The organism is Gammaproteobacteria bacterium (assembly GCA_034522055.1).
In the GTDB taxonomy this organism is placed as follows: domain Bacteria; phylum Pseudomonadota; class Gammaproteobacteria; order JAABTG01; family JAABTG01; genus JAABTG01.
This window is the reverse complement of sequence record JAXHLS010000002.1, coordinates 2,562,313-2,619,983: the sequence shown is the minus strand read 5'-3', so window position 1 is coordinate 2,619,983 and position 57,671 is coordinate 2,562,313. Positions and strand designations below refer to the sequence as shown.

At 64.7% G+C, this 57,671-nt stretch carries 52 protein-coding genes, 2 tRNA genes and 1 other RNA gene (2 of these 55 only partly in view); 9 read left to right on the top strand and 46 right to left on the bottom strand.

Annotation, left to right across the window (positions count from 1 at the left end; genetic code table 11):
* From U5S82_12745 to U5S82_12565, 37 genes are all read right to left on the bottom strand, one after another.
* A protein-coding gene (locus U5S82_12745) for a polysaccharide deacetylase family protein (GenBank protein ID MDZ7752509.1) crosses the window boundary here: on the bottom strand, nt 1-805 show its 5' portion. It extends 182 nt beyond the left edge of the window; only the first 805 of its 987 coding nucleotides appear in the window; its start codon is at nt 803-805; its stop codon lies off the left edge, out of view.
* 55 nt (nt 806-860) lie between these two features.
* Nucleotides 861-2,141 (bottom strand): putative O-glycosylation ligase, exosortase A system-associated, encoded by a 1,281-nt coding sequence (locus U5S82_12740; GenBank protein ID MDZ7752508.1) that lies wholly within the window; start codon nt 2,139-2,141, stop codon nt 861-863.
* Nucleotides 2,142-2,147: 6 nt separating this feature from the next.
* Nucleotides 2,148-2,402: a hypothetical protein gene (locus U5S82_12735; protein ID MDZ7752507.1), complete on the bottom strand. Its 255-nt coding sequence runs from the start codon at nt 2,400-2,402 to the stop codon at nt 2,148-2,150.
* A 59-nt stretch (nt 2,403-2,461) separates the two neighbouring features.
* On the bottom strand, nt 2,462-3,814 hold the full coding sequence (locus U5S82_12730; GenBank protein MDZ7752506.1) for an AMP-binding protein: 1,353 nt from the start codon (nt 3,812-3,814) through the stop codon (nt 2,462-2,464).
* Nucleotides 3,811-4,845, bottom strand: a complete 1,035-nt coding sequence (locus tag U5S82_12725) for a glycosyltransferase family 4 protein (protein ID MDZ7752505.1) — start codon at nt 4,843-4,845, stop codon at nt 3,811-3,813. Before U5S82_12725 ends, U5S82_12730 begins: the two co-directional genes overlap by 4 nt.
* 67 nt (nt 4,846-4,912) lie before the next feature.
* Nucleotides 4,913-6,049 (bottom strand): glycosyltransferase, encoded by a 1,137-nt coding sequence (locus tag U5S82_12720; GenBank protein MDZ7752504.1) that lies wholly within the window; start codon nt 6,047-6,049, stop codon nt 4,913-4,915.
* The gene (locus tag U5S82_12715) at nt 6,046-7,323 is read right to left on the bottom strand and encodes a TIGR04063 family PEP-CTERM/XrtA system glycosyltransferase (GenBank protein MDZ7752503.1); all 1,278 of its coding nucleotides are present in this window, start codon (nt 7,321-7,323) and stop codon (nt 6,046-6,048) included. The genes U5S82_12720 and U5S82_12715 overlap by 4 nt, the downstream gene beginning before the upstream one ends.
* Nucleotides 7,287-8,108 carry a methyltransferase domain-containing protein gene (locus tag U5S82_12710; protein MDZ7752502.1) on the bottom strand — a complete coding sequence of 274 codons (822 nt, stop codon included), beginning with the start codon at nt 8,106-8,108 and terminating at the stop codon, nt 7,287-7,289. The genes U5S82_12715 and U5S82_12710 overlap by 37 nt, the downstream gene beginning before the upstream one ends.
* Nucleotides 8,109-8,246: 138 nt before the next feature.
* Nucleotides 8,247-10,148, bottom strand: coding sequence for an XrtA/PEP-CTERM system amidotransferase (locus U5S82_12705; GenBank protein ID MDZ7752501.1), 1,902 nt, complete (start codon nt 10,146-10,148; stop codon nt 8,247-8,249).
* Nucleotides 10,149-10,785: 637 nt separating this feature from the next.
* A complete protein-coding gene (locus tag U5S82_12700; GenBank protein ID MDZ7752500.1) occupies nt 10,786-12,099 on the bottom strand; it encodes a TIGR03088 family PEP-CTERM/XrtA system glycosyltransferase in 1,314 nt (437 codons plus the stop codon).
* 21 nt (nt 12,100-12,120) lie between these two features.
* Nucleotides 12,121-13,719, bottom strand: a complete 1,599-nt coding sequence (gene xrtA, locus U5S82_12695) for an exosortase A (protein ID MDZ7752499.1) — start codon at nt 13,717-13,719, stop codon at nt 12,121-12,123.
* A 58-nt stretch (nt 13,720-13,777) separates the two neighbouring features.
* Entirely contained in the window at nt 13,778-14,974 is a 1,197-nt protein-coding gene (locus tag U5S82_12690; GenBank protein ID MDZ7752498.1) for a TIGR03087 family PEP-CTERM/XrtA system glycosyltransferase, read from the bottom strand.
* 38 nt (nt 14,975-15,012) lie between these two features.
* Entirely contained in the window at nt 15,013-15,432 is a 420-nt protein-coding gene (locus tag U5S82_12685) for a type II toxin-antitoxin system VapC family toxin (protein ID MDZ7752497.1), read from the bottom strand.
* On the bottom strand, nt 15,429-15,665 hold the full coding sequence (locus U5S82_12680) for a type II toxin-antitoxin system Phd/YefM family antitoxin (protein ID MDZ7752496.1): 237 nt from the start codon (nt 15,663-15,665) through the stop codon (nt 15,429-15,431). Before U5S82_12680 ends, U5S82_12685 begins: the two co-directional genes overlap by 4 nt.
* 145 nt (nt 15,666-15,810) lie before the next feature.
* Nucleotides 15,811-16,851: a FemAB family XrtA/PEP-CTERM system-associated protein gene (locus tag U5S82_12675; GenBank protein ID MDZ7752495.1), complete on the bottom strand. Its 1,041-nt coding sequence runs from the start codon at nt 16,849-16,851 to the stop codon at nt 15,811-15,813.
* A 147-nt stretch (nt 16,852-16,998) separates the two neighbouring features.
* Nucleotides 16,999-17,886, bottom strand: coding sequence for an XrtA system polysaccharide deacetylase (locus U5S82_12670; GenBank protein MDZ7752494.1), 888 nt, complete (start codon nt 17,884-17,886; stop codon nt 16,999-17,001).
* A 17-nt stretch (nt 17,887-17,903) separates the two neighbouring features.
* Nucleotides 17,904-18,956, bottom strand: a complete 1,053-nt coding sequence (locus U5S82_12665) for an XrtA/PEP-CTERM system-associated ATPase (protein MDZ7752493.1) — start codon at nt 18,954-18,956, stop codon at nt 17,904-17,906.
* Between the two features lie 2 nt (nt 18,957-18,958).
* On the bottom strand, nt 18,959-20,365 hold the full coding sequence (locus U5S82_12660; GenBank protein ID MDZ7752492.1) for a TIGR03016 family PEP-CTERM system-associated outer membrane protein: 1,407 nt from the start codon (nt 20,363-20,365) through the stop codon (nt 18,959-18,961).
* A 46-nt stretch (nt 20,366-20,411) separates the two neighbouring features.
* Nucleotides 20,412-21,398 (bottom strand): XrtA-associated tyrosine autokinase, encoded by a 987-nt coding sequence (locus tag U5S82_12655; GenBank protein MDZ7752491.1) that lies wholly within the window; start codon nt 21,396-21,398, stop codon nt 20,412-20,414.
* Nucleotides 21,399-21,403: 5 nt separating this feature from the next.
* A complete protein-coding gene (locus U5S82_12650) occupies nt 21,404-22,972 on the bottom strand; it encodes an XrtA system polysaccharide chain length determinant (GenBank protein ID MDZ7752490.1) in 1,569 nt (522 codons plus the stop codon).
* A 29-nt stretch (nt 22,973-23,001) separates the two neighbouring features.
* Nucleotides 23,002-23,571, bottom strand: a complete 570-nt coding sequence (locus tag U5S82_12645) for an XrtA/PEP-CTERM system exopolysaccharide export protein (GenBank protein MDZ7752489.1) — start codon at nt 23,569-23,571, stop codon at nt 23,002-23,004.
* Nucleotides 23,572-23,889: 318 nt separating this feature from the next.
* Nucleotides 23,890-25,251, bottom strand: a complete 1,362-nt coding sequence (gene prsR / locus U5S82_12640) for a PEP-CTERM-box response regulator transcription factor (GenBank protein ID MDZ7752488.1) — start codon at nt 25,249-25,251, stop codon at nt 23,890-23,892.
* 11 nt (nt 25,252-25,262) lie between these two features.
* Nucleotides 25,263-27,341 (bottom strand): XrtA/PEP-CTERM system histidine kinase PrsK, encoded by a 2,079-nt coding sequence (prsK, locus tag U5S82_12635; protein MDZ7752487.1) that lies wholly within the window; start codon nt 27,339-27,341, stop codon nt 25,263-25,265.
* Nucleotides 27,342-27,425: 84 nt separating this feature from the next.
* A complete protein-coding gene (locus U5S82_12630) occupies nt 27,426-28,826 on the bottom strand; it encodes a TIGR03013 family XrtA/PEP-CTERM system glycosyltransferase (protein MDZ7752486.1) in 1,401 nt (466 codons plus the stop codon).
* 169 nt (nt 28,827-28,995) lie between these two features.
* Entirely contained in the window at nt 28,996-29,430 is a 435-nt protein-coding gene (locus tag U5S82_12625) for a hypothetical protein (GenBank protein MDZ7752485.1), read from the bottom strand.
* 726 nt (nt 29,431-30,156) lie between these two features.
* Nucleotides 30,157-30,233: transfer RNA gene (locus U5S82_12620), tRNA-Arg, on the bottom strand.
* Nucleotides 30,234-30,282: 49 nt separating this feature from the next.
* Nucleotides 30,283-30,494: non-coding RNA, RtT sRNA (locus U5S82_12615), on the bottom strand.
* A 34-nt stretch (nt 30,495-30,528) separates the two neighbouring features.
* Nucleotides 30,529-30,621 (bottom strand) — tRNA-Ser (locus tag U5S82_12610).
* A gap of 68 nt (nt 30,622-30,689) precedes the next feature.
* Nucleotides 30,690-30,884 carry a carbon storage regulator CsrA gene (gene csrA / locus U5S82_12605; GenBank protein MDZ7752484.1) on the bottom strand — a complete coding sequence of 65 codons (195 nt, stop codon included), beginning with the start codon at nt 30,882-30,884 and terminating at the stop codon, nt 30,690-30,692.
* Nucleotides 30,885-31,142: 258 nt separating this feature from the next.
* Entirely contained in the window at nt 31,143-32,372 is a 1,230-nt protein-coding gene (locus tag U5S82_12600) for an aspartate kinase (protein ID MDZ7752483.1), read from the bottom strand.
* A gap of 582 nt (nt 32,373-32,954) precedes the next feature.
* A complete protein-coding gene (gene alaS / locus U5S82_12595) occupies nt 32,955-35,594 on the bottom strand; it encodes an alanine--tRNA ligase (GenBank protein MDZ7752482.1) in 2,640 nt (879 codons plus the stop codon).
* 139 nt (nt 35,595-35,733) lie between these two features.
* A complete protein-coding gene (locus U5S82_12590; protein MDZ7752481.1) occupies nt 35,734-36,159 on the bottom strand; it encodes a regulatory protein RecX in 426 nt (141 codons plus the stop codon).
* Nucleotides 36,160-36,169: 10 nt separating this feature from the next.
* Complete coding sequence (recA, locus tag U5S82_12585; GenBank protein MDZ7752480.1) at nt 36,170-37,222, bottom strand: recombinase RecA; 1,053 nt, start codon at nt 37,220-37,222, stop codon at nt 36,170-36,172.
* Between the two features lie 68 nt (nt 37,223-37,290).
* A complete protein-coding gene (gene thpR, locus U5S82_12580; protein MDZ7752479.1) occupies nt 37,291-37,824 on the bottom strand; it encodes an RNA 2',3'-cyclic phosphodiesterase in 534 nt (177 codons plus the stop codon).
* The gene (locus U5S82_12575) at nt 37,817-38,308 is read right to left on the bottom strand and encodes a nicotinamide-nucleotide amidohydrolase family protein (GenBank protein MDZ7752478.1); all 492 of its coding nucleotides are present in this window, start codon (nt 38,306-38,308) and stop codon (nt 37,817-37,819) included. Before U5S82_12575 ends, thpR begins: the two co-directional genes overlap by 8 nt.
* Before the next feature lie 250 nt (nt 38,309-38,558).
* Nucleotides 38,559-39,011: a tRNA adenosine(34) deaminase TadA gene (gene tadA, locus U5S82_12570; GenBank protein ID MDZ7752477.1), complete on the bottom strand. Its 453-nt coding sequence runs from the start codon at nt 39,009-39,011 to the stop codon at nt 38,559-38,561.
* A gap of 164 nt (nt 39,012-39,175) precedes the next feature.
* Nucleotides 39,176-39,418 (bottom strand): hypothetical protein, encoded by a 243-nt coding sequence (locus U5S82_12565; protein MDZ7752476.1) that lies wholly within the window; start codon nt 39,416-39,418, stop codon nt 39,176-39,178.
* Nucleotides 39,419-40,038: 620 nt separating this feature from the next.
* Here U5S82_12565 and U5S82_12560 point away from each other — a divergent pair.
* Nucleotides 40,039-40,287 carry an EAL domain-containing protein gene (locus U5S82_12560; protein ID MDZ7752475.1) on the top strand — a complete coding sequence of 83 codons (249 nt, stop codon included), beginning with the start codon at nt 40,039-40,041 and terminating at the stop codon, nt 40,285-40,287.
* 29 nt (nt 40,288-40,316) lie between these two features.
* Nucleotides 40,317-41,534 carry a response regulator gene (locus U5S82_12555; GenBank protein ID MDZ7752474.1) on the top strand — a complete coding sequence of 406 codons (1,218 nt, stop codon included), beginning with the start codon at nt 40,317-40,319 and terminating at the stop codon, nt 41,532-41,534.
* A gap of 14 nt (nt 41,535-41,548) precedes the next feature.
* Here U5S82_12555 and U5S82_12550 read toward each other — a convergent pair whose 3' ends face one another.
* Nucleotides 41,549-42,112: a hypothetical protein gene (locus U5S82_12550; protein ID MDZ7752473.1), complete on the bottom strand. Its 564-nt coding sequence runs from the start codon at nt 42,110-42,112 to the stop codon at nt 41,549-41,551.
* A 148-nt stretch (nt 42,113-42,260) separates the two neighbouring features.
* Nucleotides 42,261-43,439: an NnrS family protein gene (locus tag U5S82_12545; protein MDZ7752472.1), complete on the bottom strand. Its 1,179-nt coding sequence runs from the start codon at nt 43,437-43,439 to the stop codon at nt 42,261-42,263.
* Nucleotides 43,440-43,539: 100 nt separating this feature from the next.
* Between U5S82_12545 and U5S82_12540 the strand changes: the two genes are divergently transcribed.
* Nucleotides 43,540-44,025, top strand: coding sequence for an Rrf2 family transcriptional regulator (locus U5S82_12540; GenBank protein MDZ7752471.1), 486 nt, complete (start codon nt 43,540-43,542; stop codon nt 44,023-44,025).
* Between the two features lie 120 nt (nt 44,026-44,145).
* Here U5S82_12540 and U5S82_12535 read toward each other — a convergent pair whose 3' ends face one another.
* The 3 genes from U5S82_12535 to uvrA all read right to left on the bottom strand — a co-directional run bounded on the left by U5S82_12535 (nt 44,146) and on the right by uvrA (nt 49,549).
* Entirely contained in the window at nt 44,146-45,975 is a 1,830-nt protein-coding gene (locus U5S82_12535; protein ID MDZ7752470.1) for an SLC13 family permease, read from the bottom strand.
* 411 nt (nt 45,976-46,386) lie between these two features.
* Nucleotides 46,387-46,584: a hypothetical protein gene (locus U5S82_12530; protein MDZ7752469.1), complete on the bottom strand. Its 198-nt coding sequence runs from the start codon at nt 46,582-46,584 to the stop codon at nt 46,387-46,389.
* A 139-nt stretch (nt 46,585-46,723) separates the two neighbouring features.
* The gene (uvrA, locus tag U5S82_12525) at nt 46,724-49,549 is read right to left on the bottom strand and encodes an excinuclease ABC subunit UvrA (GenBank protein MDZ7752468.1); all 2,826 of its coding nucleotides are present in this window, start codon (nt 49,547-49,549) and stop codon (nt 46,724-46,726) included.
* Nucleotides 49,550-49,834: 285 nt separating this feature from the next.
* Between uvrA and U5S82_12520 the strand changes: the two genes are divergently transcribed.
* The 3 genes from U5S82_12520 (at nt 49,835) to U5S82_12510 (ending at nt 53,263) form a co-directional block, all read left to right on the top strand.
* Entirely contained in the window at nt 49,835-51,214 is a 1,380-nt protein-coding gene (locus U5S82_12520) for an MFS transporter (GenBank protein ID MDZ7752467.1), read from the top strand.
* Nucleotides 51,215-51,338: 124 nt separating this feature from the next.
* Nucleotides 51,339-51,932 carry a single-stranded DNA-binding protein gene (gene ssb, locus U5S82_12515; protein MDZ7752466.1) on the top strand — a complete coding sequence of 198 codons (594 nt, stop codon included), beginning with the start codon at nt 51,339-51,341 and terminating at the stop codon, nt 51,930-51,932.
* Nucleotides 51,872-53,263, top strand: coding sequence for an SEC-C metal-binding domain-containing protein (locus U5S82_12510; protein MDZ7752465.1), 1,392 nt, complete (start codon nt 51,872-51,874; stop codon nt 53,261-53,263). Before ssb ends, U5S82_12510 begins: the two co-directional genes overlap by 61 nt.
* Before the next feature lie 91 nt (nt 53,264-53,354).
* Here the strand turns inward: U5S82_12510 and U5S82_12505 are convergent, their stop codons facing one another.
* Complete coding sequence (locus tag U5S82_12505) at nt 53,355-53,756, bottom strand: type II toxin-antitoxin system VapC family toxin (GenBank protein ID MDZ7752464.1); 402 nt, start codon at nt 53,754-53,756, stop codon at nt 53,355-53,357.
* Nucleotides 53,749-53,997: a type II toxin-antitoxin system prevent-host-death family antitoxin gene (locus U5S82_12500; GenBank protein MDZ7752463.1), complete on the bottom strand. Its 249-nt coding sequence runs from the start codon at nt 53,995-53,997 to the stop codon at nt 53,749-53,751. The genes U5S82_12505 and U5S82_12500 overlap by 8 nt, the downstream gene beginning before the upstream one ends.
* Before the next feature lie 37 nt (nt 53,998-54,034).
* Here U5S82_12500 and U5S82_12495 point away from each other — a divergent pair, with 37 nt between their 5' ends.
* Nucleotides 54,035-54,379 (top strand): helix-turn-helix domain-containing protein, encoded by a 345-nt coding sequence (locus U5S82_12495; protein ID MDZ7752462.1) that lies wholly within the window; start codon nt 54,035-54,037, stop codon nt 54,377-54,379.
* 157 nt (nt 54,380-54,536) lie between these two features.
* On the opposite strand, the gene U5S82_12490 is transcribed toward U5S82_12495, so the two are convergent.
* Both U5S82_12490 and U5S82_12485 read right to left on the bottom strand, forming a co-directional pair.
* The gene (locus U5S82_12490; GenBank protein MDZ7752461.1) at nt 54,537-54,836 is read right to left on the bottom strand and encodes a BrnA antitoxin family protein; all 300 of its coding nucleotides are present in this window, start codon (nt 54,834-54,836) and stop codon (nt 54,537-54,539) included.
* A complete protein-coding gene (locus U5S82_12485) occupies nt 54,778-55,056 on the bottom strand; it encodes a BrnT family toxin (GenBank protein ID MDZ7752460.1) in 279 nt (92 codons plus the stop codon). The genes U5S82_12490 and U5S82_12485 overlap by 59 nt, the downstream gene beginning before the upstream one ends.
* 235 nt (nt 55,057-55,291) lie before the next feature.
* Between U5S82_12485 and cas7u the strand changes: the two genes are divergently transcribed.
* Nucleotides 55,292-56,575 (top strand): type I-U CRISPR-associated RAMP protein Csb1/Cas7u, encoded by a 1,284-nt coding sequence (cas7u, locus tag U5S82_12480; protein MDZ7752459.1) that lies wholly within the window; start codon nt 55,292-55,294, stop codon nt 56,573-56,575.
* On the top strand, nt 56,572-57,671 hold the 5' portion of the coding sequence (gene csb2, locus U5S82_12475; GenBank protein MDZ7752458.1) for a type I-U CRISPR-associated protein Csb2. It continues 598 nt past the right edge of the window; the window shows 1,100 of its 1,698 coding nt (coding positions 1-1,100); the start codon lies at nt 56,572-56,574; its stop codon lies beyond the right edge, outside the window. Before cas7u ends, csb2 begins: the two co-directional genes overlap by 4 nt.

The window sequence follows — 57,671 nt, the reverse complement described above, 5'->3', positions numbered from 1 at the left end:
AATCGTAACCGGGAATCCCGTTGGGATACGCGAACAGGCGCACCTTTTCACCGATGACCCCCTCCAGCACCTCCCGAGCGCCGGCGATCTCGGCCTCAGCCTCGGACAGTTGCAGTTTTTTCAGGATGGGGTGGCTCTTGGTATGGCAGGCCACCTCCATGCCCGCGGCGGCCAGGGCACGCACTTGGGCATCGGTCATCATAAGAGACGGGGGACGGGCCCGGGAGCGGGTGACGATGGCCTCCACCTGCCGGTCCCGCTCGGCCCGGTCCAGGTGCTTCAACTGCTTGATGATGATGCAAGCGGTCTCCTGGCGGGCCTTCTCGGTGTCGAGGGGATACTCGCCCAACCCGAGGGCTCGCAGGTCCAGGCGCTCCCCCGCCATGGCCCACACACTTTCGGCGATGGCGTCGTTGAACATGATGCCGCCATTGAGGAAGTCCGTGGCGATGAAGAATGTGGCGTGCAGCCCAAGGTCCTGCAGGATCGGCAGGGCAAGGGCGTGGTTGTCGGCGTAGCCGTCATCGAAGGTGATGCTCACCGCCCGTGGGGGAAGGGTGCCCTGGGCCAACCGCTCCACGGCCTCGGGCAGGGGCAAGGGGTTCAGATATTCCTTTACCAGGCCCATCTGCCACCGGAAGGTGGCGGCATCCACATCCCCGGCGTAAATGGAATCAGGGGCATTCAACACCCGGTGGTAGACCAGGACAGACAGACGCCGGCGTCCCGGGTCCCGCAGGGCCAGGTCCAGAGCCTTGCGGAAGCCGCGCAGGGCAAGGGTATTGGTAAAAGAGAGCCTTTCCATAGGGTTTATAGGGGTTTCACTACGCCCACCGGCCACGGTGGCAGGCCTGCGGCGTTCAATAGACCAATTCCTCACGTCGCGTCGGCTCGACATCGTGCTCTGCCAGGCAAGTATCCACGTGCAGGCGCAACAGCACCAGTATCGCCACAATATGGTAAAACAGATCGAAATAGGCCAGGCCCAGGAAAGCGCCGCCGGTGGCGTACGCGACCAGACTGACCTGAAGCATCCGCGCCAGGGTATTCACCCAGCTCAGTTCCTCGACCCCGCGGGTCACCCGGATCAGCCGCCCCGCCGTTCGGAAGGCGATGTATCCCAGGAGCAGGAACAGGGCCAGGCCAATCCAGCCGTGGTCCCCCAGCACTTCGAAGTAAATGGAATGAGCGTCCACATGGTAAGTGGGGTCGTTAGCGTAGCGGTAAAACATATCGCTACGTAAGAGGGCATCATAGCCGCCGCCGAACAAACGGTCATTGGCCAGGTTAACGGCCGCCTCCCAGTGGCTGATGCGGCCCATGGCCGACCGGTCCTCCTGGTAGGTCTGGATGGTGCCCATGCGGTCGTGCCAACTCTGGGGCATGAACAGAAACACCAGCACCGTCAGCGTTACGCCGGCGATGCCGGTGAGAAACTTGCTCTGGCTCTTCAGCCAGAAAAAGAACAACACCGAAAACCCTGCCAGGAGGGCACCCCGGGACTGGGAGCCGATGGCGGAGACCGCCATCAACAGCATGCACAGCAACAGACCCTGGCGCAGCCACTTGTTCTCCACCATGTCCCGCATGAAATAGAAAAGCGGGAGCACCATCAACAGGGCCAAGGCTATCTCGTTGTTGCCCCAGATGAACGACCCCTCCGGCCCCCATACCCGGTGAGCGCCGGCGGTGGCGATAGTGAAGACGCCGCCCTTGATGCCGTAGAAGCCGATGGAGAGTGCAATGGTCCACACCAGCATCTGTATGCGCTCGGGTTTGTACATGACCAGCACCGTGATCAACGTGATCAACTGAATCTTCGCCACCTTGATTAGCTGGTCGAAGGCCTGGTCGGGATACGCGGCCATCACCGTGGTGATACCCATCCACACCAGGAACAGCAGCCACACCACCGTGAGGCCGGTGATGGGAAACTTCTTCTCCTCCCGGTTTATCAGCAGGCTGACCAGGGTGGCCAACGCCACCACCTGGGCCCAGGGGAAGCTGTAGGCGAAGCCGTAGGCCAGGCGATGGGGGTTCATGTAGCCGATCCACGACCAAACCAGCACGCCGATGTAGGTACGTTTCAGGATGAAGGGCAAAGCGCCAAACACTACCGCGGCGATAAACAGGTCGCGCATGAGCGGCTACCGGCCCCAGCGGGGGGTCAAATGGTGGTCAACGGCCCGCCGGAGCACCCCTCCCAAGGACGCCGTCAGCAGGGTCGGCGCCGGACGTCGCGGGCGAGCCCAGGCGTCGGCCCGGCCACCGAAGGCGACCCTGCGGTACCCGTCCCGGGGATCGGACACCACCAAGCCCGGATGCTGGGCCAGCAACTCCGTAAAGGTGGTGGTGCCGCACTTTTCGGCGCCGATCAGGAAGGCATCCGGGGGAAAGGCCATGGCCTCAGCGCCCCCTGGTCCGAACCGGCTCCGGCCCGGCGGGCCGGCATTCGTGCAATTTACTGCGCATGACTCACCACGTAGCGGAACTTTCCGGATTTCTCCCGCGGGATGTCTTCGACCACCGTGACCTGGACTTCAACACCCTGCCCCAGGCGCGCCCGGAACCCCTCTTGTATCGGCCGGGCGGTGTCGTGACTGTAGCCCGGGCCCGGCACGATGAAGACCTCCACCCGCTCGCGGCTCTCCTGGACGATCTTGAAGGACTCGACGTGGGGCAGGTCGCGCACCACGTAGATGAGGGCGAGGCCGTGCATCGGGGTACCATCCTGGGCGACGATGAAGTCCGTGGTCCGCCCCTCGATGCGCTCCAGCAGGGGCAGGCCCCGCCCGCACGGGCAGGGGGCGGTGCCCAGGACCCCCACGTCCCCGGTACGGTAGCGGACGAAGGGGTAGTCGCCGGTAGCGAGGTGGGTGACCACCAGTTCTCCCGAGTGCCCCGGGGGTAGCGGCCGGCCGTCCGGGTCGATGACCTCCAGGACGATATCCTCGGCCATCACGTGCATGCCTCCCGCCGGGCACTGGTGGGCGATGAAACCGGCGTCCCGGCCGCCGTAGCCATTGGCCACGGGGCATCCGAAGACCCGCTCGATGACCTGGCGCTGGTCGTCATAGAGGCGCTCGGAGGTAACGAAGGCGACACGGATGCCGAGCCCGGACAGGTCGCGGCCGCTGGCCTCGGCCTGGCGGGCCATGAGGGCGAAGGCCGACGGGTAACCGAACAGCATGGGGGGGCGCACCGACGCGATGGTGTCCAGAAAGCCGTCGATGCTGTCCGGGGACAGGTCGAAAGCGGGCAGCAGGCGGGTGCGCAGGACGGCATCGCGCAGGGCGCGCACCCGGTCCTGGGCGTTGACCTCGATGGGGGAGCCCCAAAGCACGATTTCGGGGTCGCCGATGTCCACCCCCCACCAGCGGGTGGCACGCCACTTGGCTGCCACGTCGTGGCTGATCCGTTCCGGCCCCACGAAAAACACCAGAGGCTCGCCGCTGGACCCGCCGGTGTTGAGACGCCTGAGGGGGGCGGCACCGGCGGCGCGCAGGTCCTCGCCGTGGGCGCGGATGTCGGCCTTGGTCAGGAACGGCAGGCGGGCCAGGTCTGCCGGGGTCCGGATGGCGTCGGGCGCGAGGCCCGCGTCGCGGAATACTTTGGCGTAATAAGGCACGTCTCTGGCGATGCGCGCCATGAAGGCAGCGAGCTTTTGCTGCTGGGCCGCGAGGATCCGCTCCGTCGGCCACCACTGGCTTTGCTCCAGAGCACGCCGTTTGGCCACGCTGGTGTGGCCCTTGAGGCGCTCGTGCAGTGGGAACAGGGCGCCGGAGACCAGGTGGGTGTAGAGGCTGGCGGTCATGGGGCCACCTCGTCGTAGATGGCGGCAAGCTTCTCGGCGTTGCTGTCCAGTGAATAATCCGCGACCACGGTCGCGCGGGCAGCCTGGCCCATGGCCCGCAAGGCAGCGCCATCGGTGCAGAAGCGGCGCAACCGGGCGGCGAGCCGATCCTCCTGTCCTGGCGCGAAGAGCATACCGTTGACCCCGTCGTGAATGACCTCCGGTATCGACCCGACCTCGGTGACCAGCACCGGGAGGCCATAGGACATGGCCTCGAGCATGGCCATGGGCAGGCCCTCGTTGTAGGACGGGAGACAGAAACCGCTGGCGGCCGCGAACACCTGATCCTTTTCCTGCCCGGTGACCGGGCCGTTGACCTCCACCTTGCCCGCCAGACCCTGCTCCGCCACCAGGGCCTCCAGGCGCTCCCGCTCGCCGGGCTCGCCGTCCGCCCCGTACAGGCGCACCACCAGAGGACAGTCCTGGTCCAACCGGGCGCGGGCACGGATCAAGTCCGCCTGCCCTTTGCGGCGTTCGTAATTGGCCAGGGTGATCACCACGGGCGGGGCGTCCCCCTGCCCCGGCTCATGGCCCATGGGCCCCTCGGGCAACGGCACCGCGTTGGGCAGAACCACCAGCCTGGCGCCGGCCCAGGGCTCCAGGACGCGGCGCCAGTTCTCACCCAGGACGATGACCTTGTCGGCAAGGGCAAAGACCGTCCGGGCAAGGCGCTGGCGCCCGGGCGAGAGGGCCGCCAGGAATTCGTGGAACTGGGCCCCGTGGATGTGCAGGATGACCTTTCCGAACAAGGCCTTGACCACCAGCACATCGAGGCCGTTGCGCCAGAAGCTATTGAAGCTGCAGGTGTGGATATGCACGACCCGGGGGCGGCGGACCAGGACCAGCGCGCCCAGCCGCCACAGCAACGAAGCCTGGGCGCGGACCCCCTGCCACAGGCTGCGGTCGGGGGGCGTGGTCTTGACGGTGTTGAGGACGTCTACCTGCATGTGCCTGGCCAGGGCCCGCACCAGGTTGTCCGCGACCGTGGCCATGCCCCCAACCGGCGGCGGCAACGGCCCGACCATGAGGACCCCCCCGTGGCTGCCCCTGGCTTCCCGGTTACCCGCCATCGACCGCCATCTCTCCGGGGACTGCGGCGATCCGCCGATAATAGGCCTCATAACCCGCGGTCATCTGCGCGATGGAAAAGACCTTGGAGGCCCGTTCCCGGGCCTGGCTACCCAGGGCGGAACGCAACTCGGCCTGCTCCACCAGCTGGCTGATGGCCGCGGCCAGGGCCTGGTTATCACCGGGCTCGCACAGCAAGCCCGTATGCCCATGGTCTACCAGTTCCGGGTTTCCTCCGGTGCGGAAGGCCACCACCGGCAGCCCCGAGGCCATGGCTTCCAGAATGGCGTTGCTCATTCCCTCCAGGTGGCTCGGCAGCACGAATACGTCCGAGGCGGCGAGGACCTCCGGTATGCGATCGCTCGGTCCGTGCAGCAGCACCCGGTCGGATAGACCGAGAGCTTCGATCCGGGCACGCAGGGTCTCCCGCAGCGCCCCGTCACCGACGATCAGAAAGGTGGCCGTGACGCCGGACTGGGCGCAATGACGGGCGGCTGCCTCGATCAATCCGAGATGGTTTTTCACCGGAGTCAGGCTTCCCACGGTGGTCACCAACACGGTGTTTGCGGGCAGACCGAGTTCGCCGCGCAGTGCGCTGACAGCCTCGCGGGGGTGAAAGCGCGAGGTGTCAACGCCGTTGTAAACCACCTGGAAGCGGGCCGGATCGATACCCGTAAGGTGTGCGTAGCGTTCTGCGCTATCCCGGCATACCGCCAGCAAGTGGTCCGTTACGGCCGCCAGGGCCCGGGAGGCCAGACGCCGGCGCCGCGGGAAGTGATGGCCATCGGCAAAACCGTGAAAGCTCCACACCAGTTGGCCGTCGAAGCCGGCGATCCGACAGCCGAGCAGGGTATCGAGCCAGGCATTCCAGTTGCGGCAGTGGACGACGTCCGGCCTTACCTGCCGGATAAGACGCCCCAGCTTGAAGGGGACCCTCAGATCGTGGCGCCCCCGATGGAGCACGTGTACGGGGACATCCGGGCGCAGGCGCTCGGCCATCACCCCGCGCTGATCGAGGCAGCAGACCTCCTGGCGGAACCCCTCCCCGGGCAGCCCGTTGACCACATTGACCACGCCGGTCTCCAACCCGCCCCGGGGCAGGCCATGCACCACGTGCAACACCTTCATGGGTCCACCTCTTCCGCCGAGCCGAACCTGGCGGCCGCGTAGACCTGCGGGTAGCGGGCGACGCTGACGGGCCAGCTGCGCTCCGCCTCCACGAAGTGGCGGGCGCGGGCCGCCATCTCCGGCCACGTCTCCCGCCGGCCGGTCAGGTCCGCCACCGCGGCGGCCAGGGACTCCGGGTCCCCGGCCCGAAACAGGCCGCCATTGTCCCCGTCCCGGATCAGTTCCCGGTGCCCGCCCACGTCCGAGGCCACCACCAGGCGGCCCTGGGCCATGGCCTCCAGGGGCTTCAGGGGGGTGACCAGGTCGGTGAGGCGCATGGACAGGCGCGGGTAGACGAAGATGTCCACCAAATCGTAGTAGCGTCCCACCTGGTCGTGGGGCACCCGGCCGGTGAAGGTGACCTTGCCGGCGAGTTCGGGCGCCGCGGCCATGGCCCGCAGGGTCTCGTTCTGGGGGCCGCCCCCCACCAGCAAGACGTGCACGTCCGGGATGGCCCGGGTGATCCGCGGCAGGGCCTCCAGGAGCAGCGGCAGGCCCTCATAGGCGTAGAAGGAGCCAATGAAACCGATCACCGTGGCACCGTCGAGGCCGAGGCCGGCGGCCAGTTCCCCGTCCCGTTCCCGGTCCATGGAGAAGCGCTCGATGTCCACGGCGTTGGGGATGACGGTGACCTTGGCGTCGGGGAGGCCGCGGGCGACGATGTCCCCCTTGAGACCCTCGCAGATGGTAGTGACGGCGTCGGCCTGGCGGAACACCCGCGTCTCCAGGGCCCGGGTGAGGCGGTAGCGCAGCCCGTCCTCGCGGCTGGTGCCATGGTCCACCGCGGCGTCCTCCCAGAAGGCGCGGCACTCGTAGACCACCGGCAGGCCATGGCGCCGTCCGGCACGCAGGGCTGCGAGACCGTTCAAGGCCGGGGAGTGGGCATGGAGCAGGTCGGGCTTCTCCCGGGGGATCACCTGGTCCAGGCGCCGGGCCAATCGGTCCACCACCGCCCACTGGTTGGCCACCGGCAGGCGGGCCAGGGGGCCTTGGGCCGCCGGGGTGCGGTAGAAGTGCAGCCCCTCGGCCTCCTCCTCCAGCAGTTCCCCGGCATTCTGTTTGGGACTGGTGATGTGACAGGTCTCCCAGCCCAGCGCCCGCTGGCCCCGCAGGATGGCGAGGGTGCGGAAGGTGTACCCGCTGTGCAGGGGGACCGAGTGGTCAAGGACGTGGAGAACCTTGTAATGATGCGCCTGGTTCACCGGTGGCGACCCACGATCCAGAAACCGAGCCAACTCAGGTCCTCGTCGGAGACCCCCTTGAGGATATCCGCCAGATGCGGCCGGACCTCGGCCACGTCTTCCTGGCTGGCCAACTGGGTGGGGGAAAGGGTGGTCAGGGCCAGGCCGGCCGCTTCCGCAGCGTTACGGTAGGCATCGACGCGCCATCGGTTGGGCGCCCCCTTGTGGCTGTACATGGCATTCCAGAGAAAGGGGGGCCAGGTAAGGAAGTCCAGCGGGTTGCGGCGATGGAGCCCGTGACTCTTCAGATCCACCTGATGGATCATAACACCGCCGGGGCGCAGCGCCCGCGCCATGTCGAGAAAGGTAGCCTCCAGATCATTGACGTGCTCCAACACCGCCCGGGAATAGATCAGATCCACGGCATCCTGTTGTTGGAGCAGGCCGCTGGCCTGCAACACGTAGGTCACCCGCTCGGGGGCAAAACCCGAGGCGGGATTGCCCGGCGCCACGAATACGGCTTCGGCCCGCTGTCTGGCCTGCCCTTCGAGTCCGTCCAGCAGGGATTGCAATACCGCCACGTTCTTCTCGTGCAGGGCGACCATGGGGAAACGATCGACACAGTAGACCCGGGATGCGCCGTGGGCGAGCATCAGCAGGGCAACCCCCTGGACATCTCCCGGGCCATACTCCAAGAGGGTCTTACCAGACAGGTAATCGGGCACGGCGTCCGCTTTGACGCCGAGCACCTCGAAGTACTCAACGAAACAGCGCCGGAAATAGTCCGCGATTTCTTCCGGCGTCTCTTCTGCGGCACCCCGCCCCGTTTGGCCAGTCATCCTGACATAAAGCCCGGGCGCCAGACGCGCAAGCTGGTTGGTCAGGGTAGCCCGGGCCACTCGAAACATGCTGCTCAAAGGTTGTTCGTCGTACAAGGGGACTCCACACAGAAACCCAAGGTTAGCTTGGAATAACGGTCAGATTGCATTCGCGCCGTGACGACGCAGGAAGGCCTCGAACATGAGCAGCGACCAGATGGCGGCACTGAAGTCCCGCAGGCCGCGCTGATGCCGGTCCATCATCCAGTGAATGAACTCCATGTTGAAATAGCCGGACTCCTGCAGCGCCGGGCCCAGCAGGGCCTCCTGCACCCGTTGGCGCAGGGGCCCGCGGAACCACTCGGCCAGGGGCACGGCGAAGCCCATCTTGGGGCGGTACAGCACGTCCCGGGGCAGATGGGGTTCGAGGGCCTTCTTGAAGATGTATTTGCCCTCGTTGCCCCGCAGCTTGATGCCCGACGGCAGGCCCGCCAGCCATTCCACGAACAGGTGGTCGAGGATGGGGACGCGCACCTCGAGGGCGTGGGCCATGCTGGCGCGGTCCACCTTGGTCAGGATATCCCCCGGCAGATAGGTCTTGAGATCCAGGTACTGCACCATGGAGAGGGTATCATCGGGCGCCGTGCGGGCGTGGCGGCGAAACACTTCGATGGCCCCGTAGCCGCCCAGTTCCCGCCGCAACGCCGGGCTGAACATCTGCGCCCGCAAGGCGTCCGGCAGCAGGGTGAAATTGTGGTAGTAGCCCTCCAGTGCGTCCCGGGCCAGGGCCTGGAAGGTGGACTTGCCCCGCAGCACGCGGGGCGCCCAGTCCAGCTTGGGGTAGGCCGCCCCGAGCAGGCCGAACACGGGTCGCCTGACGGCAGCGGGGAACAGGTTCCGCAGGCGCTCCTCGTGCATGTGCCAGCGATAGCGCCGGTAACCCGCCAGGTTCTCGTCGCCGCCATCGCCGGACAGGGCCACCGTGACCTTGCGCCTGGCCAGTTCGCAAACCCGGTAGGTGGGAATGGCGGAGCTGTCGGCGAAGGGCTCGTCGTAGAGCTCGGCGAGGCGGTCGATGAGGTCGTAGTCGTCCGTACCCACCTGCTCCACGTAGTGGTCGGTGTGATAGCGCGCGGCCACCTGGGCGGCGAATTCGGTCTCGTTGAAGGCGGCGGTGTCGAAGCCGATGGAGCAGGTCTTGACGGGCTCACCCGTGGATACCTGGGCCATCAGGGCCACCACGGCGCTGGAATCCACCCCGCCGGAGAGGAAAGCACCCAGGGGCACCTCGGAGACGAGGCGGATGCGCACGGCCTCCCGCAGCCGCTCCACCAGTTCCTCGCCCACCTCCTGTTCGCCGCCCACCGCGCCCTCGTTGAAGGCGACGTCCCAGTATTCCCGCGGCTCCCCCACGGGCCCGCCGCGGGCGACGGCCAGGGTGTGGCCCGGCGGCAGCTTCAGGGCCTGGCGGAATATGGTGAGGGGCTCGGGGATGTAGCCCAGGGCGAAATAGTCCTCCACCGCCCGGGGCTCCATATCGCGGGGCAACCCGGGATGGCACGTCAGGGCCTTGAGCTCGGAGCCGAATATCAACTGGCCGTCGGGCAGCAGGGCGTAATACAACGGTTTGATGCCCAGCCGGTCCCGGGCGAGGAAGAGCCGTTCGCGGTTACGGTCCCACAGGGCGAAGGCGAACATGCCTCGGAAGCGCTTGACGCAATCCTCGCCCCATTCCTCCCAGGCATGGACGATGACCTCGGTGTCGCAGTGGGTGCGGAAGGTATGGCCGGCGGCGAGGAGTTCTGCGGTGAGGTCGGGGAAGTTGTAGATCTCGCCGTTGTAGACCACCACGACGGTCTCGTCCTCGTTGTACAGGGGCTGCTGGCCGCTGGACAGATCGATGATGGACAGGCGCCGGTGGCCGAGGCCCACCCCGGGCTCCGTATGCAGGCCACCCTCGTCGGGCCCCCGGTGGTGCTGGCTCTCGTTCATACGGTGCAGCAGCTCGCGATCGATATCGCGCCTGCCCCGAGTGTCGAAGATGCCGACGATGCCACACATGGATGGATTGACCTTTTTCTGTTAGGGGGAGGCGGTTGCTCCCCTCTAGCCCCGTCGAGGGCCCTATTGGTTACTCTCTCCCCCCGGGAGAAGGCCTTCCGTCTACTCTCCCTCTCCCTCCGGGAGAGGACCTTCCGTCTACTCTCCCTCTCCCCCCGGGAGAGGGCCGGGGTGAGGGGATGGGGAGCCGGGCCGGTAGCTCTACCCCTGGGCCGTATCCCCTCATCCTGTCCTTCTCCCCGGGGGAGAAGGGACCTTATCTGCTTGGCATCCGGGTGACTGCCGCGCCATGTCGTGCTTTTCCCTCTTCCGGGAGAGGACCTTCAGTCTGCTCCCGCCCCTCCCCGGAGTGAGGGCCTTCCGTCTGCTCTCCCTCTCCCCCCGGGAGAGGGCCGGGGTGAGGGGATGGGGAGCCGGGCCGGTAGCTCTGCCCCTGGGCCGTATCCCCTCATCCTGTCCTTCTCCCCGGGGGAGAAGGGACCTTATCTGCTTGGCATCCGGGTGACTGCCGCGCTATGTCGCCTTTACTCTCTCGCCGGGAGAAGACCTTCAATCTGCGCTCCCTCTCCCTGTCCCTCCCCCCGGGGGAGGGGACCTTATCTGCCTGGCACTTGGGCAAGCTCAAATTTCCAGGTGCCTATTGCGCGCCTCGGCCCGCGAGGAGGCGGCTATATACCTCCCCGTACCGTGACACCATGCCATCGAGGCTGAAGAGGTGCTCCGCGCGCTCGCGGCTGGCGTGGCCGTGGGCCTTCCTCATGTCTTCATTTGCGGCGTAGCGGGCGATTGCTTGAGCCAGGGCATCCGGGTTGCCTCGCTCCACCAGCAACGCGTTGCCCTCCTCCTCCACCAGCTCCGGGTTGCCGCCCACGCGGGTGGCGACGATGGGGAGCCCTGTGGCCATGGCCTCCAGCAGGGTGTTGGAGATGCCCTCGGCGAGTGACGGTAACACGAAGATGTCGAAGGCCCGCATCAGCTCGGAAACATCGTCACGAGGGCCCGGCAGCCAGGCCGCATCCAGGTGGCCCGCCGCGGCCAGCTTGTCCCGGAGCTTATCCAGCATGGGCCCGCCGCCCAGCCACACCAAGCGCAGCGCCTCGCTCCAGGGCTTACCCCGCTCGCGCAGGCGGATGAAGGCATCGGCGAAGCCGAGGGGGTCCTTGACCGCGTCCACTCGGGCCACGGTGCCGACGACGATTGTACCGGGTTTGTGGAAAGGGGAAGGCAGTTCTCCCGTTGCCATGGCGTCCGGTGCGAAGCGTGTCACATCCACGCCGTTGCAGATGCGGGTCATGCGCTCCGCGGGCACCCCTACGGGCCCCCGCAGATAGTGTTCCAGTTCTTCGGAGAGGGGGATGAAATGGTGGATGAACGGTTTGAGCCCACGTCTCAGGAGTTGATACTTGCGCACCGCGCCGTCGGGATCCGAGGCGTCCCGGCCGTGCTCACCGTGGATGCGCACGGGCACGCCGGCGAGCCAGGCCGGTAACTGCATCTCGATGGTAGCGAGGTTGCGGGTGTGGACGATGGCGGGCTTGAGGCGGCGGAACAGGCGCCAGGCCCGCTGGTAGAGGCCCGGGTCCTGGCCCGCCTTCTTGTGGAGGTCGAAGATCTGGACGTCGGGCGCCTGGATGCGCTGGAAGAAGTCGTCATGGTCGGTGAGACAAATGATGGCGTGGCGATAGTTTGTCCTCACCCTGTCCCTCTCCCGGGGGGAGAGGGGACTCTGCTGGCTGGCGTGGGTGGGTAAGGGCTGTCCTGCCCTCACCCTGTCGCTCTCCCGGGGGGAGAGGGGACGTTCTAGCGAGGCGGTGGGGAGAGGATCGGGGTTAGGGGATTGTGAAGGAGGCAGATCCGACAACCCGTTGATGAGGTTGACGATACCGTTCTCCAGGCCGCCGATGCGGAACGAGTGGACCACATGGGCGATGAGGGGCCGCTGATCATTCACCCCTTGCTTCCTGTGCTCCAATCACTTCGCCGAGCCTGCGCCAGACACGAAGTCTTCCGTGATCAGGGCCGTGTTGGCAGCAAGGAAGGCCTGTAAGGTCTCCCTGGCCGGCGCGGCCCCCTCTTCGCCGTCCGCGGCCACGGCGATGAAGGTCCCACCCGGATGCCCCACGGTCACCTTGGCCAGCAGGCCGTAGAGCTTGGCCACCATCGGATTGGCGGTATCCCTGCCGGAGATGTCGTACCAGTACCAGATGACGCGCTGGGTACCGCCCCGGCCAATCACCGCTTCGAGCACGGCAAAGTCCCCCACGCCGTCGATGGAGACGGTATGGCGGGACTCGCCGAGCCGGCGCCAGCTCTCCCGATCCCATACCTGGTTCAGGGCGTTGATGAGCTCTGCCCCCTGTCCCTCTTGCCGGTAATGGGCAAGCCGCACCTCCACCTGCCCCGGGGGCCCGGCATACTGGGCCCGGCGCCCATCCGTCGCCCCGACGAAATCGGGTTGCCAGGGGTCGTCGCTATCCAGAGGGCCTTGCCAGCCCGCCTGCGCCTGAGGGAGAGTCAAGGCGTAGTCGCCGTGGCCGCTGTCCATCGCCGCGAAGGCGTTCACCAGGCCCTGACCCGCGCCCGCGGCGATGACGGTGGCAAGGCCGATGCCCAGCAACAGGCCGGGTTTCGTGGCATGCGTCGACACGCGCTGGTGCTCGATACGGTCCCGCTCGGCCGCCCGGGCCTCTTCCTCCGCGGGCTCGCGCCACAGGGAGCCCAACATGAACAGCAGGAGCATGACCACGCCGAAGAACACCCAGCCATAAACGATGTGGTCGACACCCGTGGCCAGCTTCATGTCGCTCAGGTGGCCGATCATCACGATGCCGTATGCCCGCATACCGTTTGCCAGCACTGGCACCACCAGGGCCAGGGCGATAAAGAGCAGGCGCCGCCACAGCGCACGATAGGTCAGATAGGCATAGAGGCAGCCCAACGCCAGGGAGGCAATCAGGTAACGGATGCCGCTGCAGGCCTCGGCCACCTCCCAGTTGCCCGTCGGCAACGTCAGGTAGCGGGCCTCCCGGAAAACGGGGACGCCCGTCAGGTTCAACGCCGCGACCGTGAAGTCGGCGGTGAAATCGATCATAGGCTCCTGTAGTTCTTCCCCCACGGGCACCGCGAACCAGAGATAGGCCAGCGGGAAGGCCATGGCCCAGGCGGTGCGCCAGCCGAGGATGGAAACGACCGCCAGCTGCAGTAGGACGATCAGACCCAGCTGGGTCAGTACCACGACATCCGCGGTAAACGCCAGGAACCAGCCGGCCGAAGCGGCCAGGAGGATGGGAACGACCCAGTAGTTGGGTGCCGGAGGAACATGGCGGATGGTGTCCCAACGCGTCCAGATCATATAGAGGCTGATGGGGATGATAAGGAAGCCATGGGCGAAGGTATCCGAGCGCCACCATATCTCCACCATGGAGAGGAAGGTCGGCCAATAAATGGCAACGATTGCCGCGACGGCGACGACCGTGACGGCGCCCGCGACCCGCCACCCATTGTTCGCCGCGGGGACGGCCGCTGGTGGCGCCGTCATCGCCTCGCCGGTACTGTCTGAATCGGCCGTCACTTGGGCATGCCTGTGGTTGAGGATATTGCGTTTGGTGTGGTCGTTCCGGCCGTTGGTGTCATCCGGCCTCCAGCAGTTCGGAGAACCTGCTGAGGTTGGTTTGCCAGTCGAAGTGCTCGCATACGAAGTTACGTCCGCTCTTTCCCGTGGTCACGCCGTCACCGGCCTCGAGTTGATTGATCACCTCTTCCGCGAAGGAGTCGGCCGAATTGTCGACGACCACCCTGAGGGCCGGACAGCGGCCGATGCCCTCCGCCGCCTCGCCCGTGGCCACCACCATCTTCTCCATGGCCAGCGCCTCCAGGACCTTGTTCTGGATGCCCCTGGCGATCCGTAACGGCGCCACGGCCAGGGCGGCCCGGGCCAGGTAGGGTCGCATGTCGTCGACGGTACCGGTGACGGTCACCCCGGGGATCTGAATCAGGGCCATAACCTCGTCCGTCGGCCGCGCGCCTACGATGTAGAATTCCGCGGTCCCCCGTGACGCCCTCACCCGGGGCAGGATCTCCGTGGCGAACCACTTGGCGGCATCCACATTCGGCCAGTAATCCATGGCGCCGGTGAACACCATCACCGGCCCGTCCCCTGAATAGGGGTTGGGGTAATCGAGCCCCGGGTCGAAGAACTCGAAATCCACGCCATTGTGTACGGCATGGATCCTGGATGCTGTGAGCCCGGTCAGGTTCCTGAAAAGTGCAGCCTCTTCCTCCGATACGAAGGCGCTGGCATCCACCGTTTCGGCAGTACGGCGCTCGAACTTGAGCAGTTCCCGGGACTCCCGGCGGTAGACCCAGTTCATGGGCCAGCGCTTCTTGTCGGCATACTGGCGCCATTTGTCGGAGTCCACGTCGACGAAGTCCACCACCCGGCGCAGGTCCGGCTTGTCGGGAAGGTACTGGGCCATGGCCGATGAGAACACCACTGCGCGCCGGATGCCGGCGTTGTCAATGGCCCGCTGCACCCAGGACGACATGCCCCGGTTCCAGTAATAAGGCAGAGTCAGGGCCTGCCCCGTGACCAGGCCCGCGAGGCTTCGCACCCGCGCCCGGGCGGGGTGCAGGGGCTCGGCATGGACATCGGCACAGAGCCCTTCGAGGATGGGGATGTGCGTCCAGTCCCGGGGCTCGTCGACGAAGGTGCCCAGGTGGACCTCGTAGTGCGCCGCCAGATGTTTGAGCAGGTGGTAGGAGCGCACCTTGTCGCCCTTGTTGGGGGGATAGGGGATGCGATGCACGAGGTAGAGAAGGGGTTCCATGGGTTAGGCCGTGCGGCGGCGCGACTTGGAGCCAGCTTTCACGAACCCTCTCCAAGAACGGGCACACCCACGTTGGCTGCCGCAGCTTTGAGGCCCTTGTCCCGCGTCGCCAAGGGTAACGCTTCACTCATGGCCAGCTCGAGATAGGCGGCATCGTAAACACTGAGCGCCTGCTCCCGTGCCAATGGCAGCGCTGCCGACCAGACAGAGTTTCGGTTCGCCTCCGCAACCCGTATGGGGAGATCTGCCAGGAGAGCCATGAAGCGGTGGGACTGGGCTTCCATGATTCGCTTACGGCGTTCCCCCACCACTAACACGTTGGCCACTTCGTAGAGCCAGAGTTTGGGGACCAAGGCTTCCTCCAGCTCAAACCTCTCCAATACCGAGTCGGTTTCAGGAGTGACTTCGTCCTCGAACAACCACGCCAGTGTTACCGAAGCATCGAGTACGAAGGTCACCTGCGCCCCTCATCGATGAGATCCTTCAGGCTTGCATCACCTAGCGTGATTCCGTGGCGTAATGCCTTGATATCAGCAATGACCTTGACAGGCGACACATCTGTGCTCTCGGCCGGAATCAGCATTGCAACAGGGTGGCCGTTTCGAGTAATGGAGAAGCGCTGACCGCCAGCCACCTCTCTCAGCAAGGCCGGCAGATGCGTCTTGGCTTCATAGGAACCAATCTTTTTCATCGTTTTTAATTTAGACCAGTCTAAAGACTAGACCAGTATCACCAGAGGCGCCGCTTTAGTCAACGGGTCTTCATCAAGCATCCCAATAGAGCCACTGGTACTCGTTGTTCGAAGGGATGAGACGAGATCAATAGTAGCTTCCTGCTCAGCCCAGGCTTCTCGCCAGAAGCGGCCCCAGCTGCTGGGACACGGGCAGGGGCAGGCGCTTCCAGGCCTGGATGAACAGGCGGTACTTGGGGTTCAGCGGGTTGACGTCCGGGATGTCCTTGGCCTTGACCAGGTAATACTCATAAGAGAGGGGCTCGGGCTCGAAGCCCCAGTTCTTCTTGAAGCTGTAGGCACCCGTCCCCTCCTTGCTGCGGCCGTAGTCGAAGACCCTTATGCCGCGCTCGGCGGCGCGGCGCATGAGTTCCCAGTACATGAAATCATTGCCGGCGACGGCGCGTGCCTCATTCGTCCCCCCGCCGTAATAGGGCAACACCTGGTCGCGAAAATAGAAGCTCAGGACGCTCGCTATCAGTTGCCCGTCCTTGATGATGGTCAGGACCTCGCAATCCTCCCCGAACACCTCATTCAGGATCCGGAAATATTTCTTCGGGAACACCGGGGTGCCGAGGTTGCGCACGCTCTCGGAATAAGCCCGATAGAGGCGCTCGATATCATCGTCGATGGTCGATTCGAGACCCGCCTTGATGCCCTTCCGGACCATGGCCCGCTGCTTGCGGGGGATGGCCTTCATGTTCGCTTCCGGATCGGCGTCTATCTCCTTGCGAAAGGTAAAGTAGAGGCTCTTGTGCTTCCATTCCGGGTTCACGGGCGCGGTATTGCGCATCTCCAGGTGGTCCACTCCCGACTCTTCGGCCAGACGGCAGGCCGTGGCCTCGAGCGCTTGATGCACGGCTTCCGAGTCGGCGACCACACCGCCGTAGACGCAGAAGGGAGTGGACACCAGGGCGTTGCCGAACAACAGGCTCTTGACGTGGACCAGGGGCAGTACGCCCACCATCTTTCCCCCTTGCTGGGCGTAGAGATAGTGGGTGCGGTGGCCGAAGGCACGGCGGATCACCTCCTCCCAGCCGGCGCGGTGGAAGAAGGTGGCATCGGGCCTGGCCAGGACGTAGTCGTCCCAGGGGCTGCGATCGCCGGGCTCGAGGCGTTTGATCGCGATGGTGCTGGTATCGGTCATTTCAAGATCGGTGGCCGGTGGCCGGTGACCGACCGTTCGCGCGCAAGCACGCTCCTACCGGTGGACTATCGTAGCGCGCCCGAGAACCTGCGCCCCTAGGAGCCCGCTTGCGGGCGAATCCCCGCGTCGAGGCATAAAGCGTGAATGTCATGCGGCCCTCTTGGCAAGGTCGACGACCGACGCGGACTCGATGTCCTGCTCGAAGACCCTGTCCATGCGCCCCCACGAGAAGTCCGTCAACAATCTTTCCAGGCGGCTCTCCATGACATCCAGGTTGAGGTAGTGCCGAAAACGGGTCTTGGCCGTGGCACCCTGCGGGCGCGGCTGGTGCGGATCGATCTCCCAGGGGTGGAAGTAGAAGATCACGGGCCGGCCGTCATGGCGGTTGATATGACGTATGGTGTTGCGCGAAAAGGCATAGGGGAAGAGGCGGAAAAATCCGCCCCCGCTCGCGGGCAGGTTGCGTCCGAGCAGTTGGCGGGTCGACAGGGGTATCTCCACCACGGCCTCTGCGCTATATCTGAAGGGCGACAGGGGCGCCTCCGGCATGCCGTACAGATCATGGCGTACCGGATAGATGCTGGAACTGTAGTGGTATCCACACTCCTTCAAGGCCTCCAGTGCCCACAGGTTATCCCGCCCGATGGAGAAGCTCGCGGCCCTGAATCCCGCCACCGTCCCGCCCGTGATGTCCTCCAGCAGGCGACGGGTACGATCCACGTCCTCTTTGAAGGCCGTCCGGGTTTGTGTGGTGGCGCGAGTATGGTCGTAACCATGACTCGCCACCTCATGACCCTGCTCCAGGATGCGCCTGACCATGGCGGGGTAACGCTCGGCGATCCAACCGAGAACGAAGAAGGTGGCGGCGACCCTGTGGCGCCCGAACAGCGCCAGCAACCGATCGGTATTCTGCTCCACCCGGCACGCGTGGGCGTCCCAATCCGATCGGGAAATGACCCGCTCGAATGCCGAGACCTGGAAATAGTCCTCCACGTCCACGGTGAGGGCGTTGGTGATGTCATTGGCTCGATTCACGGCGGCAGACTACAGAGTTATGGTTTCCGTTTGGTTGAATCGTGCCGCTCGAGTAGCGCGCGCCGGAGCATGGACATTTCCTCACGCAGGCTGTTCGCCAGACCGGATACGGAATCCTCGACCGCCGTCAGCCGTTCGTCGCTTTGCCCCTGGTCCCGCGAGGATGATTCCCTCGACGATGAGCCGGGCCGCAGATTCGCGGCCGGATTCAATCTCACTACCCCAGGGTCGTCCAGACCCAGGGCCTCATCCAGATCCCCTTCCTCTTCGGCGAGATCGCTCTCCACACCTTCGGCCGTGGCCACGTCGATATGATGCCTGTCCTCCAGATGGGCCAGCAGAAGAAGTCGATCGCAGAACGAATTGATGATGCGGGGAATGCCCCGGCTGTTGCGGTAGATCACCGTAAAGGCGTCCGCATCGAAACTGGGGTCGTTCTTCCAACCAACGGTGTGCAGGCGATGCTCGATATAGTGGCGGGTCTCTATCTCATCGAGAGGTTTCAGATGGTAAGCGGCGATGACGCGCTGGCGGAGTTGCTCGAAGCCTCGCGAACGCATGGTCACCCTGAATTCCTTCTGGCCCAGCAGGAAGCTCTGCAGCAGCATGTGGCCGTCGATCTGGAAATTCGACAGCATGCGCAGCTCTTCCACCGAACGGCCGGGCAGGTTCTGGGCCTCGTCCACCACCAGCAGGGCCCGGCGCCCTTCCTGATAGCAGGCGCGGAGATACTCCTCCAGGTTACGGAGCATGACGCCCTTGCTGACGTTCTCAAAGGGCAAGCCGTAGGCCGCCGCCACTACCTGCAGCAGATCCTCCGCTTCCAGTTGTGAGGTGACCACCTGGGCGATGGTCACGTCTTCCTTGACGAGTACCCGCAGGAGGTTGTTCAGGAGTGTTGTCTTGCCGGTGCCCACGTCGCCGGTAATGACGATGAACCCCTCGCCCTGCTTGACGCCGTAGAGCAGGTAGGCCATGGCCCGTTTGTGACTGCGGCTGGCATAGAAGAACCGGGGATCGGGGGCCAACCGGAAGGGCTTACCGCTCAGACCGAAGTATTTTTCATACATAATTAAAAGTTAAAATTGAGACCTGCGGTTAGACGGTTCTCTTTATAGTCGTTCGTCCCCCCGTCCGAAGCGCTCTCGATGTGGCGCAGGTTCACCTGCCCGGTGGCATTCCGGGCCAGTGAGTAGCTGAGGCCGAGTCCCAGGCTCCAGATCTCGCTGGTCCGATCCGAGAGATCAAACTCCGTTTCCTGCCATCGACCATCGAGGTTGGCGCTCATGGCTCGGGACAGGGTGTGGTTCAACCCGAATGACAAGCCTTGGACTGTCTCATCATCGTCCCCTTGATTGTCACGCTCACTCCAGTTGATCCCCAACCTAACGGTACTGCGCCGCCCCTGCATGGCCATGGAGGCGTTGAAGGTTTGATCGACGAAGACCTCGTCGGTCTGCCGTACGGTATCGATGGGGATGAGTATTATATCGCCGTCCGGAGTCTCGATGGGTTCGCCGAAGGGGTCCTCCAGCGGGATGAGTATGCGCTCCAGCTGCAGGTCCCGGGCGGTGGTCGCCGACTGGGACAGGCTCGCGCTCCATACCGAGCGTCGCCGGCGGTGCTGGAAATCGAAGAATACGTTATCGCCCACGGGGTTCTTTTCGAGACCTCCCGAGAAGGAGGTGCGCGGACTGGGCGTCCAGTTGAGCCCTGCACTCCACACTATGCCGGAACTTTCGATGTCCTGATTGTTGGTATCGTTCCTGGAATGGCCCACGCTCGTAAAGACACTGTAGCGGCGGCTGAAGACATAGGTCAGCGTCCCGGACAGGCTTTCGAACTCGTTGTCCTCCCCACCATCGGCGCCGTCGAGGGTACGGGTGGAGTAACTGATGCTCCACGGCACCCTGGCGAAATAGCGGCCGCTGTTCATGCGGGCCTGAAAACCGCCCGAGGTGCTGGCGTCGCCATCACCACCATTCTCCACCCAATCATAGGTGGTGCTGGCCTCGGTATCGGCATACTTGCCGAAGTGATGTCTGAAGACGGGAGTTATGGCGAATGTGTAGACATCCTCGCGATTGCCCGTGTTGGAGATGTTGCTGGTGGCGATACGGCCCCGGTTATCGCGATTCTGCTGGCTGGCGGTGGCCCGGGCGTTGACGGACAGCATCTGCTCGATGAGCTCCACATCACCACCGGCCTGCAACTGATGGTTGGTGCTGTCTCCGATATCGTCGCGCTTATGCCTGAGATTCTGCATGGTGTACTGGAGATTGACATTCACCCGGCCCCCGCGGCCGCTCAGACCGAGGCCGGGATTGATGGAGGTCACGAAATCACTGCGCTCCTCACCTTGCGGCGCCAGGTCGATATTGTCCGTATAGGTCTCCTGAATCGACAGGCGGGGCGTCAGCCTCCACTCGCCGGCTTGGACAGGAGACATGTTCACCGCCACCACCAGCGCCATGGGCATAACGAAGTAATGCGGGCGAAGGCACTCCTTGAGGGTCGCGATGTGCCTAATCACGACCATAATAATAGTAGTACCCGTACTTGCCCTTGGCCCCACCCCATTCGCGGCTGCGATTGAGCACCAGTCCGATGTTTTGCCGGCGATTGAGTTGCTTAAGCGCATCCTTCACTTCGCTGGCGAGGGTCTTCTCGGCATGGACCACAAACACGACCTGCCCCACCAGGGAGGCCAACACGCCCGCCCCGCTGGTGACCAGGACGGGGGGCGAATCGAAGATGACCACCCGATCGCTGTAGCGCTTGGACACGTCATCGATGAATTTCTTCATGCCGCCACTGGCAAGGAGTTCCGTCATCTTCGCGTGGTGGGAGCCGGAGGGCAGAATGGAGAGCTTGGGGATATTGGTCTTGAGCATCACCTCGGACAGGTCAAGATTCTCGTCCTCCAGACAATCCGTCAGTCCCCGCGTCGCCTCGACGCCAAAGGACTTGGTGATATCCGACTTCGCCACGTCCGAGTCCACCAGCAGCACCGTCCGGTCCATCTCCATGGCGATACTGATGGCCAGATTGATGGACGTATAGGTCTTACCCTCTCCGGGCAGGGCGCTGGTCACCATGATCAGATTGGTGTACTCAGAGGCGCCCTCCTCGAGCTTACTCAATAACGGGCGCTTGATGCGTCGCATCTGTTCCGAGAGCGTGGACTGGGGGTTGTCTGGCGTGAGCATGCCCAGTTCCGTCAGGCGCTCCAGATCGATGGTGACCTCCCTCGACGATCGGGGAGGCGTGGTCTCGCCTCCCGCAGCCGCCTCTGGTTCAGCAGGTGCGGCCGGCGCGACGTGCACCTGCTCCAGGGCCCGAAGCTCCAGCGCCGATGGAGTAAAAGCGGGCCGCGTGGAGGAGGAGTCTTTCTCCAGGTCCGGCCGGGGGTCCAGCACCTTGATATCCCCGACGGTGGTCTCCCCCTCGGCCGGCGGGGAGACGTCCCGCTGTTTTTCCAGCTTGTCCAGGGCTCTCTCGATGATGCTCATGATATCTATGCCACCAGTTGCTGGACTTTGTCGAGGGGATTGATATGCAGCGTATAGAGGGTCACCAGACCAAAATAGACCCCGACCAGGCCGATGACCCCGCCCAGGTAGGCGGCATAACCCAATCTGCGTTGGACGTTTTCCTTGGGCGTGAGGATCCGTGATACGGCCCCCAGCACCGGCAGGTCGGATACCGTGGCCAGGTCGATACGGGTATAAAACGCCGGCCGAATCATGGCCACTACGATGGCCAGGGCGAGACCCGCCCCCAAGCCCACCAGGAGCACCGCCGAGCTCAACGTGATGCGGTCGGGACTATTCGGATGGATGGGGGCGCGTGGCGGCTCGATAATATTGAACTGGATCTGGTCCGTGCTCTGGCTGACCTCCTCCGAGATGCTCAGTTGTTCCCGTCGTTTGGCGAGTTCCTGATAATTTCTCTGAATGATGTTGTAGTCGCGGTCCAGAGCCTTATATTCACGCTCCACGTTCAGGGCTTCATCGATGCGCCTTTCCAGATCAGACAGCTTCTGCTTGTAGTTCTCGACCCGGGTGGAGAGACCCGCCACCTCCGCCTCCGCTTGACCAAGGGTCAGTTGGACCTGACGCGCATACTCCGACAAGGGCTTCCCTTCCGCATCCTCAGCATTCAACTGCTCCATCATCTCGGCGATCGCCTCCTTATTCTGCTTGCGAAGCTGGGCCAGCAATTCTTTGGAAGCAACCACATCAGGGTGTCTGTCCGTATACTTCAAAAGCAAATTGTCCAGTTGCTCCTCGAGTTGTCGAATACGCCGACTGAAAGGACCCTCGATACCCAACGACTCCGGGTCGGCGAACTGCCTCCCCTCTTCCACCTGCCGCCTGATCTCATTACGCCGGTTGATTGCCTCGTTCAGTGATAGCTGCGCGTCCTCGAGTTGCCTAACTACACTCTGACGCTGGGAGTAATAGTTCCCACCTTCACCGGGCATCATGCCGAGATTTCTGCGCTTGAATTCCTTGAGGCGTTCTTCGGCCACGTTCAAACGGGCCTCGTGGTCCTTGATCTGCTGTTCGATGAATTGACGGGTACTCGAGCTGTCTTTGCGGCTCTCGCCCAGGGACTTCTCGACAAAAATATTCAGAACGGCCTCCACGACGCGTAACGCCCGCTGGGGATCGGCATGGGTATAACTGATGGAAAAGATATTGCCGCGACTGCCGCCGGATACCCGGACCGCACGCCGCAAATGGTTGATAAGCCGCTCGAAATCTTCAGGCGTCTTGGCGGTAAGGTCCATATCCGTGGTTCTGATGACCGCTTCGAGATTGTCACGGGACAACAGGGTTCGCCGTACCATGTTGATTGCCTGCTCGCGGGCATTCGTGTTCACGGCCAGCCCTCTCAGGAGCGGTGTCAATGAAGATCTGGTGTCCAGCAGAACCTTGGTATTAACCACATATCTGTCTGGTAATGTCATAATCATCGTCCAGCCGACGACGCAGATAGCGAAGGCGGCCCCCAGCGCTATCCAGCGATAGTGCCAGGCCATACGGACGAACCGAATACCTTGGGCGAGTAGCTCATCCATTCATCTAGACCGGTCGAAGTCGGACATTGTCAGAACCAAGCCTCCGGGATGATGAGGATATCCCCCGGCCGCATATCCACATTCGCGGTGATATCCCCGTCCCGTATCAGGTCCTCCAGACGGACGATGGTGTTGACCTGCTTGCCATCGACCCGCCGCGTCAGCACGGTCTTGTTGCCGGCCGCGAAATCCGTCAGGCCACCGACGGCGATCATGACGTCGAGCAGGGTCATGTCGATACTGTAGGGAAGCGCCCGGGGCTGGGTGGCCTCGCCGACGACCCGAATCTGCTCGTCGGTGCGCCCGTTGAAGCCGCCGACGATGACCGTGACCAGGGGATCCTTGATGTAGGTTCCGAGGACCTTCTCCAACTCCCGGGCCAGCTGGGTGGGGGTCTTGCCGCTGGCGCCGACATCCTCCACCAGGGGCGTCGAGATGAGGCCATCGGGCCGCACGGTGACCGTGCTGGAGACCTCCGGATTGCGCCACACGAAGATATTCACCGAATCCCCGGGGCCGATGATGTACTCATAGGGCGGGCCATCGGCGTAGAAGGACGGGTCCGGCTTCGGCGTGGTACACCCGGCGAGAGTGAACATGAGAAGGGTCAGAGACCCTAAAAATGCGACCCATCCCGTGGGACGTTGGGGGTGTAAGTGGACCATCTCGACTCCTCCGCTCCTGTAGCCAATCAATATATCGGCCTAATCACCCAAACTGAATCGATAATTTAGCATTTTGTGACGTTGCCGAACTCCGCGCGCATCCCGGATCCCGCAGTCACCCTGGCGCCAACCCTGCTACGCTATTGTAACTTCTTTAGATTTCACTAGAAAGTACCTGTTATTTTTACACTTTTTTAAGGCACCCCGATGCCCCAGGCGCTTGAGGCCGAACCGGGCGGGCCTTGTGGCCTGTTACTTGATGCGATACTTCTTGACCAGGTCATACAACGTCGGACGACTGACCCCGAGGATCTCGGCCGCCTGGGAAACATTGCCCTCGTAGAAGGCCATGGCGCGCTCCACCGCCTCCCGCTCCGCCCGCTCCCGCACGTGCCTCAGATTGAGGGGCAGGTCTTCCTCATTCAGATGGTCGAGCTCGAGATCCGCGCTGGTGATGAGGGCACCCTCCGCCATGATCACGGCCCGGTTCACGCGATTCTCCAACTCGCGCGCGTTGCCCGGCCAGAAATAGCTCTCGATGGCGCCGAGAGCCTCGTCTGAGAACCCCTTGGGGGCCTTGGGGTGTACGGACGAGGCGCGTTCCAGGAAGGCGCGGGCGAGCACGATTGAGTCGCCGGTTCGCTCACGAAGCGGTGGGATGCGGAGGCTGATCTCACTGATACGGTAGAAGAGATCCTCGCGGAACCCCCCCTTCTTCATCAGTTCCTCGAGGTTCTGGTGGGTGGCACAGATGACCCTGACATCCACCTTGATTTCCTCCCGGCCGCCCACCCGTTCGATGACCCGCTCCTGGAGAAACCGCAGCAGTTTGGCCTGCAGAGACTGGGGCAGATCCCCCACCTCGTCCAGGAACAGCGTGCCCTCGTGGGCATATTCGATCTTGCCGCGGGTCTGTTTGGCGGCTCCCGTGAAGGCGCCCTTCTCGTGACCGAACAGCTCGCTTTCCAGCAGTGCTTCCGGGATTGCCGCACAGTTGATGGCGATGAAGGCCTCATCCGCGCGGGGACTGAGGCCGTGGAGCGCCTTGGCCAGCAGCTCTTTGCCCGTGCCGCTCTCACCCAGCAACAGCACGGTGGCATTGGTGGGCGCGACTTTCTCTACCATGCGACAGACGCGGCTCATCTCCGAACTGGTGGCCACGACACCCTCCAGGGGTGACTGGGCGCCGGCCTGGTGGAGCTGCCGGTTCTCCTGTTCGAGTTCGTAGAGCCGGTAGGCCCGCTCGATGATGAGGCCGAGCAGGTCGGGATCCACGGGTTTCTGGTAGAAGTCATAGGCGCCCATGCCCACGGCCTTGACGGCGTTCTCGCGCTCCTCGTTGCCGGTGACCACGATGACCTTGGTATCCGGGGCCAGACTGAGGATCTGTGACAGGGCTTCCAGCCCTTCCGAGGCATTGGCCGGATCGGGGGGCAGGCCCAGGTCCAGGGTCACCACCGCGGGCTCGAAGCGGCGCAGCTGGTTGATGGCCTCCTCGCGATCCGCCGCCAACGACACCTCGTAATTCTCGAAGGACCATTTGAGCTGACTCTGCAGCCCGGGGTCGTCCTCGACGATGAGGAGGCGTCTCTGTCCTGGTTTTTGCTTGTTCAAACTCGATAATCCTAGTGCTGGCTCGGGGGCGCGATGTCCAGCCGGATCCGAAACACCGTACCCTGCCCCGGTACGCTCTCCACATGGAGTTCACCTCCCTGAGAGCGGATATATTCCCGCGCCTCGTAGGCCCCGATACCCATACCTGCATTGCCCTTGGTGGTATAGAAGGGCCGGAACAATTTGTTCCGGATGAACTCGGCGTCCATGCCTTTACCACGATCCCTGACCTCTATAACGGCACGTCCGTCCACACACTTCAGTCCCAGCAGGACCTCGTCGTCGGCCCCCGACGCTTCCTGGGCATTCTGGACCAGGTGGCCGAGCACGGTGGAGAGCCGCTCGCGCTCGGCCACCACCTGCAACCCCTCCACGCTCTCCTCCAGGCGCGGTCGGGCCTTGCCCTCCACGATTCGCTGGGTCGTGACGGCCTCCAGCACCGAGCCCAGATCAACACGCTCCCTGGGCCCCACCTCCCGCCGATCCTTGCGCAACTGGTCCAACAGACGATTCATCTTGGTCACGGCGTTGTCCACCGTCTGCACGGCGTCTTTCACGAACTCCGGATTGTGCATGTGCTTCCTGGCATTGGTCACCACCAATGAAAGCTGGGCACTGAGATTCTTGAGATCATGGACCACATAGGCAGACAGCCGATTGAAGGTCTCGAACTGGCGGGCATCGGCCAGGGCCTCGCTCACGGCCAACAGGGCGAGGTAGCTGCCGGCCTGACGGCCCACGGTCTTCAGCAGGTCCATGTCCTCCCAGTTAAGGGTCAGGTAACCGCGGGAACGCGCGAGCACCAGGAATCCCAGCATGCCCTGGGGATGAAACAGCGGGATCACCAGCCAGGCTCGGCGCTCCTCCAGGAGCCACCCGGGCAGTTCCAGGCCGGGATAGGCCGCCGGCGAGCCGCGGTACTCATCGATATCGATGATCAACTCGTTATCCGCCAGGAAGCGGGCCATGGAACCATCCGCCGGCTCCTCATCGACACCGTCCGGACTGAGGTTGCTCGCGGCCGTCAATGCGTACGCGTCGTCACCCTTGAGCCAGAGTTGGCCGCCGGTGCTCTCCACGATATCCGCCACCCCCCTGATGACCGCATGATGCAACTCCGAGGCCTGGCGTGCCTCCGATAGGATACCAATGAGCTTATGCCACTCTTCACGGTAATCGTACTTGTAACCGAAAAAGTGCTTGTTGAGAAAGAACTTGATATTGGCCCGAACCTGCCCCGAAAAGATGAGAACGAGCAGCAGCAGGCCGGCGCCGAAGAAGAAGGCCGTCTGCAGGGCGACGCCCCATGTGCCACCGAAATTGCGGATGTAATAACCGGCCCCCGCCATCATCAACAGGTAGACTCCGGCCCCCATGAGGGTCGCCGTGTGGAATACCACCCGTTTGGATACGAAGACCCGGGTCTCCGAATCCTGGGTACGCGCCAGGGAGATACCGATGAGTGGAACCACCATTGCCCCGACGATGCCGCGGGCGGACCACAAGGCCGGATCGATACGCTTGAACAGCAGGGCATCGGCGTAGATGTAGAAGTCGTAGACGAACAGGCCACCGATGCCAAGGCACATGAACTTGATGGCCCAGCGCTGTTCGGTGTTGGCGTTTCTGAACAGTTGCTCCACCAGCACCAAGCCCGCCACCGGCAGCAACACGAATCCCAGCAGGTTGAGTTCCGTCGCGGCCGTCAATCCGAGCTTGCCGGAGATCTCCAGGGGGCTGGCGATGGAGGCCCCCAGCATGAGGGCCGCAAAGATGTAGAGAAGAACCCCGAGGACCGGCAGGCGTCTGTCATTATCCGGCCCCACATCGAAGCGATAACCCAGCAACCAGAACAGGTAGGTGAACAGGGCGGCATTTCTGGTCACTTCCAGGCCCTGGATGAGGCTGGCCGGCACGTAGCGACCGGAGGCAGCGTAGGCGTGGCCATAGAACAGGGCCGCGGCCAGCAGCGCCACGGCAAACAACAACGCGGCGTCGCTGGTACGCAGCCTCCTGATGACCAGGAGCAACGCCAGGATGGTGAACATGATGGCGCCGCTGAGATAGGAAACGAACTCGAATATTTGCAAGCCGATCGCCTCAGTCCCGCATATCGCCCGCGCCGGGTGTTGCCGGTCCGGGTCGATTCGGCACGTCTCCTCCCGCGCCGACGGTCATCGCGCCCCCTGGCCCCATAGCACCACCTGGATGGTCTGCATGATGATGGCCAGATCGAGAAATATGCTGTAGTTCTTGATGTAGTAGAGGTCGTACTGGAGCTTCTGCTTGGCGTCCTCCACCGAAGCGCCGTAGGAATAGGACACCTGGGCCCACCCGGTTATCCCCGGGTTGACGCGGTGGCGCATGCCGAAGTACGGGATCTGGACCGACAGCTCCTCCACGAATTGGGGCCGCTCGGGCCGCGGACCCACGAAGCTCATGTCACCGCGCAAGACGTTGAAGAGTTGAGGCAATTCATCGATGCGGGTCTTACGCATGAACGCCCCCACGCGGGTGACCCGCGGGTCGTTGGCGCCCGCCCAGATGGCCTGGCCTGCCTTTTCTGCATCTACCCCCATGCTCCGGAACTTGATGACCTCGAACACCCGGCCGTTACGCCCTACCCGCTCCTGGCGGTAGAGCACCGGTTCGCCGATACGGGACTCGATGAGAATCGCCACCGCGGCCAGGAGCATGATAGGCGCTGCCAGCATCAGCATGACCAGGCTGAACAGGATATCGAATGCGCGTTTGCTGTAGCTCTTCAGCACCGCGTGGCTGAAGCCATCCAGGAAGATGATGTCGATGGGCCGCAACAGGTCCACGTTGATCTTGCCGATCTGGCGTTCATAGAACTTGACGCGGTCGATCACCTCGATGCCGCTCATCTTGCACTCCACCACCTCTTCCACGGGGAAGCCCGGGTGACGGTCATCGGTGGCGACGACGATCTCGTCCACCAAGAGTTCCCTGGCGAGTTCGGGCAGAGGCTTGTTCGTGCGAATGACCTTGGACTCATCCAGCACCATCGGCTCCGCCGGCAGCGCCACATAGCCCAGAAGTTTCAATCCCCGATGGTCCGACCTGCGCCGCAGCATGGCGAGCTCCCGGGCGTCCTCACCGGCGCCGAGAATGAGGGTGCGTTTCCTCAAGGCATCGTGGTCCGAGACCTTGAAGAACAGATAGCGCCCCACGCCTATCCCGAACATGGCCACCGCGAAGCTGACAAGGAACGGGCTCAGTCCGATGTACATGGCCGGAAGAAAATAGAAGGCCACGATCATGCCCAGGAAACCCAGTCCGAAGCTCACCAGCAGGCGCACCACGATACCCCATAGGCCCTCCCTCAGACCGCTCTGGTAGAGCCCCGAGGACGCCATCGCACCCAACATGATCACGGTGAACAGGGTGGCCCGGGGGGCAATGGGGTCCACCAGTACCTTGGTGGCCGCCGACGGGTCCCCGAAGCTGATGGACATGCCGGCATATATGGAGAAGAACAGGATCATGCCCTCCGCGATCAGCAGGGCAATGATGTCCTTGGCCACATAATGTCGAAAGATTCTAAATGCCATGTCGGCTTTCTAACCCCTGCTCACCGCGCTAACCCGAAGGGCCTCCCTCAAGCATGAGTATCCTCTACCCCAGGACTATAATTCCTTGAATCACGGCACAATCCCCGAGCACAACCGCACGCCTTCTCAAAGGCTGCCGTCGATGCAAACTTTTTTTTGGGGCAGACTGTCAGTTGATCTTGAAGGAGGTCTGGCCGTTGCGATCGAGCAGCCGCAGGGTGGGTTCATCCTCCGCCGTCATCTCGAATACGGCCCGGGTCTCGCCGTTCTTGTCCGACAGGTCGATGAACGGGGTATCGTCGAAACGCAGGCCGAGGGACATGCGTGGTTTGCCGTTCGAATCGATGAGCTGGAGGATGGGCACCTTGGAGTAGAGACGCAGGAAGAAGCGCGTGTTCCCCTCCTGGTCCACCAGTTTCACCTCCTGGGACTCGAGGAGAATCTTCTTCACGGTGACCGGCGTGTCCACGAAATTCCGTACCGTCCAGTATCCGAGCAACACCACCACCAGCAGCACCCCCGCCAGCTTCATGACGCGATAGCGTTTCTCGAGATGCTCGATGCGCTTCATCAGCGCATCGCTGTTCACTGTCTGTTCGCTCATTCCCGCCCTCGCCATTGAGCCCGATGACACGGCAACCACTCATCGGGTCGTCGTACTTCGGAGCGTCTCCATGAGACGTCGGTCGCCTGACCAATCATTATTTTAATCGCTCTATTATATCAGGCCTTGGAACCCGCGACGGCAGAGGATCATCCCTTTTGGAACAACCCGAGGCACGGGCTCCGCCATTGGCCTCGGAACCCGCACTAAGTTAACTCTCATGGCGATACGCGCCGCCCGAAATGATGAAAGCGAAGCACGTATCGCCATGTTCGTTCCCTCACCCCATCCCTGTACTCCGGGCCGCGCCGAGGCGCGTTCAAATCCGTTCCCGACGCATTTGTCCCAGAGGGAGAGGGGGAGTTCGTGCTTCGCGACTTTCACGTTAATGATGTCTTGCGACCGGGCCGCGCCCCTATTGTTCGGCGCGAGAATGGGATTCTTTAAGTATTGGCCAACGTCAGCCCTCCCACCGGGCTTCCGAAGCGATACCGGGTCAGATCCGGCATGACGGTGACGTTCTGGATGCCGGGGCAGGCCCGGGATGACGGTGGGATTCTGGATGCCGGGGCAGGCCCGGGATGAGGATCTGGAAAATTCGTGGCTGACGCGGCTTGTCGAACCATGTCGCTTATTTCAGAGGTGCTATTCCTCTCACCATCGGAATATAACCCCCGAAGGGCCACTTGGGGGTGGTCCTTTGGGGTTATATGGCGCGGGTTTATATGGCGCGCCCGGAAGGATTCGAACCTCCGACCACCTGGTTCGTAGCCAGGTACTCTATCCAACTGAGCTACGGGCGCGTGATGCTTGACTGACCACCGGACAAGACTTCCTTGCCCCTGCACTGATTGGCGGAGAGAGAGGGATTACTCCGGGCATCCCTGCCCTCCGCCCTGCGGGCCGTCGCTGCGCGACGTTCAAATGCGTTCCCGACGCATTTGGTCTCCGGGCATCCCTGCCCTCCGCCCTGCGGGCCGTCGCTCCGCGACGTTCAAATGCGTTCCCGACGCATTTGTCGAACCCTCCTTTCGGGTTCTCATCCCTCTCCTTGCACTGAAATGCCTACAGACAAGGCTTCCTTGCCTGCGCACTGTTTGGCGGAGAGAGAGGGATTCGAACCCTCGATGGAGCTATTAACCCCATACTCCCTTAGCAGGGGAGCGCCTTCAGCCGCTCGGCCATCTCTCCTTCCTCGAAGGGGCGCTAGAATATCCGATTACAGGGCCCCTGGCAAAAGGGTTTTGAGCCCGCGGCTCTCAGCCCTGGGCCGCCCCCCCGGCCTGAATTTTCTCCTGCTGTATGCGCTCGTAGATCTCTTCGCGGTGCACAGATACATCCTTCGGGGCATTCACCCCTATGCGGACCTGGTTACCCTTCACTCCGAGCACCGTGACGGTCACTTCGTCACCGATCATCAACGTTTCACCCACCCGCCTGGTCAAAATAAGCATCGTCTACTCTCCGAATGTCCTTCTGGCTTGTCTGTCGCCAGTCTTATTGGATCGAGGTTCCTCAGAACTACCGCCGCCCCGAGACTACGGGGCGGAATGTGCTGCGGTTCAGACTCTCACCGCGAACCATGAAAAAAATCAAATCCGATAGGGTCGACGGATATTCCTTGCCCATCAACGTGTTACTCACACCATCAGAGTATAAAAGATACGTAATGAAAGCTTAACCTAGTATAATTCCTATTCTAGGCAGGAAATCTACCCCTCTGCAGGGGGTTTATCCAGTTCAAAGATATCATGCAGCGCACGCACCCCCAACTCCAGGTATTTTTCCTCCACCACCACGGAGATCTTGATCTCGGAGGTGGAGATCATCTGGATGTTGATACCCTCGTCAGCCAGGGCGCCGAACATGAGGCTGGCGATGCCGGAATGGGAGCGCATGCCCACGCCCACGAGGGAGATCTTGACGATGTTGTCGTCGCCTATAACCTCACGGGCACTCAGTTCGGCCGCCACCTTGCGCACCGCTTCGAGGGCTCGCTGGAGGTCGTTGCGATGGACCGTGAAGGTGAAATCGGTGGTGTGGTCCTGGGCAACGTTCTGGATGATCATGTCCACTTCGATGTTACGGTCCGCCACCGCCCCGAGGATCCGTCGGGCGATGCCGGGATTATCGGGCACCCCCAGGATGGTTATCTTCGCTTCATCACGGTTGAACGCGATGCCTGAAATGACCGCCTGCTCCATGATTTCGTCCTCGGATGTGATGAGCGTGCCGGGTCCCTCCTCGAAAGAGGACAGCACCCGCAATCGCGTCTTGTACTTGCTGGCGAATTCCACGGCGCGGATCTGCAGCACCTTGGCCCCCAGGCTGGCCATCTCCAGCATCTCCTCGTAAGTGAGCCGGTCCAGGCGGCGGGCCGTCTGCACCATGCGGGGATCCGTGGTGTAGACCCCGTCCACATCCGTATAGATCTGGCATTCGTCGGCATCCAGGGCGGCCGCCAGGGCCACGGCCGTGGTGTCGGAGCCGCCGCGACCCAGGGTGGTGATGTTGCCTTGGGGGTCGACGCCCTGGAACCCGGCCACGACCGCCACGTAGCCCTGCTTGAGGTCGTGACACAGGGTCTGATGGTCGATGCTGAGAATGCGCGCCTTGTTGTGGGCACTGTCGGTCTGGATGCGCACCTGGGCCCCGGTGTAGGAACGGGCCGGGCACCCCTGAGTCTCCAGGGTCATGGCCAGCAGGGCGATGGTGGTCTGCTCACCGGTGGACAGCAGCACGTCCAGTTCCCGTGGCGGGGGCACGTCGCCGATGGCCTTGGCCAGGGCGAGCAGGCGATCCGTTTCGCCACTCATGGCCGACACCACCACGACCACGTGGTTGCCGGCGTCCCGTGCGGCCTTCACGCGCCCCGCGACGTGGGCGATGCGCTCAAGGTCGCCCACGGAGGTGCCGCCGTACTTCTGAACGATCAGGGCCATCTATGACTTGCTTCCAAAACAGGGGTTCCGATGCGCACGGCCGCCAAGGCGGCCGGTGCGGACACAAAGCGCGCAATTAGACGTCATTCCACGGATAAAAAAAAGGGCCACCGGATATTGATTAGGGCACGAATTCAAAAAACAAATTGTAGATCGGGCTGTAGGTCGGGCTGTAGGTCGGGCTTCAGCCCGACACCGCCCCCCCTGGCGGGTGGTACCGACCCGACGCGAGGTATGCGCGGCGGGTTTGAATGTCGGGATGAATCCCGACCTACATCCGTGCCAAAGGAACAGGCGGTGGGAGGTGTTTGTAGGTCGGGCTTCAGCCCGACACCGCCCCCCCTGGCGGGTGGTACCGACCCGGCGCGAGGTATGCGCGGCGGGTTGAATGTCGGGATGAATCCCGACCTACATCCGTGCCAAAGGAACAGGCGGTGGGAGGTGTTTGTAGGTCGGGCTTCAGCCCGACACCGCCCCCCCCTGGCGGGTGGTACCGACCCGGCGCGAGGTATGCGCGGCGGGTTGAATGTCGGGATGAATCCCGACCTACATCCGTGCCAAAGAAGGCCATCCGGGACGCGTTCAGGATAGCGCCCGGTCCTCCACCTGTTCCCGTACCCAGTCGGCCACGGACCCCAGGGCCCCGGGCAGGGCGGCGGCGTCGCTGCCCCCGGCCTGGGCCATATCGGGACGCCCGCCGCCCTTGCCCCCCACCTGCTGGGCGACGAAGTTCACCAGGGCTCCGGCCTTGACGCGATCCGTGGCGTCCCGGGATACCCCGGCCACCAGGCGCACCTTGCCGTCTTCCACGGCCGCCAGCACCACGGCGGCGGTGCCCAGCTTGTTCTTGAGCTGGTCCACGGTGTCCCGCAGGGTCTTGCTGTCGGCTCCCTCCAGCTCGGCCGCCAGCACCTTGATGCCCCCCACGTCCAAGGCCTGGTTGGACAGTTCCCCGCCCTGGCTGCTGGCCAGCCTGGCAGTGAGCTGCTCCACCGTCTTCTCCAGCTCGCGCTGGCGCTCCAGCAACTGCCTGAGCTTGGGCTCCACGGTGTCCTGGTCGGCGCGCAACAGGCCGGCCAGGTCCCTGATGCGGTGGTCCGTATCCATGGCCCAGGCCACCGCGGTGTGGCCGCTGATGGCCTCGATGCGGCGCACGCCCGCCGCCACCCCCGTCTCCGCCACGATCTTGAACAGACCGATGTCGCCGGAACGGGAGACATGGGTGCCGCCGCACAGCTCGGTGGAGAAATCGCCGATGGACAGCACCCGCACCCGGTCGCCGTATTTTTCTCCGAACAGCGCCAGGGCCCCCGCGGCCATGGCGTCGTCCATGGACATGACCCGGGTCTGGACCTCGGCGTTGGCCAGCACTTCGGCATTGACGCGGCGTTCGATCTCCGCCACCTGCTCGGCGCTCAAGGGCTCGAAGTGCGAGAAATCGAAGCGCAGTCGCCCGGGCTGCACCAGGGAGCCCTTCTGCTGCACGTGGTCCCCCAGGACATCCCGCAACGCGGCGTGCAGCAGGTGGGTGGCGGAGTGGTTGCGCGCCACGCCGTAGCGGGCATCGGCATCCACCTCGGCGTTGAGGCGGTCGCCCTTGCCGATGCGTCCTTCGACCACCCGCCCCAGGTGGACGAAGGCCGCCCCCTGCTTCTGGGTGTCGCGCACCTCGAACACGCCGCCGGCACCGCGCAACCGGCCGCGGTCGCCCACCTGCCCGCCGGATTCGGCGTAGAAGGGGGTGGTCTCCAGCACGATGCCGCCCTCGGTGCCGGCGCTCAGTTCGTCGACGGTGGCGCCGTCGAACAGCAACTCGGTGGCCACGCTCTCGCCCTCGAGGCTGTCGTAGCCGATGAAATCGGTGCAGGTGATGAGTTCCGGGCCCTCGCCGGCGGCCATGGTGAAACGGCTGGAGGCCCGCGCCCGCTGGCGCTGGGCGGCCATGTCCGCCTCGAAGCCCGCCATGTCCAGGGTCAGGCCGCGCTCGCGGGCCACGTCGGCGGTGAGGTCCACGGGGAAGCCGTAGGTATCGTAGAGTTGGAACACCACATCGCCGGGGATCACCTCGCCCTCCAGGTTCGCCACCGCCTGCTCGAGGATGGCCATGCCCTGGTCGAGGGTCTCGGCGAAACGGGTCTCCTCCTGTTTCAATACCCGCTCGATGATCTCCCGGCGCTCATGGAGTTCCGGGTAGGCATCCCCCATCTCCCGGGCCAGGGGTGCCACCAGGCGGTGGAAGAAGGGGTCCCTGAGGCCGAGGCGGTGGCCGTGGCGAATGGCGCGCCGCACGATACGCCGCAGCACGTAACCCCGGCCCTCGTTGGCGGGCACCACGCCGTCGGCGATGAGGAATGCACCGGAGCGGATGTGGTCGGCGATGACGCGCAGGGACTTGTCCTCCGGGTCGGCGGCGGGGGCCAGCTCTCGCACCGCGGTGATGAGATGGACGAAGGTGTCGATCTCATAGTTGCTGTGCACCCCCTGGAGCAGGGCGGCGAGGCGCTCCAGGCCCATGCCGGTGTCCACGGAGGGGGCCGGCAGGGGATTGAGATGGCCATTGGCGTCACGGTCGTACTGCATGAAGACCAGGTTCCAGATCTCGATATAACGATCGCCGTCCTCGTCGAGGCTGCCCGGCGGGCCGCCGGGGATGTCGGGGCCGTGGTCGTAGAAGATCTCGGAGCAGGGCCCGCAGGGGCCGGTGTCACCCATGGACCAGAAATTATCGCTCTCGTAGGGGCGCCCGCCCGGTTTGTCGCCGATGCGCCCGAAGCGCTCCGGGGCCACGCCGATCTCCTCGAGCCAGATATCCGCGGCCTCGTCGTCGTCCTGGTACACTGTCACCCACAGGCGCTCGGCCGGGATCCCCAGTTCCTCGGTGAGGAAACCCCAGGCGTAGCGGATGGCTTCGTCCTTGAAGTAATCGCCGAAGCTGAAGTTGCCGAGCATCTCGAAGAAGGTGTGGTGGCGCGCGGTGTAGCCGACGTTCTCGAGGTCGTTGTGCTTGCCCCCGGCGCGCACGCAACGCTGGCTGCTGGCGGCCCGGCTATAGGGGCGCTTGTCCTGGCCGAGGAATACGTCCTTGAACTGCACCATGCCGGCGTTGGTGAACAGCAGGGTGGGATCGTTGGCCGGCACCAGGGGGCTGCTGGGCACCACCTCGTGGCCCCGGGCCTTGAAGTAGTCGAGAAAGGTACGGCGGATGTCGTTGGCGGTCTTCATGGGATTCGTCACTGTCTGGTGCGGCATTGGGCCAGGAATGAGCCAGAAACGGGCCCCGTTAATCGGCCAGGGGCGGAAGAGCCCGAGGGGACGATTCTAGCAAGAGTTGCGCCCGCTGACGTACCGCGAAGGGCCGGGGTCACGGGGCCGGCGGCCGGCGCACCAGACGGGTCACCTGCTCGGCGACGAAACCGCGACGCAGCAGGAAGTTGCGAAAGCGACGGTGGTCGTCGAGGGTGGCGGGGACGGGAGTGCCGAAGCGGTGGCGCAGGGCCTGCTCGGCGATGGCGGGCCATTCGTCCTGCAATGCCCGCAGGGCCCGCTCCGCCCGGGAGCGGTCGATGCCCCGCTGGGCGAGTTCCGCCTTGATCCGCAAGGGGCCGTAGGCCTTCTGGACCCGGCTGCGCACGAAGCTCTCGATGAAACGGCCCTCGTCAAGCCAGCCCTGCTCTTCGAGCCGGTCCAGGGCCTCGCGGATGGGCTCAATCTCGAAGGCCCGGGCCTGCAGCTTTTCCGTCAGCTCGCGGCGGGAATGCTCCCGGCGGGCCAGCAGGCCGAGGGCCACATCCCGGATGTCACGCCTGGGGCTCAGCCTCGGCCTCCGCCTTGGCCCCCTCCGCGGCCGCCTTGGCGGACGCGCCGGTGGGCAGCAGGACGGCCCGCAGCTTGGCCTCGATGTCCGCCGCCATCTCCGGTTTGTCCTTCAGGAACTGGCGGGCGTTGTCCTTGCCCTGGCCGATGCGCTCGCCACCATAGCTGTACCAGGCCCCGGCCTTGTCCACGATGCCCTCCTTGACTCCGAGATCGATGAGTTCGCCCTCGCGGGAGATCCCCTCGCCATAGTAGATATCGAACTCGGCGGTGCGAAACGGCGGCGCCACCTTGTTCTTCACCACCTTGACCCGGGTCTCGCTGCCCACCACCTCGTCGCCCTTCTTGATGGCACCGATGCGGCGGATGTCGAGGCGCACGGAGGAATAGAATTTCAGGGCGTTGCCACCGGTGGTGGTCTCGGGGCTACCGAACATGACGCCGATCTTCATGCGGATCTGGTTGATGAACACCACCAGGGTGTTGGAACGCTTGATATTGGCCGTGAGCTTGCGCAGGGCCTGCGACATCAGGCGGGCATGGAGGCCGACGTGGGAGTCGCCCATCTCGCCCTCGATCTCGGCCTTCGGCGTCAGGGCCGCCACCGAGTCGATGACCACGATGTCCACCGAGCCGGAACGCACCAGCATGTCGGCGATCTCCAGGGCCTGTTCGCCGGTGTCGGGCTGGGAGATGAGCAGGGACTCCACGTTGACGCCGATCTTCTCGGCATAGATGGGGTCGAGGGCATGCTCGGCGTCGATGAAGGCCGCCTCGCCGCCGCGGCGCTGGACGTCGGCCACCGCCTGCAGGGTCAGGGTGGTCTTGCCGGAGGACTCCGGGCCATAGATCTCCACCACCCGGCCGCGGGGCAGGCCGCCGATCCCCAGGGCGATGTCGAGGCCCAGGGAACCGGTGGAGACCACCTCCACGTCCACCGCCTGGGTGTCACCCATGCGCATCACCGCACCCTTGCCGAACTGGCGCTCGATCTGCGACAGGGCCGCACTCAGGGCCTTTTTCTTGTTCTCATCCATACTCACCAAGTCTCCTCGAGCCGCCAGTGGGGATGCGGGGGATTATCACACAGCGCCCCCGCCGGGGCCTACCCTTCCGCGAGGGGCCAGGTGGCCACGGTGGTGTAGGAAAGCCCGTCCCGCCCCGTCACGGAACGCACCAGGGCGAATTCTCCGACCGACCATACCAGGCCCGGGGGCGGTTCCCCGGTTTCTGCGCGCCGCACCTTGCGCGCCAGGGTCACGTGGGTGGCGAAGGCGCGGGCCTCGAGGGCCACGTCGCACCGGCCGCACACCCTGTGCACCTCCGCCACCAGCTGGGCCAGACCGGCCGGCCCATGGTCCGTGCCCACCCACAGCACCTGGGAACGGCGCCACCAGCCGAGGCGGTCGAGGACCAGGGTGAAGGCTGGTGCGGCGATACGGCCGGCCTCTTCCAGCAGGCATTGTCTGACCGGCTTATCGACATCGCCCACGAAGGCAAGGGTGAGATGAATACGCTCCGGCGGCACCAGGCGCCCGCTGCCTGCCAGGGCCGCGGCGCCTGCGGTGGCGAGGCGGGACCGCAGGTCGGGATCGGGCCAGAGGGCGAAGAACAGCCGTTCCCGCCGCGCCTCAGCCACGCCCCTCGACCATGTCCAGGACGCCCTGGAGGGCCGCCAGGACCGCCTGCTTGCGGATCATCTCCCGGTCTCCTTCGAAGTTGCTGAGCTCCGCGCGGGTGTCCCCGCCGGCCCGGGCCCAGGCCAGCCATACCGTGCCCACGGGCTTGTCGGGGGTGCCGCCATCGGGGCCGGCGATGCCGCTTACCGCCACGCTTACCTGGGCGGCGGCCCGCGCCAGGGCGCCCTCGGCCATCTCCCGCACCACCGCCTCGCTCACCGCGCCCTGAGCGGTCAGGGTAGCGGCGGAGACCCCCAGGTCTTGCTGCTTCGCGGCGTCGGAATAGGTGATATAACCGCGGTCGAACCACGCCGAGCTGCCGGGCACCGAGGTGATGATCTCACCTACCCAGCCACCGGTGCAGGATTCGGCTACCACCAGCCTGGCACTGCGTTCCTTCAGGGCCTCCCCGACCTGGGCGGCCAGATGGTGGGTCACGTCCATGCAAGGCCTCCGATGCCCGGGCGGAAGCTCGCAACGCTTGGTCTTGGGGATGCCATATCGCCTTCCTGGGTCGAGACGCCGAGCCGCCATGGGCAGCCTATACCGAACCTGCACCCCGCGCAGCTACGGCCCTCGTTGAAAATCATGATTCGCGTGCAGCGGCAAAGCGCAGCTATTTTTGGAAATCTGGCCCACCGATGGGGTACTGTCAACCGGGAACGACGACACTTTACCCACGTCGGGGCTCATATCAGGGCCCCCGCCGTGCCCGAAAGAAGCGCCGCAACAACCGCGCCGACTCCTCCGCCCGCACGCCGCCCGTGACCTCGATGCGGTGGTTCATGTGATTGTTGGACAAAAGCTGGAACACCGTCCCCGCCGCACCAATGCGTGGATCGGCCGCGCCGAACACCACCCGCCGCACCCGCGCGTGCACCAGCGCCGCGGCACACATGGGGCAAGGCTCCAGGGTGACGTAGAGCACCGTGCCCGGCATTCGATAGTTGGCGAGGCGCCGCCCGGCGGCCCGTATCGTCACGATTTCCGCATGGGCGGTGGGATCATGCCAGCCGATGGCGGAATTACGTCCCTCCGCGAGGATCTCCCCCCCACGCACCAGCACAGCGCCCACCGGCACCTCCCCCGCCACCCGGGCATCAGCCGCCAGCCCCAGGGCATGCCCCATCCAATACGCGTCCAGCAAGGTAAAGTGGCCCCCCTAGTCAAGCCAGAAACCGGCGCTGCTGAACTCATGGAAACAGGCCTCGCGCCAAGCCGCAGCGGACGACTCGCGTCTATCATTACTGATGGTTCTATTCTGCCGGATCGATGGGCACTCCCGCCCGTCAAGGACGGATTATGCGAGCATCAGAGATTCTCACAACCGCCGCCGACCGGACACCAAGATTTGCCGCCCAAGGCCTTGCACTCTTTCTTGGTGGAAGAGTTTTTGAGCAAATTGCCGACGCCTCCCGGTTCAGACCAGCACTGACCAGTGCCAGCCACCGTCTCCGGGGTGCCATCACCGCCATTACTGCAAGCACCCAGCAATACCACGACGAAGGTCGCTACAAACAGTCGGCGCGCCCGATTAGTCGCTTTGATTTGCATGTTATTCACTCCTTGGCCCTCCTCAATCAAACGTCGCAATCCATGACAGTCCATACTGTGCTGCTGACGAAACAACTATAGAAGGCTTTGCGGGAGTTGCCACCCAGCGAGTAAAGGGGTGAGAAAAGGTCTGCTACTGGTACATTAACGTGAAAGTCGCGAAGCACGGACTCCCCCTCTCCCTCTGGGAGAGGGATGGGGTGAGGGAACGAACATGGCGATACGCGCTCCTCTTTCATCATCTTGGGCGGCGCGTATCGCCAGGAGAGTTAACGTGAAAGTCGTGAAGCCCGATGTCACCCCCTCTCCCTCTGGGCCAAATCCGTCGGGAACGGATTTGAACGCGCCTCGGCGCGGCCCGCACAGCAAGGGGTCAGCACAGCAAGGGGGCAGGTCTTGTCTTTTGCCTTTTTTGTATTAAGTCGACGACTGATCCTTGAGTAATAAAGCCCAAAGCCCCCCCCTATCTCCTTCACCGTATATCCGCTACTAGCATACGCCATTGCTATAGCCTCATTTCGCGTAGTTGCTTGCCGTTCATAATCATAATGTCTTGGGCATCCCTCGTCTGTGCGACAGAGGCACTTGTCTCAAGTCCTTGGTTTTTACTCTGACCCCAAATGCCCAAATGCCTGACCACCAGCACGGAGGCCAACATCATCGTGCGTTCCACCATCGACCTGGCCCACAACCTCGGCCTGTCAGTATGCGCCGAGGGCGTGGAGGACACGGAGGCCCTGGCGCAGCTCATGGCCTTCGGTGCCGAGACGGCCCAGGGTTACCTGTTCGCGCGCCCCATGCCGGCGGATGATTTCATCCGGATGGTGCAGCAACCCCCCGATTTTACTAACCTGGAAGGTAACACCTGACTCAGGGATAGACTCACTACCGTGCGGCCATGAAGACATCCGTTCCGCTGCTCATCGCCGGCGACGATGCCGACGACCTCGACGAGATCGCGCGCCACCTCAACCCCAACTTTCCCCGCAAGGGCGCGGCCACCGAGGCGACAAAGGCGGGCCGCTTCATCATGGGGCGCGATTTCTGCGTCATCGCCCTGTCCTTCCGTACCCTGGAGGGTGCCCAGGACGCCTACACCGACATGCTGCGCCAGGCCATGCGGGATCGACCGGGCAGCCATCGGACCCTGCTCCTGTGCGCCTCCAGCGACGCCCGCGGGGCCTGCAGCGCGGTGACGCGCGGGCGCTTCGACGACTTCGTGGTGTTCAAGCCCCTGTCCGACCCCTGCCTGCTGAGGTTCAGGGCCTACCGCCTGGCGCGCTCCCTGGAGACCGAGGACCGAATCAAGCGCACCGTGGGGGAGCAGAGCCTGGCCCGTTCCCGCCAGGCCACGGACAAGACCATGGCCTCCATCGCGCAGGACCAGCAGACCATGGCTGATCAGGCCCAGGAGGACCAGATCCGACTCCGCAACCGGGTCCGCCAGCATCTTGCCGATTTCGAGGCCCGCCTCGGCGGGCCCGATTTCGCGGGCGCGGTCAAGGTACTGGACCAGGACGCCCTGGCGGCGGGTTTCCGGGACGGGATCCGCATGGACCTCGACAAGGAACTCGAGGACTTCAAGAATCGCCTCGGCGCATCCATCGATGACATGGTGGCACGCTACAAGGCCGTCAAAGAGCAGGCCCAGGCCGCCCTCGCCGCCAGGGCCGCCAGGGCCGCCACCGCTGAGAAACCGCCCCTGAGCATCATGGTGGTAGACGACGACACGGAGCTGAATGACACCATCCGGGAGATGCTGGAGATGGACGACCACCAGGTCATCCAGGCCTTCGACGGTGACGGCGGCTACTTCACGGCCGTATCCGACACCCCCGACCTGCTGCTCATCGATATCAACCTGCCCAAGCTGAACGGCATGGATTTGTGTCGTATGCTGAAGGCCCATCCCAGGACCAGGGACATCCCCATCGTCATCGTCACCGGTAACGCCACCCGTCCGGTGGTGGAATCAGGGCGCCAGGTCGGGGTACGTGAGTTTCTCGTCAAGCCCTTCTCCTACGACGCCCTGCGGGAGAAGGTTAAGAAGGTCACGGGCACCGGAGGGGCCGGGGCAGCCGGGCCCAGCGCCGCCGCGCCCCCCGGCCGCCGCTGAGCCCCGGCGCAGCCTCAGGCGCTCTTCTGCACCTGGTCCATGAGCCCTTCGCGACACTGCGGGCAGATGCCGTGGCTGACCTCGGGCAAGCGACGGGAGTCGAAGAGGCGCAGGCGGGCGATCGCCTCCTCCACCTCCATCCAGGTGCCCTCCACCATTAGTCGCTTGCACCAACTGCACATCTTGAGCAGGTCGCTGCCATGTGCCAGCGTGGCATCGAGCAGCATCACGGTGGGCCGGGGTTCTTCCTGCAACAGGCGGCTCTCGAAACACACCCCGCCGTCCGCGCGTGGGGACATGTGAAGCTCCATGAAGCGCCGGCAATGGGGACCATCACAGCGAAACGGCACTGTGATGGATTCCTCATTATCACGCACCCGCTGGATGGCGATCCGGTAAATCTGCGCGGTGGTGGGCTCGGTGATGAAATCGAACAGGGACCTGCCGATGACGCTCCGCTCGGTCAGATGAGGGGAATCGTTGCGCGCCGCGAAAGCCAGCCACTCGGCGGATACGGAATCGATCCTGTCCGTGGCATCGATCGCATAGGTGAACCGGTCGCGTACTTCGTCATTCATGACATCATTCATGGCCCTTCTCGGCCCGGCCTCGCCGTTCCCGGGTTCGGCCCCGCCCCATCCAGGGATTGGACGATACTCTAACACCATCCCACCGTCCGAAAGCAGCCCGGGGCAACCGGTTCCGGCCCCCGGGGCCCGGGGCAGCTCAACCCGGGCGCCCGTCCACCCGGGGACGGGACAGCACCGGGGTGAAGGCCACGGCGAACAACAGGAAGGCCGCGGCCCATACCACGCCGGACCACGCCACCACCGTCGCCCCATAGGGTGGGGCCACCAGGGCGGGCGCGAACACCCGCATCAGCCCCCCCGCCAGCACCAGCACGAAGGCCGCCACCAGCAGGGGCGAGGCCGCTATGGGACGACCGGTATGGCCCAGGGACACCCGCGGCATCATGCCGAGGATGAGGGTGCCGATGGCGCCGGCGGTGAAGCTGTGCAGCGTGAGCAGGGGCGCCCCACCCGTGAGGCCGGTGACGCCGTAGTAGGCGAGCCCCAGGGGGATCCATCCGTAGCCCAGGTAGAGCACCCACAACATGGGCTGGCGCCACAGCCCCGGCACGTGCCAGCCCGCCATGCGCAGGGCCTGGAACAGGGCAGCGGCCAGGGCCAGCCAGGCAGTGCCGGCGGCGAGGGGGGCCAGGAGCATGCCGAGAACCCACCCCACCAGGGTGATGGTGCCCGCCAGCTCCAGCGAGCGCCGGGGCCCGAGGCCCTCGCGGCGGCCCGTGGCGGCGCCGATGAAGAACGGCACCACCCGCCCCCCCATCAGCACCAGCAGCAGGATCACCGTCAGCCAGGCCAGGCGCAGGCCGGTGGCCGCGGTGGTGGCCGTCCAGCCCAGGGCCTCCAGGTGCACCAGCAGGTTGGCCGCCGCCAGCAGCAGCAGGATCCCCACCACCGGCAGGTTGTGGTACTGGCGCACGGCGAGGATGGGCCACAGGATGACCACGGCCACCACCGGCAGGAAGGCCAGGTCCACCAGGGCCGTCAGCGCGGCGGGCAGGGGCGTGAAGGGCAACACGCGGCCGGCTGCCCACAGCACCACCAGGGCCGCCAGGCCGGCCCCGGTGGGGGTCTCCCGCCCCGTCCAGTTGCGCACCGCGGTGAGCAGGAAGCCTGCGATGACGGCCCCGGCGAAACCGAACAGCATCTCGTGGGCGTGCCAGCGCAGGGGCTGCGCGATAGGCAGGGTACCGCCTTGGATCATATAGACCCAGAGCAGCATGAACAGGGCGGCGGTGAAGCCCGCCAGCAGGAAGAAGGGCCTGAATCCGAGCCGCAGCAGCGGCGGCACCTCGCGGGAGGCGGCGGGTTTATGGCGCATGAGTTTGAGCGGCCTTTGATTAAAGATGTATTATAACTACATTATATTAATCGGGTGCCGCTTTCAAAAGGGATCACCCCCGGCCCGACGAGTATCGCCCATGCAGATCTCACGCTTCGCCGACTACGGCCTCAGGATCCTCATCTACCTCACCCAGACGCCCGGTCGTGCCGTACCCATGCGGGAGATCGCCGCCTTCTTCGACATCTCCCATGAGCACCTGCGCAAGGTGGTGCACCATCTCTCCCAGGCCGGCCTCATCCACGGCGACCGGGGCCGACTGGGCGGCCTGCGGCTGGCCCACGACCCGGCCACCATCCGCGTGGGCGCCGTGCTCGACGACATGGACAAACCCGCCGCCATCGTGGAATGCTACGGCCGCAATCCCTGCCGGCTGGCTCCCGGTTGCCGACTGGAGGGCGCCCTCGAGGAGGCCCGGGGGACGTTCATGGAACGGTTGAACCGCTACACCCTCGCCGACATGGTGGCCACGCCGGCCATGCGGCGGAAGTTCGATACCCTGGGCGATGCCCTGGTCGATGCCCTGGGCGAGGCCGCCGTTCCACCCGTCGGAGAGGCCCCCTGAAACCCGGCCATCCTGTCCCCCGCTAAGCCCATACCGGCGCGAGTCCCGTCATCGGGCCCCGTCCCCGCAGGCGTGGTGGAGAGCCCGGCCCCGGCCGGGTTGCGTGGACCGGCAATACCTTCAGATGGGATAAAGCACGGCGAGCAGCCAGGACAGGGTGACCCACATGAGCAGGGTCAGGGGCACCCCGACGCGCACGAAATCGCCGAAGGTGTAACCACCGGCGTTCATCACCAGCAGGTTGGTCTTGTAGGCCATGGGTGTGGCGTAGCTCATGTTGGCGCCGAACAGCACCGCCAGCACGAAGGGCTCCGCCGGCAGGCCGAGTTCGGCGGCGATACCCACGGCGATGGGGGTGCCGATGACGGCGGCGGCGTTATTGGACACCACGTTGGTGAACACCGCCATGGTCAGCATGAGGCCGGCGAGCAGCACCGCCGGCGAGGCCCCGGCCGATATTGCGAGGTAGAGGCGGGCCAGGTAGTCGGCGCCGCCCGTGGCCAGCAGAGCCGAGCCGAGGGCCAGGCTGGCCACCACGATCATGACCACGGCGGTGCTGAGGCTGGCCGCCGCGTCACTCCAGCGCAGGCAGCCGGTGAGCAGCATCAGCAGCACACCGGCCAGGGCGCTCACGGCGATGGGCAACAGCCCCAGGGCGGCCGTGACGACGATACCCGCCATGATGGCCAGGGCCAGGGGAGCACGGCGGGTGTGGGGAAGGTCCGCGGTGGCGTCCAGCACCAATAACTCGCCCCGACGCTTGATGTCGGCGATGTCCTCTTGGTCGCCCTGCACCAGCAGCACGTCCCCCACCCGCAGGGGCACGTCGGCCACCTCCCCATGCAATGCCCGCTTCTCCCGCCCCGTGCGGTGCAGGGCCAGGGTGAGAAGATCGCGGTCCTCGAAGAAGCGCAGGGTGCCGAGGCTGCGCCCCTCCAGGGGCGAGCCCTGGGTGACGACGATCTCGGCGATCTGCTGGTCCCCCGAGTCCAGGGGATTGTCGTCGTCCACCGGCTCGTCACCGTTGTAGAGACGCGCCCCCAGCACCTCCTCGTACTCCTTGAGGTTCTGCGGGGTATCCCGCACCGTGAGCCGGTCGCCCGCGCGCAGGGTGGCATCGGGCAAGGGCGCCATGAGGCCGGTATCGTCGCGACGCACCTCCACCACCCGGAAGCCGTCGCCGGCCTTGTCCCGGACCTCCGCCAGGGTCGCACCGTCGGCAAAGCCCTCCTCCTCCACGCGCAGCTGGGCGGTGAAGATGCGCGGCGAGGCATCCCCCAGATGGGCATCGCGCTGGGGCAACAGGCGGGGTGCCACCAGCCACAGGTAAAGGATGGCCACGCCGGCGGCGATGGCGGCGGGCAGGAAGAAGTCGAACATGCCGAAGCGTTTCAGGCCCATGTCCGCCGCCACCCCCACCACCAGCAGGTTAGTGGAAGTACCGATGGTGGTGCTCATGCCCCCCACCAGGGTGGCGAAGCCCATGGGCAGCAGCATGCCCGAGGCCGGCTGGCCGGTGCGCAGGGCGATGCTCACGAGTACCGGCAGCAACAGCACCACGATGGGCACGTTGTTGACGAAGGCGCTCAGGATGGCCCCCACCACCAGGGTCAACAGCAGGGACAGCATGGGGCTCACCGCCCATATCCTGGCGAGTCCCCGCCCCACGGGTTCCAGGGCTCCGGTGCGCACCAGACCCTGGCCCGCCATCATCAGCGCCGCCACGGCCACCAAGGCCTCGTGGCCGAAGCCCGAGAAGAAATCCACCGCATGCAACGCGCGCCCATCCACCGTATAGGGGAAGACCTCGAAGCCCACGGTGAGCACCACCAGCACGATGAGGCTCGAGGTTTCCAGGGGCAGTCGCTCGCGGGTGAACAGCACCAGGGCCACACCCACGAGCACCAGCACGGCGATGCCATGGGCGTCCGGCGCCGCCGGCAGGGTCACGGGCGGGCCTCGGTTGGGGTGGACGGGCGTGGGTGGGTGGAGCCGTTACCGGAGGACATGGAGGTTATGGTGAATGGTGAATGGTGAATGGTGAATGGTGAATGGTGAATGGTGAATGGTGAATGGTGAATGGTGAATGGTGAATGGCAGAGTATAGCTCCGGTGCACGCACCATGCGCCACTTGTAGGTCGGGATTCATCCCGACAGCCCGGCCACGAAGACAAGACAATCGCCCCTTCCCATGGCACAAATGTAGGTCGGGATTCATCCCGACATTTGGCCTTGCTCCATGCACCCTACGCCGGGCCGGAATCCCCGCCGGCGGGCTGTCGGGCTGAAGCCCGACCTACAGCCCGAGCTGCAGGCGCAACCCCGCCGCCTGTTCCTGTGGCACGAATGTAGGTCGGGATTCATCCCGACACCCAGCGGTTCAGCCAGCCGCCGATGATGAGGGCGCCGAAGAAGGCGTCGATGAGGGTGGTCTGCTGGTCGAACCCCAGCCAGTGGGCGGGAAAACCGATGACCGCGGCCCCCGCGCCGCCGAAGGCCACGCCGCGCATGAAGCGGCACAGGGCGCAGCCCGTGGTGTCGTCTATGGGTACCCGCATCCGCACACCTCCGGTTCCGCTCTCAATGGAGTCAGTCCCTCGCCGCCATGGGCGACAGCCGACGCCGCACACCGGTGCCGTCGGGCCCATGAATAACCCGGAGGCGCCGCCCGGCCATGGCCCGGTGCTTGCCCCGCCGTCACATCCCCAGCATGGGGGCAAGATAGCGCCCGGTATGGGACGCCGCCACCGCCGCCACCTCCTCGGGCATGCCGGTGGCCACCACCTCGCCGCCACGGCCGCCGCCCTCGGGGCCGAGGTCGATGATCCAGTCGGCGGTCTTGATGACGTCCAGATTATGCTCGATGACCACCACCGTGTTGCCGTGGTCGCGCAGCCGGTGCAATACGCCCAGCAACTGCTTGACGTCATGGAAGTGCAGGCCTGTGGTGGGCTCGTCGAGGATATAAAGGGTGTTGCCGGTATCCCTGCGGGACAGCTCCTTGGCCAGCTTGACGCGCTGGGCCTCGCCGCCGGACAGGGTGATGGCGCTCTGGCCCAGCTTGATATAGGACAGCCCGACATCCATCAGGGTCTGGAGCTTGCGCGCCAGCACCGGCACGGCATCGAAGAATGCCCGCCCCTCCTCCACCGTCATCTCCAGCACCTGGTGGATGTTGCGGCCCTTGTAGTTCACCTCCAGGGTCTCGCGGTTGTAGCGCTTGCCCTGGCACTGGTCGCAGGCCACGTAGATGTCCGGCAGGAAGTGCATCTCCACCTTCACCAGCCCGTCCCCCTGGCAGGCCTCGCAGCGCCCGCCCTTGACGTTGAAGGAGAAGCGCCCCGGCGCGTAGCCCCGGGAGCGGGCCTCGGCGGTGCCGGCGAAGAGTTCGCGGATGGGGGTGAACAGGCCGGTATAGGTGGCCGGGTTGGAGCGCGGGGTGCGGCCGATGGGGCTCTGATCGATGTCCACCACTTTGTCCAGGTGCTCCAGGCCGCGCAGGGCGCGATGGGGTGCGGCGTCGAGGTTGGCCTTGTTCAGGGCGCGGGCCGCCACGGGATAGAGGGTGTCGTTGATGAGGGTGGACTTGCCCGAACCCGACACCCCGGTGACGCAGGTCATCACCCCCAGGGGGATCTTCACCGAGATGTCCTTGAGGTTGTTGCCGCGGGCGCCCTCCAGCTCCAGCCAGTAGTCATCGGCGGGATAGACCCGGACCTCGGGCACGGGGATGGAGCGGGTACCCGCCAGGTACTGGCCCGTGAGGGACTCGGGGGTGGCCTCCACCTCCTCGGGGGTGCCCTGGGCGATGATGCGCCCGCCATGGACGCCGGCCCCCAGGCCGATGTCCACCACGTGGTCGGCGGCGCGGATGGCCTCCTCGTCGTGCTCCACCACGATCACCGTGTTGCCCATGTCCCGCAGCTGGGTGAGGGTCTCCAGCAGGCGCGCATTGTCGCGCTGGTGGAGGCCGATGGAGGGCTCGTCGAGGATATACATCACCCCCACCAGGCCGGCGCCGATCTGGCTGGCCAGGCGGATGCGCTGGGCCTCGCCGCCCGACAGGGTCTCGGCGGCGCGGTCCAGGGTCAGGTAATCCAGGCCCACGTTCACCAGGAAGCGCAGGCGGTCCCCCACCTCCTTCAATATCTTGGCGGCGATGTCGCGCCGCTGGCCCTTGAACTCCGCCCGGGCGAAGAAGTCCCAGGCATCGCCCACCGCCATGGCCGTGACCTGGGGCAGGCTGGTCTCGGCCACGAACACGTGGCGCGCACTCTCCCGCAGGCGCGCCCCGTGGCAGGAGGGACAGGGCTGCTGGGACAGGTACTTGGCCAGCTCCTCGCGGATGACCGCCGAGTCGCTCTCCAGGTAGCGCCGGTTCATGTTGGGGATGATGCCCTCGAACGCCTGCTTGCGTTCCCGCGGCCGCCCCCGCCCCATGTGGTAGCGGAAGGTGATCTTCTCGCGGCCGCTGCCGTAGAGGATGATCTGCCGGGTCTCCTCCGGCAGCTCCTCGAAGGGCGTGTCGAGGTCGAATCCGTAGTGGTGGGCCAGGGCCTCCACCAGTTGGAAATAGTAGGCATTGCGCCGGTCCCAGCCCCGCACCGCGCCGCCGGGCAGGGACAGCTCCGGATGGGCCACCACCTTGGCGGCGTCGAAGTAGGCTTTGTTGCCCAGGCCGTCGCACTCGGGGCAGGCCCCGGCCGGGTTGTTGAAGGAGAAGATGCGGGGCTCCAGCTCGTTGATGCTGTAGCCACACAGCGGGCAGGCGAAGCGGCTGGAGAAGACGATGGCCTCGCGCTCCGGCTCGTCCATCCACAGCACGCGGGCCCGCCCCTCCCCCAGCTCCAGGGCCGTCTCGAAGGACTCGGCCAGGCGCAGTTGCAGATCCGCCCGCACCTTGAAGCGGTCCACTACCGCCTCGATGGTGTGCTTGCGGCGCAGGTCAAGCTCCGGCACCTCGTCCAGCTCGTACACCTGGCCATCCACCCGCGCACGCACGAAGCCCTTGGCCCGCAACTGGTCGATGACCTGGTGGTGCTCGCCCTTGCGCTGATCCACCACCGGTGCCAGCAGCATGAGCTTCGTGCCCTCCTCCATGGCCAGTACGTGATCGACCATCTGGGACACGGTCTGGGCCGCCAGGGGCTCGTGATGCTGAGGGCAACGGGGCTCCCCCACGCGGGCATAGAGCAGGCGCAGGTAGTCGTAGATCTCCGTGATGGTGCCCACGGTGGAGCGAGGGTTGTGGGAGGTGGACTTCTGCTCGATGGAGATGGCCGGGGACAGGCCCTCGATCTGGTCCACGTCCGGTTTTTCCATCATGGACAGGAACTGGCGGGCGTAGGCCGACAGGGACTCCACGTAACGGCGCTGGCCCTCGGCATAGATGGTATCGAAGGCCAGGGAGGACTTGCCCGAGCCCGACAGGCCGGTGATGACGATGAGGCGGTCGCGGGGCAGTTCCAGGCGGATGTTCTTGAGATTATGGGTGCGTGCACCCTCGATACGAATGGTGTCCATCGGCTATGGGACGGGCTCCGGTAACTGCAGCAGAAACGAAAGGGCAGAAAATTCGCCACAAACTGCTAATATTACGGGCTTCCTCGCCCACGGGCACCCCGGATGAGGGGGAAACCCAGGGCGCCCGTCCCGGTCCAGGCCCCAAGCCAATGAAAACGGGGCATGAAAACGAGGCCTGAAACCGGGCCCTGAAAGCGGCAGATAAGCCAGGGCAGGACAACCCAAGGAATTGCACGGGCGCCCCCTACGCCAGTCTCCGCGGAGGGGGGCTAACCGACTCGCACCATGACGCATAAAGAGAACACCCCGCCCTCCATGGGCCCCGTGGCCATACGCGCCGTCATCGGCCTGTCGGGGATCTACGCCTTCCGCATGCTCGGCCTGTTCATGATCCTGCCGGTGTTCACCCTCTACGGCACCGCCCTGCCCGGCTATACCGCCACCCTGGCCGGCCTCGCCATCGGCATCTACGGCCTCACCCAGGCCCTGCTGCAGATCCCCTTCGGCTTCCTGTCAGACCGCATCGGCCGCAAGCCGGTCATCGCCATGGGCCTCACCCTGTTCGCCGTGGGCAGCGCGGTGGCCGGCACCGCGGACTCCATGGTGGAGGTGATCATCGGCCGGGCGCTGCAGGGCTCCGGCGCCGTCTCCGCCGCCGTACTGGCCCTGGCCGCCGACCTCACCCCCGAGGAGCACCGCACCAAGGCCATGGCCACCATCGGCATGACCATCGGCGTGGCCTTCTTCGCCAGCCTCATCCTCGGCCCCATCGTCGCCGGCCAGCACGGCCTGGCGGGGATCTTCTGGCTCACCACCCTGTTCGCCCTGTGCGGCCTCGCCATCCTGTTCTTCTACGTGCCCACCCCCGCCTCCAGCTCCGTCCACCGCGAGGCCGAGGCGGTGCCCGAGCTGTTCGGGCGGGTGCTGTCGGACGGCCGGCTGCTGCGCCTCGACGGCGGCATCCTCATTCTCCATGCCATCATGACCGCCACCTTCGTCGCCCTGCCGCCCCTGCTGGGCGGCCACATGCCAGGGGCCGACCACTGGATGGTCTACCTGGGGGTGCTGACCCTATCGGTGGTGTTCATGGTGCCCTTCGTCATCATCGCCGAGAAACACCGCCGCATGCGGCCGGTGTTCGTGGGCGCCGTGGTGGTGATGGGCCTGGCCCAGGTGGGCTTCTACGCCACCGGTCACAGCCTCGCCGGGCTGGCCGCCACCCTGGTGGTGTACTTCGCCGCCGTCAACGTGCTGGAGGCCGCCCTGCCCTCCCTGGTGTCCCGGGTCGCCCCGGCCCACAGCAAGGGCACCGCCCTGGGGGTGTATTCCAGCTCCCAGTTCATGGGGGCCTTCCTCGGCGGCGTGCTGGGGGGCTTGATCCTCGACCACGGCGGCATCGCCCAGGTGTTCCTGCTGGGGGCCGGCGCCGCCGGCGTGTGGCTGCTGCTGGCGCTGACCATGCGCTTCCCCGAGCACCTGTCCAGCCGCCTGCTGAGCGTGGGCCGCCTGCCCCAGGTGGAGGCCGGCGCCCTGGCCACACGCCTGGGCCGCGTACCCGGGGTGGCCGAGGCCGTGGTGGTGGGGGACGAGGGCATCGCCTACCTCAAGGTGGACCACCGCACCCTCGACGAGGACGCCCTGGCCCAGGCCGCCGGACACGGTTGACAGAGGGCCGGCGGCAAGGGACATTGTTCACCTGTCGGCCCGCCACGGTGGCCGGCGCAACGGCGCAGGACCGCGCCGCAGCGATAACCATCTTGGAACACAACCATTCTCTAGGGGGAGCGACATGGCCCGAGGCGTCAACAAGGTAATTCTCATCGGCAACCTGGGGGCGGACCCCGAGACCCGCTACATGCCCAGCGGCGGCGGCGTCACCAACACCCGGCTCGCCACCACCGAGACCTGGCGGGACAAGCAGTCCGGCGAGCGCCAGGAACGCACCGAGTGGCACCGCGTGGTGTTCTTCAACAAGCTTTCGGACATCGCCAGCCAGTACCTGCGCAAGGGCTCCCGCATCTACGTGGAAGGCTCCATCCGCACCCGCAAGTGGCAGGGCCAGGACGGCCAGGACCGCTACACCACCGAGATCGTCGCCAGCGAGATGCAGATGCTGGATGGCCGCAGCGACAGCGTGCCCGCCTCCACCGGCCCCGGCAACGACGACTGGGACCAGTCCCCCCCACCCGCCCAGGGCCAGAAGCCGCCCGCCGGCAAGCCCGCCGCCAGCCAGCCACCCGCCGACGATTTCGACGACGACATCCCGTTCTGCGCCGACAAGGGCGCGGCGCCCCAACGGGGCCGCGCCCGCCACCCGCCCCTATGCCAGATCTGCATCCACGACAGGCCGCGTTGTACCTCGACGGCATCGTTACCGCCGTAGCCAGCACGCCGGGCTACGACCTCGACGTGGTGCTGGAAAAGCTGAGCGCGGACCTCGCCCCCATCGAAACGCACAAACTCGAGGCCGAGTTGGAGTTCATGATCGAGCGGTTGGAGGCGGACATGGACAAAGGTCCTCCCACCCTGCCTCCGGGCACGGAAGATACCGCCGGATTGCAGCACTGGGTGGCCGGCTACATCCTGGGCATCACCTTCTTTAATGACCAATGGCACGCCCTGGCAAACACCTATCCCGTCCTCGACAGCGCCCTCGTTATCATGGGCGGCACGCTTGATCGAAGGGACCCCCTGGGGCTGAAAGGGGCCGGTAGAGGCCCGGTCGGCCTGGAAGACGTCAGGTACCTCATACCCCTGCTGGCCTATGGCATCTACCACGAGTTCTACGCGAAACCGGCCACACCCTGGTTCGAAGCCATAGCGCTGCAGGCCCTCGACGAAGACCACCTGTTCCAGACGTTGATGACCGCGGGCGCGAACGTGCCCCTGGACGTGATCGACGAATGCGCCGGTCGCGGCGAGACCATGATCCCTCTGCTGGAACGCCACATCACGGCCTGCCACCCCGCCATCGGCATCAGGGAACTCTCCGATGATGAGTTCTGGGGGGTTCGTCACGCCGTGATGGTCCTGGGACGCATGGCCGGCGGGGACGCGGGCGACGCCCTGCGGCGCGCCTTCCACCTCATCGCCACCCGGCCCGAGGACGATGACCTGCCACGCCTTCTCCACGACTCCTGGTGGATGCTGTTCAAGAACAAGCCGGCAACCAGCGTGGAGCCCCTCAAACCCGTGGCCGAGGACGGAACCCGGCCCCGGGACACGCGGCTACTCGCCGTCGATGTGCTGGTGACCCATGCCGCCACCCACGGCGGCGAGCGGTTGGAGCATACCCTCGACTGGGTCGCCGCCCTGTGCGGCCGGGAGGACGACGATCCCAAGCTACGACTGTTGGCGGGAATCAAGCTGCTGGGCTTCCCCCGCGAGCGCCACCGGCCTCTACTCGAAGCCCTGGGTCGCATCGAGCCCGGGCTGGTGGAGATAGACCCCTTCGCTCCGGAAAGCGTGGAGGAAGCCTTCGCCCGCGGCGACATTACCGAATGGACCGACGTCGACGATTCATGGGATGACTTTTACGACGACTTCGGCCTCGGGGACGCCCGGCCACTGGCCCACAACCTGGCGGTCGAACTCTTCGCCCGCCTCGCCACCGTCGAACCCCAAACCCGCAAGACACCGAAGGTGGGCCGCAACGACCCCTGCCCCTGCGGCAGCGGCCGCAAGTACAAGAAGTGCTGCCTGAACAAGCCATGAAGCCCCGCCCCGGCAACCATGGCCACGAGCCACCGGCAAGGCCGCGATAACCCGGGACCTCCCGCAAGGACACTACGGTGCCCGGAGGCAGTCAGAGTTCAATCACATTGACGAGGCGGTCGAGGGCAATGAAGTCGGACGGATTGCGGGTATACAACGGTAATCCGTTGGCCGCCGCGGTGGCAGCGATGAGTAGATCGGCAAGGCGGGCGCGACTGGTTCGGCCTGCCGCCCGCGTGGCGGCGAAGACCCGGCCGTACATGCGCGCCGCCGCGGCATCGAAGGGCAACGCATCCCACGTGGCAGCGGCCCAGTGCAGGCGGTCCTGGCGCCGCGCCCGTTCCTCCTCGTCGCTGGCGGCGTGGGGGCCGGCAGCGAGTTCGGCAAGGGTGATGGCCGCAATGGCGGATTGCTCCGGCAGACGCGCGGGATCGATCCGATGGAGATCGATCACAACGGAGGTATCGAGAAGCCCCCGGCTGGGCTCAGCCACCGACGGACTGGTCTACGGCGCCATCCACATCTGTGCGAAAGCGAACGCTATCCAGCGCCGGCGCCTGACCGGCCGCCTCGGCGAGCACCGCTCGCGGCACATAACGGCGGGGCTGAATCGGCCGCAACTCGGCGACCGGAGTCCCGTTGCGTGTCACGACGAGCGTCTGGCCCGCCTGTACCTCGCGCAGCACGGCGGCGGAGTCATTGCGAAGCTCCCGCTGAGTAATGGTCTTGTTCATGAGAGGCAATGTAGCGCCTGTAGCGTCTTATAGCAATATGGACCGTTTCACCCGCATCTTCGAACTCCACAAGGTCCTCACCAGCCACCGCCACCCGGCGTCCCGCGCCGTGCTGGAGGAACGCCTGGAATGCTCCCGGGCCACCGTCAAGCGCGCCATCGACGACCTGCGCGACCACCTCGGCGCCCCCGTGACCTACGACCGCGCCCGCAACGGCTACCACTACGACACCCGTGGCGGCGACCACCCCTACCAGCTCCCCGGCCTGTGGTTCAGCGGCCCCGACGTGGAAGTCATCGCCCCCGACCACCTGCGCCGACGCGTCACCGAACGCGTGCAGGAGACCCTGGGCCGCTACGAAACCAAAGGCCCTGGCCCGTGAACCTCACGCATATTCTCAGGTTACGGACTCACGGAATGACCCCCCACCCGCGCTAGGGTGGCGAAGTCACAGACACGGAGAACCCCAGGGATGAATCGACATCGACTGCCCCAGGCCCCGGCCAGCCGGCCCGCACGGACCACCAGGCCTCGGCGGACTACTTCCGGTGGGCCTCGAAATACGCCCGCAACAGCGCGTTGATACGGGACTGATAGCCGGTGCCACCCGCCTTGAACCACTCCAACACATCGGCGTCGATGCGCAGCGTCACCTGCTGCTTGCGCGCCACTGGCTCCAGCCCCCGCCGGGCCACGGCACGGGCGAAATCCTCCGGCGTGGGCTCGGGGATATCGGACGTGTCGATGTCCTCGTCTTCAAGACGATCGAGATGCTCCCAGTCAGTTCCCGACGTATCGGAAGTAACGTCTTGCTGTCGATTTGTTTGCTTTCCGGGCATGGATGATTCGAATTTCATCACCAATTTGAACGTGAGCTACCAGAACAACAACATGACCGAGCAGGCCAATGGTAATGAACCGTTGCTCGTCGTAGTCGTACCTTGTGTCCTCATAAGTCAGCGTCTCTCCGTCGAATATCCTCACGACATCCTTAAAGTCGATGCCATGCTTTTCCATGTTGATGAGACGTTTGGGCTCGTCCCAAGTGAACTGGGTCATAGTGTACCTACGATTCGTAGTTACGGCTATCCGGATAGCGGTGCGATAGTAGCATAGAAATTACCGATTAAACATTTTAAGGAATTTGTGTTTTGAAAATAAATTACTATCCTCTATGGGACTGGCTAAGGGCCAGTCCTCATTGAAGCAAGGATTTTGTTTTTTGAGCTTGTGGAGAAAATAAGCATATCCGGGGCCTCGCCCCGGCCTCATTGGCCACCAATGGAGAATTTCGATGAGCAATCTGGAAGAACTAACTCTAAACGTCTTGGAAAAGGCAATAATCGACGATTGCCCCGCCATTCGACGCATCACCCGTCTACAGCCTGCTGGTGGAAAAGGGGACAAGGTATTTCCGCCGACTTACCTAAAGGAAGGCCGCGCCGAGACCAAGTATGCCTTCGAGAAACGTCGCATCGACGGCGAGGAAATCACCAGCGTACTGCTCGACTCTGTCGCATCGCAGGCTAATCGCATGGAAGAGGCCCTGCTCGAGGGCTGGCAGCGCAACGAACTGCGGCGGTTCCCCCTAGTCCAGGTCGACTTTAGCGCCGAGGACGGACTTGAGGACTTGGAACAGATCACCGCACTCCAGGCCTCCCACCGGATAGCCGACGCCCTGCTTCGCGACAGCTTGTTGGACGGCGTCCCCTTTCGCCAGACCCCTATCGGCAAATCGTTCACCGACGCCCGCACTAACCACGCCACAGCGATGTACAAATACTGTCCGACGGCACTGATTTTCGGCGTCTGGGACAGTACCGGCCCCAAGGGTGGCCTAGGTGCCAAGTTCCAACGCAGCGTAGCCTCGGAAATCGTCGCCATAGGCGCCTTGGCTGGCGTGAAGACCGCCAGCCGAATCGACCCCGCCGGCATCGAACGGAAGGCTGGCCCCATTTACAGAAAAGCGGACGAAGATGACTGGACGGCCGACGAGAGCGAAGCCAAGAAAGACAAGAAGGGAGCCGCAGAACTTTTTAGTCGCTCAGGCGCAGAAGGCAAAGGGCAGCCGAGCACCATCAATCATGGCAACATACCCCCGAGCATCGACCACGAAAGCGGCGGCATCACCTTCGATTACGCCATTCAAACCTCCGTCCTTTCCCTTCCGGCATTACGCCGTCTGCGTTTCCGCGACGACGTGAATGGCAACCCGCTGCCCCCTGATCTCCGCTCCGCCGCCGAGGACGCGGCGCGCACCGCTTTGGCCGCCCTCGCCCTGGCTGCGTTCGCCTATCAGGAAGCCCAAGGCTACGATCTCCGATCTCGCTCGCTGCTGGTCACCGAATCCGGAGGTGCGCTGGAACTGCTATCGCGTGACGACAGCGAGCCCAAACGCTACAAGCTGAGCAAGGATGGTGCAGCGAAGCTGTTGGCCGATGCTGTCGAGAAGGCCGCGGAACTGGGCCTTGGCTGGGACCCCAAGCCGGTGACGCTCATACCAGCCCCCAAGCTTAGCCACTTAATCCGAAAGAGTCGCGAACAGGTGCAAGCCGGCGAGATCGAGGTAGGTGAATGATGTTTGCGCTGGAGTTACAGCTCCTTACCGGACGCTACGTCGCCACCTGCTACAACGATCGCCGCCGCGCCGAGTGGCCGCCCCACCCCGCGCGTCTATTTTCCGCGCTGGCAGCCACTCATTTCGCTTCGGAGGAATCGGATCCTGTTGAGCGCCGTGCTCTCGAATGGCTGGAGTCGCTCGGCGCACCCGAGATGTCCGCCAGCGAAGCCTTCCCCCGGGAGGAGCACGTCGTATTTGTTCCGGTCAACGATCTCAGCGTAGTCGGTGGATTTGACAAGCAAGAGACTGCACTGGCGGAGGCCGAAGCGGCAGTCTTCGAAAAACGGCACAAGCTTGAGTCAACGGCTGGCCATCCAAAACAGCAGACTGAGTTGGAAAAATCACTGCAAAAGGCAGAGAAAAAAGCCCGGGTTGCACGCAGCAAATTGCAAACCACCGTCGCAACGAAGATTCAAGCGCCCATCCGAATTGGCAAAGAGGATGCGGCAACAGCCGCCGCCCTCCTGCCCGGACACCGGCTACGACAGCGGCGTTGGTTTCCAGGGGTAACGCCCGACAGTTCCGTGGTTCAATTCGTCTGGCGCAACGCAGAGGCGGAATCACACGCGCGGGTGCTCGACCAGTTGGCGGCACGGGTTGTTCGCCTGGGCCATTCGTCATCATTTGTCAGCCTTCGCGTGGTGAACGAGCCTGCTCCCGTAAATCACCTCCCAATGGATACCGGACCATTACGTTTGCGCGTGATACAGGCTGGCCAGTTGCAGCGACTGGAGGCGGCGTTCGCGCTGCACCGCGAATCTGAGCCTCGAATCATGCCCAAAGCGTTTCAGGGCTACGCCCCTCGACCGGAGCCCGAAACCACCGTTCAGGCTTCCGATATGGGAGAGGACTGGCTGGTCCTGGAGCGCATCTCGGGTCCATTGCTGCCCGCCACCCGCGGCCCCGACATGGCCCGGGCAGTGCGCGGCGCCCTGCTGACCCATGCAATGGAGCCATTGCCTGAAGTGCTCACCGGCTACCAGCCAAACGGAGCACCTTCCTGCCAAGCTCATCTCGCCATAGCCCCGCTCCCATTCGTTGGCCACCAGCACGC

Coding starts and splice junctions, on each gene's coding strand:
- U5S82_12530 (MDZ7752469.1), bottom strand. CDS start 46,584: ATGCGGGTACCCATAGACGACACCACGGGCTGCGCCCTGTGCCGCTTC.
- U5S82_12485 (MDZ7752460.1), bottom strand. CDS start 55,056: ATGACCCAGTTCACTTGGGACGAGCCCAAACGTCTCATCAACATGGAA.
- U5S82_12540 (MDZ7752471.1), top strand. CDS start 43,540: ATGCAGATCTCACGCTTCGCCGACTACGGCCTCAGGATCCTCATCTAC.
- ssb (MDZ7752466.1), top strand. CDS start 51,339: ATGGCCCGAGGCGTCAACAAGGTAATTCTCATCGGCAACCTGGGGGCG.
- U5S82_12625 (MDZ7752485.1), bottom strand. CDS start 29,430: ATGAGCGAACAGACAGTGAACAGCGATGCGCTGATGAAGCGCATCGAG.
- U5S82_12495 (MDZ7752462.1), top strand. CDS start 54,035: ATGGACCGTTTCACCCGCATCTTCGAACTCCACAAGGTCCTCACCAGC.
- U5S82_12660 (MDZ7752492.1), bottom strand. CDS start 20,365: ATGCCCATGGCGCTGGTGGTGGCGGTGAACATGTCTCCTGTCCAAGCC.
- U5S82_12720 (MDZ7752504.1), bottom strand. CDS start 6,049: ATGAAGGTGTTGCACGTGGTGCATGGCCTGCCCCGGGGCGGGTTGGAG.
- U5S82_12510 (MDZ7752465.1), top strand. CDS start 51,872: ATGCCAGATCTGCATCCACGACAGGCCGCGTTGTACCTCGACGGCATC.
- U5S82_12520 (MDZ7752467.1), top strand. CDS start 49,835: ATGACGCATAAAGAGAACACCCCGCCCTCCATGGGCCCCGTGGCCATA.
- U5S82_12545 (MDZ7752472.1), bottom strand. CDS start 43,439: ATGCGCCATAAACCCGCCGCCTCCCGCGAGGTGCCGCCGCTGCTGCGG.
- U5S82_12740 (MDZ7752508.1), bottom strand. CDS start 2,141: ATGCGCGACCTGTTTATCGCCGCGGTAGTGTTTGGCGCTTTGCCCTTC.
- U5S82_12725 (MDZ7752505.1), bottom strand. CDS start 4,845: ATGGCCACGGTCGCGGACAACCTGGTGCGGGCCCTGGCCAGGCACATG.
- uvrA (MDZ7752468.1), bottom strand. CDS start 49,549: ATGGACACCATTCGTATCGAGGGTGCACGCACCCATAATCTCAAGAAC.
- U5S82_12550 (MDZ7752473.1), bottom strand. CDS start 42,112: ATGAATGACGAAGTACGCGACCGGTTCACCTATGCGATCGATGCCACG.
- U5S82_12665 (MDZ7752493.1), bottom strand. CDS start 18,956: ATGTATGAAAAATACTTCGGTCTGAGCGGTAAGCCCTTCCGGTTGGCC.
- recA (MDZ7752480.1), bottom strand. CDS start 37,222: ATGGATGAGAACAAGAAAAAGGCCCTGAGTGCGGCCCTGTCGCAGATC.
- U5S82_12645 (MDZ7752489.1), bottom strand. CDS start 23,571: ATGTTCACTCTCGCCGGGTGTACCACGCCGAAGCCGGACCCGTCCTTC.
- U5S82_12555 (MDZ7752474.1), top strand. CDS start 40,317: ATGAAGACATCCGTTCCGCTGCTCATCGCCGGCGACGATGCCGACGAC.
- U5S82_12690 (MDZ7752498.1), bottom strand. CDS start 14,974: ATGGAACCCCTTCTCTACCTCGTGCATCGCATCCCCTATCCCCCCAAC.
- U5S82_12500 (MDZ7752463.1), bottom strand. CDS start 53,997: ATGAACAAGACCATTACTCAGCGGGAGCTTCGCAATGACTCCGCCGCC.
- U5S82_12680 (MDZ7752496.1), bottom strand. CDS start 15,665: ATGAAAAAGATTGGTTCCTATGAAGCCAAGACGCATCTGCCGGCCTTG.
- cas7u (MDZ7752459.1), top strand. CDS start 55,292: ATGAGCAATCTGGAAGAACTAACTCTAAACGTCTTGGAAAAGGCAATA.
- U5S82_12630 (MDZ7752486.1), bottom strand. CDS start 28,826: ATGGCATTTAGAATCTTTCGACATTATGTGGCCAAGGACATCATTGCC.
- alaS (MDZ7752482.1), bottom strand. CDS start 35,594: ATGAAGACCGCCAACGACATCCGCCGTACCTTTCTCGACTACTTCAAG.
- U5S82_12735 (MDZ7752507.1), bottom strand. CDS start 2,402: ATGGCCTTTCCCCCGGATGCCTTCCTGATCGGCGCCGAAAAGTGCGGC.
- csrA (MDZ7752484.1), bottom strand. CDS start 30,884: ATGCTTATTTTGACCAGGCGGGTGGGTGAAACGTTGATGATCGGTGAC.
- U5S82_12675 (MDZ7752495.1), bottom strand. CDS start 16,851: ATGACCGATACCAGCACCATCGCGATCAAACGCCTCGAGCCCGGCGAT.
- U5S82_12560 (MDZ7752475.1), top strand. CDS start 40,039: ATGCCCAAATGCCTGACCACCAGCACGGAGGCCAACATCATCGTGCGT.
- U5S82_12710 (MDZ7752502.1), bottom strand. CDS start 8,108: ATGACTGGCCAAACGGGGCGGGGTGCCGCAGAAGAGACGCCGGAAGAA.
- U5S82_12730 (MDZ7752506.1), bottom strand. CDS start 3,814: ATGACCGCCAGCCTCTACACCCACCTGGTCTCCGGCGCCCTGTTCCCA.
- U5S82_12705 (MDZ7752501.1), bottom strand. CDS start 10,148: ATGTGTGGCATCGTCGGCATCTTCGACACTCGGGGCAGGCGCGATATC.
- U5S82_12655 (MDZ7752491.1), bottom strand. CDS start 21,398: ATGAGCATCATCGAGAGAGCCCTGGACAAGCTGGAAAAACAGCGGGAC.
- U5S82_12490 (MDZ7752461.1), bottom strand. CDS start 54,836: ATGCCCGGAAAGCAAACAAATCGACAGCAAGACGTTACTTCCGATACG.
- U5S82_12600 (MDZ7752483.1), bottom strand. CDS start 32,372: ATGGCCCTGATCGTTCAGAAGTACGGCGGCACCTCCGTGGGCGACCTT.
- U5S82_12650 (MDZ7752490.1), bottom strand. CDS start 22,972: ATGGATGAGCTACTCGCCCAAGGTATTCGGTTCGTCCGTATGGCCTGG.
- U5S82_12565 (MDZ7752476.1), bottom strand. CDS start 39,418: ATGCAAATCAAAGCGACTAATCGGGCGCGCCGACTGTTTGTAGCGACC.
- U5S82_12575 (MDZ7752478.1), bottom strand. CDS start 38,308: ATGGACGTGACCCACCATCTGGCCGCCCAGGTCGGGGAGGCCCTGAAG.